The sequence below is a fragment of the Rathayibacter sp. AY1G1 genome (genome assembly GCF_002932095.1).
GTDB lineage: Bacteria > Actinomycetota > Actinomycetes > Actinomycetales > Microbacteriaceae > Rathayibacter.
Map to the genome: position 1 here is coordinate 1 of NZ_PSUZ01000027.1, position 45,746 is coordinate 45,746.

Consider the following 45,746-nt stretch of genomic DNA (forward strand, 5'->3'; position numbering starts at 1 on the left):
GCGGGAACGCCCGGCCGGTGCGTCCCGGCCAGTACCGCTCCGCCACCTCGCGGTCGTCGAGCGCGTGCGCGGGCGCGTCCGGGGCCTGCGCGGGATCCTGAGCGTGGAGTCGCCGGTCGGCGGGCCGACCACGGTCGGGGTGCACGTCCCCTACCTCCCGGCCGTCCTATCCTGAGGGCGTGCCCGTGATCCGAGTCGCCATCGCCGAGGACTCGGTCCTCCTGCGCGAGGGCCTGGTCCGCCTCTTCGAGGACGCGGGGTTCGCCTCCGTCGGCGCCTTCGGGGACGCGGACGCCCTGCTCGCCGATCTGGCGCGGGACCCGGCCGGCGTCGACGTCGCCGTGCTCGACGTCCGGATGCCGCCGACCTTCCGCGACGAGGGCGTCCGCGGGGCGCTGGAGATCCGCCGGCGCTACCCGCAGGTGTCGGTCCTGCTGCTCAGCCAGTACGTCGAGGTCACCTACGCGCAGGAGCTGCTCGGCTCCGGCGACGGCGGACTCGGCTACCTCCTGAAGGACCGGGTCGCCTCCGTGGAGGAGCTGCGCGACGCCGTCGAGCGCGTCGCGGCGGGCGGAACCGTCCTCGACCCGCAGGTCGTCGCCTCGCTCCTGCAGCGCAACCGCGACCCGCTCGCCTCGCTGACCCCGCGGGAGCGGGAGGTGCTGGAGCAGATGGCCCAGGGGCGCACGAACGCGGGCATCGCCTCTGCTCTCTTCGTCGGCGTGGGCGCCGTGGAGAAGAACGTGACCGCGATCTTCCAGAAGCTCGGGCTCGAGGACTCGGGCTCCGACCACCGGCGGGTGCTGGCGGTCCTCGCCTTCCTGCGCGCCGGGCGCTGACCACCGGAGAAGAGGAGAACCCGATGCCGTCGAGTCCTGCGGAGGGCGCCCGCGTCCTCGCCCTGACCGGGGGACGCGCCCCGGAGATCGCCGACACCGCGTGGGTCGCTCCGGGCGCCACCGTGATCGGCTCCGTGCGCCTGGGGGAGCGGGCGAGCGTCTGGTACGGCGCCGTCCTGCGCGCGGAGCACGCGCGGATCGAGCTCGGCGCCGGCAGCAACCTCCAGGACGGCGTCGTCGTCCACGTCGACGCCGACTACGACGCGGTCATCGGCGCCGGAGTCTCGGTCGGGCACAACGCCGTGCTGCACGGCTGCACCCTCGAGGACGACGTGCTGGTCGGCATGAGCGCGACCGTCCTGAACGGGGCCGTCATCGGCACCGGCTCGCTGATCGCCGCGGGCGCCGTCGTCCTCGAGGGGACGGTCGTCCCGCCGGGCTCGCTCGTGGCGGGCGTCCCCGGGAGGGTCCGGCGGGAGCTGACGGAGGAGGAGCGCGAGGGCATCCGCCGGAACGCCGCCTCGTACCTCGCCCTGACGGAGGAGCACCGCGGCGCGGTCGGCTGAGCACGCCTGGAACGACGAAGAGCCCCGGACATCCGGGGCTCTTCGAGAGGAGAGGGGCTGACGAGAATCGAACTCGCATCATCTGTTTGGAAGACAGAGGCTTTACCACTAAGCTACAGCCCCGAATCGCTGGTCTGACGACCGCGAACCGGTGCGACCGGGTCTCTCGACCGGGCACCAGGACAGCGTAGTACATCGCGCGAGCACCGTGGACACCCCGGTCGTCCTCCGCCGCGCGGTTCCGGTCGCCGCTGCCGCGGTGCAGTACACTTGCGAAGGCCATTTCGGCGTGTCGCGCAAGCGCACGTGCGGGGACGGCTCGACGAGAGTCTCACGCACGGTGCCCAGGCCCGCGCATCCGGGGCGTAGCTCAGCTTGGCTAGAGCGCCCGCTTTGGGAGCGGGAGGTCGCAGGTTCGAATCCTGTCGCCCCGACCACGAGTACTCATCGTGACGACATCGACCCGTGACGACCGTCATCCGGCGCCGACACCAACCAGCACAGGAGATCCCCTCACGTGAAGACCACGGTAGAACAGCTGAGCCCGACCCGCGTGAAGCTCGCGATTTCGGTCACCCCGGACGAGCTCGGCCCCAGCATCACGCACGCCTACGGCCACATCGCCGAGCAGATCAACGTCCCCGGCTTCCGCAAGGGCAAGGTCCCGCCCGCCATCGTCGACCAGCGCGTCGGCAAGGCCGCGGTGCTCGAGCACGCGGTCAACGAGGGCCTCGACGGCTTCTACCGCGAGGCCGTCCGCGAGACCGAGGTCCGCCCCCTGGGCCGCCCGCAGGCCGACATCGTCGCCTGGCCGAGCGACAAGGACTTCACCGGCGACCTCGAGCTCGCCATCGAGGTCGACGTGCGCCCCGAGATCACCGTCCCGGACTACGACGGCATCGAGCTCACCGTCGAGGCGGCCGAGGTCACCGACGCCGACGTCGACGCCGAGCTGGACAAGCTCCGCAGCCGCTTCGGCACCCTGGTCACCGTGGACCGCCCGGCGAAGACCGGCGACTTCGCGCAGATCGACCTGGTCGCCTCCATCGACGGCGTCGAGGTCGACACCGCCAACGCCATCTCGTACGAGCTCGGCTCGGGCGAGCTGATCGAGGGCATCGACGAGGCGCTCGACTCGCTCACCGCGGGCGAGAGCACCACGTTCACCGCTCCGCTGCTCGGCGGCGACCACGCCGGCGAGCAGGCCGAGATCGCCGTCGCGCTCACCGCCGTCAAGGAGCGCGAGCTCCCCGAGGCCGACGACGACTTCGCGCAGATCGCCAGCGAGTTCGACACCATCGCCGAGCTGCGCGAGTCGCTCAAGGAGCAGGCCGCTCAGCAGAAGACCTTCGGCCAGGGCGGCGAGGCCCGCGAGAAGCTCGTCGAGGCGCTGCTCGCCCTCGTCGAGGTCCCCGTGCCCGCCGGTCTCGTCGAGGACGAGGTGCACCGCCACCTCGAGGGCGAGAACCGCCTCGAGGACGACGAGCACCGCGCCGAGGTCAAGGAGGCCAGCGAGAAGACCTTCAAGACGCAGATCCTCCTCGACCACGTCGTCGAGCAGGAGAAGGTCCAGGTCAGCCAGGACGAGCTCACGCAGTACCTCATCCAGGGTGCGGCGCAGTACGGCATGGAGCCGAACGAGTTCATCAAGATCCTGTCCGAGAACAACCAGATCGGCCAGATGGTCGGCGAGGTCGCCCGCAACAAGGCGCTCGCGATCGTCCTCGGCAAGGCGAAGGTCACCGACACCGAGGGCAACGCCGTCGACCTGACCGCGTTCACCGCGGTCCCCGGTGACGACGAGGCCGTCGAGGCCTCCGACGAGGCCGTCGCCTCGGACGAGACCGAGGTCGCGGAGGAGGCTCAGGCCGACGCCGACGCCGAGGTCCCCGCCGAGCCCGTCGCCGAGGAGCCCGCCGCCGAGGAGGAGCCCGCCCCGGCCCCCAAGAAGAAGCGCGCGCCGGCCAAGAAGAAGGCCGCCGCTCCCGCCGAGGAGACCCCGGCCGCGGAGTAGTCGCCGCGAGCACGTCAGGAGCCGCCCCCCGATCCGTCGGAGGGCGGCTCCTCTCGTTGGGGGGGCTCCGGTCCGCCCCGGGCGAACACGGGCGACTCCCGCTCCGCCCCGGGCGAACACGGCCGGATCGGCCTGGCGGCGTCCGATAGATTCGCCTCCGAAGCGACAACTGAAACGGAGCAATACATGGCCGACATGGTTATGCCCAACAGTGTTTTCGACCGCCTGCTCAAGGACCGGATCATCTGGCTCGGTTCCGAGGTGCGCGACGAGAACGCGAACGAGATCGCCGCGAAGCTCCTGCTCCTGGCAGCCGAGGACTCCGAGCGGGACATCTACCTCTACATCAACTCGCCCGGCGGCTCCATCACCGCGGGCATGGCGATCTACGACACGATGCAGTTCGTCCCGAACGACATCGTGACCGTGGGCATCGGGATGGCGGCCTCCATGGGCCAGCTGCTCCTCACCGCCGGAACCCAGGGCAAGCGCTACATCACCCCTAACGCGCGGGTGCTCCTCCACCAGCCGCACGGCGGCTTCGGCGGCACGGCCTCCGACATCCAGACCCAGGCGCAGCTCATCCTCGACATGAAGAAGCGCCTCGCCGAGATCACCGCCAAGGCGACCGGCAAGACCGTCGAGCAGGTCAACGAGGACGGTGACCGCGACCGCTGGTTCAGCGCCGAGGAGGCCCTCGCCTACGGCTTCGTGGACCACATCCGCTCGTCGGCGACCGACGTGGCCGGCGGTGGCGGAACCGCCATCGACGAGTAGTCCAGCGAACGCGCCGAGAGATCAGGAACAGACAATGACCACACCCACCTTCGGCGGAACGGCGTTCGGCTCCGGAGCCGCACCGTCCTCGCGCTACATCCTCCCCACGTTCGAGGAGCGCACGGCCTACGGCTACAAGCGCCAGGACCCGTACGCCAAGCTCTTCGAGGACCGCATCATCTTCCTCGGAGTCCAGGTCGACGACGCCTCCGCGGACGACATCATGGCCCAGCTCCTCGTGCTCGAGAGCCAGGACCCGGACCGCGACATCGTCATGTACATCAACTCGCCCGGTGGCTCCTTCACCGCGATGACGGCGATCTACGACACGATGCAGTACATCCGCCCGCACATCCAGACGGTCGTGCTCGGCCAGGCCGCCTCGGCCGCCGCCGTGCTCACCGCCGCGGGAACGCCCGGCAAGCGCCTCGCGCTGCCGAACGCGCGCATCCTCATCCACCAGCCCGCCGTGCAGCAGGGCGGGGGCCAGGCCTCGGACATCGAGATCCAGGCCGCCGAGATCATGCGCATGCGCGAGTGGCTCGAGGAGACGCTGTCGCACCACTCGAACCGCTCGATCGAGCAGGTCAAGAAGGACATCGACCGCGACAAGATCCTCGGCGCGAGCGACGCGCTCGAGTACGGGCTGATCGACCAGGTGCTCACCAGCCGCAAGAGCCTCCCGGCTCTCACGGCGTAGGGCGTCCAGGAGGGGCCGGGTGGCGGAGCGATCCGCCGCCCGGCCCCTCTCTGCGTCCTCCGTCGCCGTAGCAAAGCGCCACACGAGGCGCAAGGCACGGCGAATCCGGCCCGCCTGCCGAGCCCTCGCGGCTCAGCGGCTAGGCTCGGAGCAGTGTCAGGGGGCTCGTCCCGCTCGCACCGGCCGGAGCTCCGGGCTCCGTTGCACGACCGACCGACGCACGACAGACGCACGACAAGGAAGTGGGGCATCCCCGTGGCACGTATTGGCGAAAGCGCCGACCTGCTGAAGTGCTCCTTCTGCGGCAAGAGCCAGAAGCAGGTCCAGCAGCTCATCGCGGGACCGGGCGTCTACATCTGCGACGAGTGCGTCGAGCTCTGCAACGAGATCATCGAGGAGCGCCTCTCCGAGTCGAGCGAGGAGACGAGCCACGAGTTCGACCTCCCGAAGCCGAAGGAGATCTTCGGCTTCCTCGAGGAGTACGTGATCGGGCAGGAGCAGGCCAAGAAGGCCCTCGCCGTCGCCGTGTACAACCACTACAAGCGCGTGCGGGCCCGCAACACCATCACCGCCGCCGACGCGATCCACGACGAGGTCGAGATCGCCAAGAGCAACATCCTGCTCATCGGCCCCACGGGCTGCGGGAAGACCTACCTCGCCCAGACCCTCGCGAAGCGCCTCAACGTGCCCTTCGCCGTCGCGGACGCCACGGCCCTCACCGAGGCGGGCTACGTCGGCGAGGACGTCGAGAACATCCTCCTCAAGCTCATCCAGGCCGCCGACTACGACGTCAAGCGTGCCGAGACCGGCATCATCTACATCGACGAGGTCGACAAGATCGCGCGGAAGGCCGAGAACCCCTCGATCACGCGCGACGTCTCGGGCGAGGGAGTGCAGCAGGCGCTGCTCAAGATCCTCGAGGGCACCGTCGCCTCCGTGCCCCCGCAGGGCGGGCGGAAGCACCCGCACCAGGAGTTCATCCAGATCGACACGACGAACGTCCTCTTCATCGTCGCCGGCGCCTTCGCCGGACTCGAGGACATCATCTCGTCGCGGGCGGGCAAGCGCGGCATCGGCTTCGGCGCCCCGCTGCACAACAAGGAAGACGAGATCAACATCTTCAGCGAGGTCCTCCCGGAGGACCTGCACAAGTTCGGGCTGATCCCCGAGTTCATCGGGCGCCTCCCCGTCGTCACGACGGTCACGCAGCTCGACCAGGTCGCGCTCATGCAGATCCTCACCGAGCCGCGCAACGCGCTCGTGAAGCAGTACCAGCGGATGTTCGAGATCGACGGCGTCGAGCTCGAGTTCGACCGGGGCGCTCTCGAGGCCATCGCGGACCTGGCGGTCCTCCGCCAGACCGGAGCTCGCGGACTGCGCGCCATCCTCGAGGAGGTGCTCGGCCCGATCATGTTCGAGGTGCCCTCCTCGGACGAGGTGGCGCGCGTCGTCGTCACCCGCGCCGCGGTGCTCGACAACGCGGCCCCGACGATCGTGCCCCACGCTCCCCGTCGCCAGGAGAAGAGCGCCTAGTCGCTCCCCGCCCCGCTCTGCCAGTTCACCGCGATTGGCCCGGCGGATCGTCGGGCGAGGCGCTCCCGCTTCCCTAACCTGGCGGAGCGCGTCGACGGCGCGTCCGGTCGCCTCGGTGCCGGTCGATCCTCCGGGAGGCTCCGCCATCGTCCAGCCGCTGCTCGCCGGGATCGTCGCCGCCCTGACCGGCTTCTCGAGCTCGTTCGCGATCGTGCTCGCCGGGGTGGTCGCGGTGGGCGCCACCGACGTGCAGGCCGCGTCGGGCCTCCTCGCCGTCTGCGTGCTGCAGGGGGTCCTCTGCATCGTGCTGAGCATCCGCTACCGCGTGCCGATGACCTTCGCCTGGAGCACGCCGGGCGCCGCCCTGCTGGCCGCGACCGCGACGCTCCCCGGCGGCTTCGACCGCGCGGTCGGGGCGTTCCTGGTCGCCTCCGCTCTGCTGGTGGTCACCGGGCTGTGGCCGGCGCTCGGGAGGCTCGTCGCGCGCATCCCGCGGCCGCTCGCGAACGCCATGCTCGCGGGCATCCTGTTCCCGCTCGTCCTGGCGCCGGTGCGCGCGGCGGTCGAGATCCCCGCGCTCGCGCTGCCGGTGATCCTGCTCTGGCTGCTGCTCCTGCGGCTCCTGCCCCGCTGGGCGGTGCCGGCCGCGATCGCCCTGGCGATCGTGCTGCTGATCGTGACGGACGGCGCGGCACTCGCCGGTGCGCCGCTGCTCCCCGTGCCGCAGTTCGTCGCTCCGGTGTTCGAAATCGGAGCGATGGTCGGGATCGGCCTGCCGCTCTACGTGGTCACCATGGCCGGGCAGAACATCCCGGGCATCGCGGTGCTGTCGAGCTTCGGCTTCGCGGCCCACTCGCGTCCCGGGATCGTCTCGACCGGCGCTCTCTCCGGGGTCTCGGCGGTCTTCGGCGGAGTGCCGATCAACTACGCCGCGCTCAGCGCCGCGCTGACCGCGGGTCCCGAGGCCTCGCCGCGGCCGGAGCAGCGCTGGGTCGCCTCGGTCTCGGCGGGCGCCTCCTACCTCGTGCTGGGCGTGTTCGCCGGAGCGGCCGCCGCGCTGGTGTCCTCCGCGAGCCCGCTGCTGATCGAGGCGGTCGCCGGTCTGGCGCTGCTGGGGGTGTTCGTGTCGGCGGTGCAGGCCGCTGTGGAGGACGCGCGGCTGCGGCTGCCGGCGGCGGCGACGCTCCTGGTCACCGCCTCCGGCACGACCATCGCGGGGATCGGATCGGCGTTCTGGGGCCTGGTCGTGGGACTCGTCCTCCTCGCCTGGCTCGTCCCCCGGCGCCGCTAGAGGAGGCCGCGGCGCGCGAGCAGCGGCTCGGTCCGCGCATCCCGCCCGCGGAACGCGCGGTACGCGTCGAGCGGATCGCGGGAGCCGCCGAGCTCGAGCACCCCGCGGCGGAAGCGCTCGCCCGCCGAGCGGTCGAGGCCGCCGTTCTCCTCGAACCACTCGACCGTGTCCGCGTCGAGGATCTCGCTCCAGATGTAGGAGTAGTAGCCCGCGGAGTAGCCGCCGGAGAAGACGTGCGCGAAGTACGTGCTGCGGTAGCGGGGCGGCACGGCGGGAAGGAGGAGGCCCGCGCCGTCGAGCACGTCGCGCTCGAAGGCGGCTGCGTCGCGCGGCTCGACCGGGGCCGCCAGGGAGTGCCAGGCGAGGTCGAGCAGGGCGGACGCCAGGTACTCGCTCGTCGCGAAGCCCTCGCCCCACAGCGCGGACGCCTCGAGGCGCTCGACGGTCCCCGCGGGCAGGGCCTCGCCGGTCTCGACGTGGCGGGCGTACTCGGCGAGGAGCCCGGGGCGGCGCACCCACGTCTCGTTCACCTGGCTCGGGAACTCGACGAAGTCCCGGAACACCGCGGTACCGGCGAAGCGCGGGTACCGCGTGCTCGCGAACAGGCCGTGCAGGGCGTGCCCGAACTCGTGGAACAGCGTCTCCACCTCGTCGAGGCTGAGAAGGGCGGGCTCGCCCGGGCCCGGAGCCGACAGGTTCAGGTTGTTCACGACGACGGCGGAGTCACCGAGCAGCGACGTGCGGCTGGAGAGGGAGTTCATCCACGCCCCGCCGCGCTTCGAGTCGCGGGTGAAGGGATCGAGCAGGAACAGGCCCAGCGGGGTCCCGTCCTCCTCGTGCACCTCGAACACGCGGACGTGCTCGCTGTAGCCGGCCAGGTCGCTCCGCTCCGAGAAGCGGACGCCGTAGAGACCGGTGGCGGCGGCGAACACGCCGCGGCGGAGCACCCGCTCCAGCTCGAAGAAGGGACGCAGTGCGCTGGAGTCGACGGAGTAGCTCTCCGACCGCACGCGCTCCTCGTAGTAGGCGCGATCCCACGCCTCGATCGTGAAGCGCGGCGCTCCGGCGGCGTCCTGCTCGGCGTCGGCGGAGGCCTGCATCCGCTCGAGCTCGATCCTCGCGTTCCGGGCGGCGGGAGCGGCGAGCTCGCGCAGCAGCGACAGGACGCGCTCCGGCGAGCCCGCGGTCTGGCCCGAGATCACGAAATCGGCATGCGAGGCCGCGCCCAGCAGAGCTGCGCGCTCGGCCCGCAGCGCGACGATCTGCTGCAGAGTCGCGGTGGTGTCGTGCGGCCCGCCTTCCGCACCGCGGCCGACAGAGGCGCGCAGGACGCGCTCGCGGACGCCGCGGTCGCGCAGACGCGCGAGCCAGGGGTGGCCGGAGTAGAGGGGCAGGGTGATCAGCCAGCCGTCGACGCCGCGGTCGGCGGCGGCGCGCGCGGCGGCCGAGACGTCGGACTCGTCGAGCCCGTCGAGGCCGGCGACGTCCTCGAGGAGGACCGCCCGGTCGTTCGACTCGGCGAGCAGGTCCTTCTCGAAACGCGTGGTCAGGGTCGAGAGCTGCTCGTTCAGCTCGCCGAGCCGTGCCTTCCCCACGTCGTCGAGGAGCGCACCGGAGCGCTCGAACCCGGTGATCCTCCGCTCGAGGAGGTAGGCCGTCTCGGCGTCGAGGTCGAGCTCCGTCGACTGCTCGGCGAGAGCGCGGAGCCGCGCGAAGAGGCGCGGGTCGAGGCTGATCGCATCGCTGTGGGCCGAGAGCAGCGGAGCGAGCTCGGCCTCCAGAGCGTCGGTGAGCGGAGTGCGGTCGGAGGCGGCGACGGTGAAGAAGACGGCGCCCACCCGGCGCAGCTCGCGCCCCGCCCGCTCGAGGGCGACGAGGGTGTTCTCGACGGTCGGCGGCTCGGAGGCGCCGGCGATCGCGTCGATCTCGGCGCGGTGCCGGCGGAGGGCCTCGAGGAACGCCGGGCGGTAGGCCTCGGGGTCGACGGCGGCGAAGTCGGGGAGCCCGTGGGGGAGTCCGCTCGGCTCGAGCAAGACGGCGACGGGATCGGGAGCGCTCATCCTGCGAGCCTAGAGCTCGAGCGGGGGAGCGGGCTCCGACTCAGGATCGCAGGACGCGCGCGCTCACCGGACTCGACGACCGCGCCGCGAAGGGGCGTCAGCCCCAGTCGTCGTCGTCCTCGCCCTCCACGCGGCCCTGCGGCTGCGTGATGTAGGCAGCGTCCTCGTCAGGACGGTAGGTGATCGTCGTGCCGTCGTCGAGTTCGAGGACGGGCCTGCCCTCGAGCCAGGTGAGCGTCCAGCGCCAGTCGGCGGTCGCCGTGCCGGCCGCGGTGAGCTCGCCCTCGACGTCGCCGATGGCGGTGACGACGATCTCGGGGAGGGTCTGCGGCGGCACCTGGCCGACCGACCAGCGGGTTCCGAGCTGCATGGGAGGGGTCCTCTCGACGGTGGGGAGGGAGGCGGGACCATTCCCGCCTCCCGGGAGCGGCGCTACGCCTCGGTCTCGAGCTCGATGCCGACCGCGAGGGCGTCGCCCTCGGCGAAGTCGAGCGTCGCGATCCTGCCGACGGCCGCGAGGTCTCCCGCGGCGAGTCGGAGAGACGCGACGAGCTCGGCGGGCGCCGTCACCAGGGCGGAGCGGGCCGGCGTCTTCTGCGAGGCCTTCGCATCGGTCTTCGCGCGCCGGATGGCCGTGAGGACCGAGCTCGCCGCGGCCAGGACGGCGGGGTCGCCGCCCAGGCCCTCGACGGTCGGCCAGGGGCGCAGGTGCACCGAGTCGTCGTGCGACCACGACCAGGTCTCCTCCGTCGCGAACGGCAGGAACGGCGCGAACAGGCGCTGGAGGACGTCGAGCGCCCGGTGCAGGGCGGCCGCGGCGGACGCGCCGTCCTCGCTGTACGCGCGCTCCTTCACCAGCTCCAGGTAGTCGTCGCAGAACGTCCAGAAGAACGCCTCCGTCGTCTCGAGGGCGCGGGCGTGGTCGTAGTTCTCGAGCGCCGTCGTCGCGTCGGCGACCACGGTGTCGAGGGTGGCCAGCATGCTGAGGTCGAGCGGGTCGGTGACCTCGGCGCCCTCGGCGAGAGGGAAGCCGTGGATGAACTTCGCCGCGTTGAGGATCTTGATCGCCAGTCGGCGGCCGATCTTGATCTGCGTCGGGTTCTGCGGGTCGAAGGCCGCGTCGGTGCCCAGGCGCGAGGAGGCGGCCCAGTAGCGGACCGCGTCCGAGCCGTGCTGCTCGAGCATCGCGGCGGGAGTGACCACGTTGCCCTTCGACTTCGACATCTTCTTGCGGTCGGGGTCGACGATGAAGCCGGACACGGTCGCCGTGCTCCACGGGGCGCGGCCGTCCTCGAGCTGCGAGCGCAGGAGGGTAGAGAAGAGCCAGGTGCGGATGATGTCCTGGCCCTGCGGGCGCAGGTCGTAGGGAGCGACCAGCTGCCAGAGCTCGTCGTCGCGCTCCCAGCCGCCCGCGAGCTGCGGGGTCAGCGAGGAGGTCGCCCAGGTGTCCATCACGTCGAGCTCGCCATGGAAGCCGCCCGCCGCTCCGCGCTGGTCCTCCGAGTAGCCGGGGGCCGGGTCGCTGGAGGGATCCACCGGCAGCGCCGCCTCGTCCGGCACGATCGGGGAGTCGAAGACGGGGTTGCCGTCGCCGTCGAGCGGGTACCACACCGGGATCGGCACGCCGAAGAAGCGCTGGCGCGAGATCAGCCAGTCGCCGGAGAGGCCGTTCACCCAGTTCTCGTAGCGGACGCGCATGAACTCCGGCACGAAGCGCACGTCGCGGCCGAGCTCCAGCAGGCGCTCCTTGAGCACCGCGTCGCGAGCGCCGTTGCCGATGTACCACTGGCGGGTCGACACGATCTCGAGCGGCTTGTCGCCCTTCTCGAAGAACTTGACCTGGTGGGTGATGGGGCGCGGGTCGCCGACCATCTCGCCGGACTCCTTCAGCAGCGCCACGACGGCCTGCTTCGCGGAGAAGACGGTCTTGCCGGCGAGCTGCTCGTACGCGGCGCGGCCCCCGTCGCTCGTGATCGCGGCGGGCGCCTCCGAGATCAGGCGGCCGTCGAAGCCGATGATCGCGCGGTTGGGCAGGTCGAGCTCGCGCCACCAGACCACGTCCGTGATGTCGCCGAAGGTGCAGATCATCGCGATGCCCGAGCCCTTGTCCTTCTGCGCGAGGTGGTGCGCGAGCACCGGGACCTCGACGTCGAAGAGCGGCGTGCGGACGGTGGTGCCGAACAGCGGCTGGTAGCGCTCGTCGTCGGGGTGCGCGACGAGGGCGACGCAGGCCGGCAGCAGCTCGGGACGGGTCGTCTCGATGAAGACGTCCTCGCCGCCCTCGCGGTGGAAGCCGAGGCGGTGGTAGGCGCCGGGCTGGTCCTTGTCCTCGAGCTCCGCCTGGGCGACGGCGGTCCGGAAGGTGATGTCCCAGAGCGTCGGGGCCTGCGCCTGGTAGGCCTCGCCTCGGGCGAGGTTGCGGAGGAAGGCGCGCTGCGAGGCGGCCTGCGACTCGTCGCCGATGGTCCGGTAGCTCTGCGACCAGTCGACGGACAGGCCGAGGGCCCGCCAGACGTCCTCGAACTGCTTCTCGTCCTCGACGGTGAGGCGCTCGCACAGCTCGACGAAGTTGCGGCGCGAGATCGGCTTCTGGTCGGCGGCCTTGCTGCTCTTGTTGTCGCCGCCCTCGAACGGAGGCGTGAAGCCGGGCTCGTAGGGGAGCGTCGGGTCGCAGCGCACACCGTAGTAGTTCTGCACGCGGCGCTCGGTGGGCAGGCCGTTGTCGTCCCAGCCCATCGGGTAGAAGACGCTCTTGCCGCGCATCCGCTGGAACCGCGCGACGACGTCGGTGTGCGTGTAGGAGAAGACGTGCCCGATGTGCAGCGACCCGGACGCGGTGGGCGGCGGGGTGTCGATCGAGTAGACGTCGGCGCGGGTGAGGCCGGTGCGGTCGAACCGGTAGGTCCCGTCGATCTGCCAGCGGAGGCCCCACGTGCCCTCCAGGCCCTCGAGGGCGGGCTTCGCGGGGAGGCGGTCGGCGAGGGTCATGATGCTCCGGTTCGCTATGGGCGGCACCGTGTCGGTGGTGATGGTGCCTGGATGGGGGCTCCGGGGCGAGTCGCCCGCCGGCCGCGACGATTCTACCGGAGCGGCGGGAGCCGGGTCAGTCGACGACGGGGGTGAAGCCGGCGCGGACGGGCGCGAGCGCCTCGTCGAGATAGGGCACGAGCTCGCCGCGGGTGGGGCCCGCCGCGGCCCACGCCTGCACGGCCGCCACCGCGGCTCCGACGCTCGCGTAGGCGATGGCGCGCGAGAGGTGCGAGGGCAGCGGGCGCGCGCTCCGCTCCTCCACGAAGCGGGCGATCACGGCCGCCTGCCGGGCGAGGCGGCCGAGGGCCGACGCCTGCAGCTCGTGGACGCTGCCGATCATCTCGGACTGGGTGAGCACCCACGGCACCGTCGCGGGTCCGAAGCCGGAGCCGATCGCGAGCAGCGCGTCGCCGAGCGCGTCCATCACCGGCGCCTCTGCCGCCGTCTCGGCCAGCGCCTCCGGGAGCTCGGCCAGCCGGTCGTCGACCAGCACCCAGAAGACGTCGCTCTTGGACTCGAAGTAGTTGAAGAAGGTGTTGCGCGAGACCCCCGCCCGCTGGGCGATCTGCTCGATCGTCGTGCCCGCGTAGCTCTGCTCGACGAAGAGGTCCAGTGCGGCGTCCTCGAGCATGGAGCGCGACGACGCGCGGGGTCGTCCGCGCTGCACTCCTCGCACCATGAACCGCTCCTGCTCCGCTTCCCCCGACGCGCTAGGATAGCGCCGGACGACTTCGACCCGGCCATCACCGGTGAGTCTCCGGAAGAACGGCGCCGGCTCCGGCCTGCGCCCAGTAGACCCGGACGGGTGCGGCCCGTGACAGCCGATCGAGTGGGAACGCGTCAGCGGGCACTCCTCCGGGAGCGACCGGCCGACCGGTCCAAGCGAGGTGGTACCGCGACCCGGCCCGGGGTCTGAGATCCGGGCGGGCCGTCCTCGTGCAGACCAGCAGCACTGCCAGGAGACCGCACGTGACCTACCCCCTGACCCCGCCCACCCCGCACGGAGCCGAGCCCGCCGAGGGCTCCGCGTTCGGCCGGGGCGTGTCCCCGTCGCCGCGCTTCCCCGAGATCGAGGAGCGCGTGCTCGCGTACTGGAAGGCGGACGACACCTTCCAGGAGTCGATCCGGCAGCGCGAGGGAGCGCCGGAGTGGGTCTTCTACGACGGCCCGCCCTTCGCCAACGGCCTGCCGCACTACGGGCACCTCCTCACCGGCTACGCCAAGGACGTCTTCCCCCGCTTCGAGACGATGCGCGGACGGCAGGTGCACCGCCGCTTCGGCTGGGACACCCACGGCCTGCCCGCCGAGCTCGAGGCGGAGCGGCAGCTCGGCATCACCGACAAGTCCCAGATCGAGGAGATGGGCGTTGCGGCGTTCAACGCCGCCGCGAAGGAGTCGGTGCTGCGCTACACCGGGGAGTGGCAGGACTACGTCACCCGCCAGGCGCGCTGGGTCGACTTCGACGACGACTACAAGACGCTCGACCCCACCTTCATGGAGTCGGTGATCTGGGCGTTCAAGCAGCTCTACGACAAGGGCCTCGCCTACGAGGGCCACCGCGTGCTGCCGTACTGCTGGCGCGACCAGACGCCGCTCTCGAACCACGAGCTGCGGATGGACGACGACGTCTACAAGATGCGCCAGGACCAGACGGTCACCGTCACCTTCCCGCTGGTCGGCGAGACGGCGGAGGCGCTCCAGCTGACGGCGGTCCGCGCTCTCGCGTGGACGACGACGCCGTGGACGCTGCCGACGAACCTCGCGCTCGCCGTCGGGCCCGACATCGAGTACGCGGTCGTCCCCGCCGGCCCGAACGGCGCGGCCGACGGCAGGGGCGAGCCCGAGGAGCGCGAGCTCTCGGCCGAGTACCTGCTCGCCATCGACCAGGTCGGCGCCTACGCGAAGGACCTCGGCTATCCGGACGCGGAGTCGGCCCTGGCCGCCGTCTCGCGCACCCACCGCGGCTCCGAGCTCGAGGGGATCAGCTACGACCGCCTCTGGGACCACTACGCGGACACCGAGGCCTGGGGCACGCAGAACGCGTGGCGCATCCTCGTCGCCGACTACGTGACCACCAGCGAGGGCACCGGCATCGTGCACCAGGCGCCCGCCTACGGCGAGGACGACCAGAAGGTCTGCGAGGCGGCGGGCATCCCCGTCATCATCTCGGTCGACGACGGCGGCCGCTTCCTGCCGCAGATCAGCGAGGTCGCCGGCCTCCAGGTCTTCGACGCGAACAAGCCCCTCACGCAGCTGCTGCGCGCGGGCCACCGGCTGCTCCGCCAGGCGAGCTACGAGCACTCGTACCCGCACTGCTGGCGCTGCCGCAATCCGCTGATCTACAAGGCGGTCTCGAGCTGGTTCGTCCGGGTCACCGCGATCCGCGACCGCATGGAGGAGCTCAACCAGGAGATCACCTGGGTCCCCGAGAACGTCAAGGACGGTCAGTTCGGCAAGTGGCTCTCGGGCGCGCGCGACTGGTCCATCAGCCGCAACCGCTACTTCGGCTCGCCGATCCCGGTGTGGAAGAGCGACGACCCGGAGTACCCGCGGATCGACGTCTACGGCTCGCTGGACGAGCTGGAGCGCGACTTCGGCGTGCGCCCGGACGACCTGCACCGGCCGTTCATCGACGAGCTGACCCGCCCGAACCCCGACGACCCGACCGGGCGCTCGACGATGCGCCGGATCAGCGACGTCCTCGACGTCTGGTTCGACTCCGGATCGATGCCCTTCGCCCAGGTGCACTACCCGTTCGAGAACGCGGACTGGTTCGACACCCACAACCCGGCGGACTTCATCGTCGAGTACATCGGGCAGACGCGCGGCTGGTTCTACACGCTGCACGTGCTCTCCACCGCGCTCTTCGACCGCCCGGCGTTCCGCAACGTGGTCAGCCACGGCATCGTGCTGGGCAACGACGGGCAGAAGATGTCCAAGTCGCTGCGCAACTACCCGGACGTGGCCGAGGTCTTCGACCGCGACGGCTCCGACGCCATGCGCTGGTTCCTGATGTCGAGCCCGGTCCTCCGGGGCGGCAACCTCGTCGTGACGGAGGAGGGCATCCGCGAGGGCGTCCGCCAGGTGCTGCTGCCGCTGTGGAGCACCTGGTACTTCTTCTCCCTCTACGCGAACGCCTCGGCGGGCGGCGGCTACGAGGCGACCAGGCGCACCGGCTCCGAGGACGTCCTCGACCGCTACCTGCTGGCCAAGACCCGCGATCTGGTCGAGACCGTGACCGGCCGGCTCGAGGCGCTGGACTCCACGCTCGCGGCCGCCGCGCTCCGCGACTTCAGCGACGTGCTCACGAACTGGTACGTGCGCCGCTCCCGCGACCGCTTCTGGCAGGGCGTCGACGAGGACGGCCGCGGATCGGAGGCGTTCGACACGCTCTACACGGTCCTCGAGACCGTGTGCCGCGTCGCCGCCCCGCTCCTGCCTCTCGTCACGGAGCAGATCTGGCAGGGCCTGACCGGCGGCCGCAGCGTCCACTTCACCGACTGGCCGGAGGCGGACGAGTTCCCCGCCGACCCGGCGCTCGTGCACGCGATGGACGCGGTCCGCGGCATCTCGTCCACCGCGCTCTCCCTCCGCAAGCAGGCCGGGCTCCGCGTCCGCCTGCCGCTCGCGCGCCTGACCGTGGTGGTCGCCGACGCCGCCGAGCTCGCGCCGTTCGAGGCGATCCTCCGCGACGAGCTGAACGTGAAGGAGGTGTCGCTGGTGCCGCTGGTCGACTCCAGCGCCGCCGACTACGGCGTCACCTCCCGTCTCGCGGTCAACGCGCGCGCTGCCGGGCCCCGGCTCGGCAAGGGCGTGCAGACCGTGATCAGGGCCGCCAAGGCCGGCGACTGGAGCGAGACGGACGGCGTCGTCACCGCCGGCGGCGTCGAGCTGGTCGAGGGCGAGTACGAGCTCACGCTCGAGGTCGGCGGCTCGGCCGGCGACGACCGCGCCATCGCCCTGCTCCCGCGCGGGGGCTTCGTGCTCCTCGACACGGCGACCACCCCCGAGCTCGAAGCGGAGGGGCTCGCCCGCGACCTCATCCGCGCGGTGCAGGACGCCCGCAAGGCGGCCGGGTTCGAGGTCAGCGACCGGATCGTCCTGGAGGTCGTGCTCGACGAGCCGAGCCTGCAGGCGCTCGAGCCGCACGCGCTCTGGATCGCGGAGGAGACCCTCGCGACCGGATGCGCGTTCACTCCGCTCACCACGGCTCTCGAGGGCGGCGAGGGCGCGATCGCCTTCGGCCCCGCGGGCACCGCCATCATCCGCGTCGAGAAGGTCGAGGCCGCCGATGTCTGATCCGTTCGAGCCGGACGACGCCGACCGCGCGGCCGCCGACGCCGTCTACGCCGCGCTGCTGGAGCGCCTGGGCGAGGCGAGCGTCCGCCCGCGCCTCGCTCCGACCCGGCGCGCCGTCGAGATCCTCGGCGACCCGCAGCGCGCCTACCCGGTGATCCAGATCGCCGGAACCAACGGCAAGACCTCGACCAGCCGGATGATCGAGAGCCTGCTGCGCGCCCACGGGCTGCGGGTGGGCCTGTTCACCAGTCCGCACCTCGAGCGCTTCAACGAGCGCATCGTCATCGACGGAGAGCCGATCTCGGACCGGAGCCTCGCCGACAACTGGCAGGACGTCGAGCCGTACCTGCGGATGACCGACGCCGAGCTGGCCGAGCAGGGCGAGGCGCCGCTGTCCTTCTTCGAGGCGATCACCGTCCTGGCCTACGCGGCCTTCGCCGACGCGCCGGTCGATGTGGCCGTCGTCGAGGTGGGGATGGGCGGCGAGTGGGACTCGACGAACGTCGCCGACGCGCAGGTCGCCGTCTTCACGCCGATCGCCCTCGACCACACCGACCGCCTCGGCTCGACGATCGAGGAGATCGCGCGCACCAAGTCGGGCATCGTCAAGCCGCTCGCCTCGGTGGTCTCCGCGAGGCAGGTCCCGGAGGCGGAGGCGGTGCTGCGGCACGCGGCCGAGGCCACCGAGTCGACGATCGTCGTCGAGGGGGCGGAGTTCGACGTCGAGTCGACGACCGTCGCCGTCGGCGGCCAGGTCGTCACCGTCCGGGGACTCGTCACCACGTACGAGCAGCTGCTGCTGCCGTTCTTCGGCGACCACCAGGCCGAGAACGCCGCCGTGGCCGTCGCCGCGGTCGAGACGTTCCTGGGAGGCGGGACGCAGGAGCTCACCGGCGACGTCCTCGACGAGGGCTTCGCCGCCGCGACCTCCCCGGGCCGCCTGCAGCTCGTCGGACTCGCTCCGCGCACCGTCGTCGACGCGGCGCACAACCCGCACGGTGCCGCGTCCCTCGCCGCCGCTCTCGGCCGCTACTTCGACTTCGACCGCGTGACGGCCGTCCTCGGCGTGCTGGCCGAGAAGGACGCCGAGGGGATCCTCCGGGAGCTCCGCCCCGTGGTGGACGAGCTGATCGTGACCACGGCGCCGAGCGATCGGGCGATGCCCGCCGAGGAGCTCGCCGCGCTCGCCCGCACCGTGTTCCCGGAGGAGGCGGTCCGCGTCGCCGACGACCCGCTGGGTGCTCTCACGGCCGGCCGCGTCCTCGCGGCGCGCACCGACAAGGGCGCTCTGCTGGTCACGGGCTCGATCACCCTCGTCGGCCGCACGATCACTGCGGCCCGCGACGAGAACTGGCTGGGCGCGTGAGGGCCGGACGCCCGCGGCGCTCGCGGACCGTCCGGGAGAGCCTCGGCTCGATCGTGCTCGGCTTCGAGGCGGTCATCGTCTTCCTCGCCACCCTGGTCGCCTTCGGGCTGAAGGCGGCCGACCCCGTGGTCGTGCTGGTCGGGGGAGCGGTGGTCTGCCTCGCGCTCGTCGCCACTCTGGGCCTGCTGAACCGGCCGGTCGGCTTCCGCATCGGCTGGGTGCTCCAGTTCGTTATCGTGGCCTCGGGCCTGCTGGTCCCGATCATGTACGTGATCGGCGCCGCCTTCGTGGCGCTGTGGACGTACTGCATGGTGACCGGCACACGCCTCGACGCTCAGACGCGCCGGGCGGCGGAGCCCACCGACCCCACCGAAGGAGACCGCTGAACCATGGCCACTCAGGAGACCCTCGTCCTCGTCAAGCCCGACGGCGTCGCCCGCAACCTCACCGGCGAGATCCTCCGCCGCATCGAGGCGAAGGGCTACTCCCTCGTCGACGTGAGGCTCGTCGAGGCCGACCGGGAGCTGCTCGCCGCCCACTACGCCGAGCACGAGGGCAAGCCCTTCTACGAGCCGCTCGTCGAGTTCATGGAGAGCGGCCCGATCGTCGCCCTGCGCATCGCGGGCGACCGCGTGATCGAGGGCTTCCGCGCCCTCGCCGGCACCACCGACCCGACCACGGCCGCGCCCGGCACCATCCGCGGCGACCTCGGCCGCGACTGGGGCCGCAAGGTCCAGCAGAACCTCGTGCACGGGTCCGACTCCGAGGAGTCGGCCGCGCGCGAGCTCGGCCTCTGGTTCGCCTGAGCCGCTCGGCCGCCTGCCTCTGACGACGTCCGTCAGAGGTAGGCGAGCACGTTCAGCCTCACCTGCGCGATCACCGCGATCAGCAGGTAGCAGAGCAGCGTGATGAACGGGACCCAGCCGTAGGCGGCACCGGCGAAGCGGCGCACCCCGGCGCGGACGGGGAACACGCCCTCACGGAGGTTGCGGAGCGTCACCAGCCAGAAGCCCGGGATGACGACGGCCCAGGTGAGCATGCACCAGGGGCAGAGCGTTCCGAGCGCGAAGACGCTCGTCGCGATGAGCCAGCCCACGAACACCAGGGCCAGCAGGAAGCCGACGTTGAAGGCCGCCCAGAACCACCGGTCGAACCGGGCGCCCGCGAGCAGGCCCAGCCCCACCACGATCGGCGCGATCCAGGCCGCCAGGCCGATGAGGGGGTTCGGGAAGCCGAAGACCGCGCCCTGCGCCGAGTTCAGGTTCGCACTGCACTGCACGAGCAGGCTGAAATCGCAGCCGAGGCCCGCATCCGGGTTCTCGAGAGCGGCGAACTTGTCGTTCGTGAGGGCGAAGGCGGCGGTCCAGCCGATCACGCCGAGGACGATCAGCAGGACGGCGAAGACGACGGGGCGCTGCTGGGTGGGGGCGTCGCGCACCCCGGGATCGCTGGACACCGGGGGATTATGGCACGCGCCGGATCGGCGCCTCTGGGAATGCGTGCGATAATCGGAGCCGTCGGTCCGGGGGACCCCGCATCGACGCGAAGAAGGTTTACCGGGCGAGTACCGGGCCACAGGAGATCGACAGCGTTCCGCGAATGGACGCGCCGGATCTCCGCTCCGCCGGGAGTCGACCGCAGGTCGCACCGCGGAGGAGCGCGTGTCGGATAGTCAGTTCCGAGAGTGCAGCTGCAACCGGAGTCCCGCGCCACGAGCGCGACGGGACCGGGGGAGCGGAAGGATTCGCGGCGGGCCGAGGCCCCTCGCACGAGAGAAGCATCCGGGAAGACGACGCGGCGGACGACCCGGCCGAGGAGTGCACCAGGAATGGTGGAAGACAACAGTACGAGCGGATCCGATCCGGACCGCGACGAGCCCCGCAGCGGGGCCAGGAAGATCAGCCGCCTCTTCGGTGGCCGTCGGGCGACCCGGCGGACCGAGTCGAGCGCGCCAGCGACAGGGGAGACGATCATCGACAGCAACGAGACCGACCAGACCGGAGCCGAGGGCACCGAGCTGCCCGAGACCGGGAGCGCCGCGGAGGCGGCCGAGCCGTCGACGTCGACGGGCGCGGTGTTCTTCAACGCCCTCCCGCAGACCCCGGGCGCCGAGCAGGAGGAGCCGCGACGGCCCGCACTGCCGAGCCCGTCGCTGCTGTTCCAGGCGCCGGTCCTGCCCGACTACGTCGAGCTGGCTCCGCTGCCTCCCCGCGGTGCGCCGCTGGGCGTCCAGGAGGAGCGCGAGAGCCCGGCCGAGGAGCAGGGCTCCGTCCGCCGCCGCTCGCGCCGCCGCAGCGGCGAGAGCGAGAGGTCCGGCTCCGACGACCCCGAGAACACCGTCGTCCGGGTCCGCCAGCCGCGCGAGCAGCGCGAGGCCCGGGAGCCCGAGCTCATCACCGAGCCGCAGCGCATCAAGGGCTCGACCCGCCTCGAGGCCAAGAAGCAGCGCCGCCGCGACGGCCGCGACGCCGGCCGGCGCCGCACGGTCGTCACCGAGTCCGAGTTCCTCGCCCGCCGGGAGGCCGTCGACCGCGTCATGGTCGTCCGCTCGAAGGAGGACAGCATCCGCATCGGCGTGCTCGAGGACGGCGTCCTCGCCGAGCACTACGTCGCCCGCTCGCAGGAGGCGTCGCTCATCGGCAACGTCTACCTCGGCCGCGTGCAGAACGTCCTCCCGAGCATGGAGGCCGCCTTCGTCGACATCGGACGCGGGCGCAACGCCGTGCTCTACTCCGGCGAGGTCGACTGGGACGCCGCGAACAACGCCGGCGGCCCCCGCCGGATCGAGCTCGCGCTCAAGCCCGGCGACCGGGTCCTCGTCCAGGTCACGAAGGACCCCGTCGGCCACAAGGGCGCCCGTCTCACGAGCCAGATCTCGCTCCCCGGCCGCTACCTCGTCTACGTGCCCAACGGCTCGATGAACGGCATCTCGCGGAAGCTCCCGGACACCGAGCGCGCCCGCCTGAAGAAGATCCTCAAGGAGGTGCTGCCCGAGAACGTGGGCGTCATCGTCCGGACCGCGGCCGAGGGCGCCACGGAGGAGCAGCTGACCGTCGACGTCGAGCGCCTGACCGCGCAGTGGACGGCTCTCAGCGCGAAGGCCGCGACCGGGCAGGCTCCCGCTCTCCTGCACAGCGAGCCGGACCTGCTGATCAAGATCGTCCGCGACGTCTTCAACGAGGACTTCGAGAAGATGGTCATCGCAGGCGACGACGCCCGCGAGACCATCGAGCTCTACCTCAGCCAGGTCGCCCCCGATCTGCTTGAGCGCGTCGAGGTCTACACGGGTGACAAGGACGCGTTCGACGAGTTCCGCATCACGGAGCAGATCGAGAAGGCGCTGGAGCGCAAGGTCTGGCTGCCCAGCGGCGGCTCGCTCGTGATCGACCGCACCGAGGCGATGACCGTGGTCGACGTCAACACCGGCAAGTTCGTCGGCTCGGGCGGGAACCTCGAGGAGACGGTCACGAAGAACAACCTGGAGGCGGCCGAGGAGATCGTCCGCCAGCTGCGCCTGCGCGACATCGGCGGCATCATCGTCGTCGACTTCATCGACATGGTGCTCGAGTCCAACCGCGACCTCGTGCTCCGCCGCCTGGTCGAGTGCCTGAGCCGCGACCGGACGAAGCACCAGGTCGCCGAGGTCACCTCGCTCGGCCTCGTGCAGATGACCCGCAAGAAGCTGGGCCTGGGCCTGCTCGAGACCTTCAGCGAGAACTGCGAGATCTGCGCCGGACGCGGCGTCATCGTCCACCACGACCCCGTGCTCAAGCACCGGTCGACCGCCGCTCCGCAGCAGGAGCAGCGCCGCCGGGGCAAGGGCGGCGAGCAGCAGCCCGCCGCCTCCGGGCGCTCGAACGGCGGGCAGAACGGGCAGGGCGCGCCGGCGACCAAGCCGGTCAGCACCCACGCCATCACGGACGACGCGAAGAACGCGCTCGCGCAGATCGCCGCCAGCACCATCCACCCCCAGGCCGTGCGCCAGGCGGCGGAGGAGGCGGCCGCGCTGGTCGAGGACGCCGCCGAGACCGTCGAGGCCATGGCGCCGGAGGAGTCCGCCACGGCACCCGAGGAGCAGCCGTCCGAGCCGAGCCGTCGCGGCGAGCGTCCCGCCCGGGGCGAGCGCCGTCGTCGCAGCCGCGACCGCGAGCCGCGCCAGGAGGCCGCCGAGACGGCGACCGTCGAGTCGGCTCCCGTCGAGACCCCGGTCGAGAAGGAGATCGAGCCGGCCGCTGCCGCGCCGATCCTCGACATCCCGATCGCGCCGGTCACGCCTCCGCGCCGCGTCCGCAGCGAGGTCGCCGAGCACCTGCTCGACTCCGTGCTCGACGCTCTGCCGGCTCCGAAGCAGCCCGGCCAGGGCCGTGCGAAGAGCCGGCGCGTCACGACGGCCGCGCTCACCGGAGTCGCGGTCATCCCCGAGCAGACCCCGCGCCGCGCCGACCAGTAGCGCGACCCGGTGTCAGGAGGGCCCGGTGCCCGGCGAGAGCCGGCGCCGGGCCCTCTCGGCATCCCGGTCGCGCCCGCGGACGCGGAGCCCGCTCCGCCTCAGCCGCTCGACCAGCTCCCGCGCGCCGACGGGGACCGCGCCCGCGGCGACGAGCTCGTCGATCCGCTCCTCGGGCACGTCGTAGTGGTCCAGGTCGAAGCCGCGCTCGGGCACGCCGAGACGGCGCGCGAAGTCGTGGAGCTCCTCGAGCGAGACGTCGCTCACGAGGTGCGCCCACAGCCGGCCGTGCGCCGGCCAGCGCGCGCCGTCGACGAGGATGACCATTCCCCGATCGTAGGCGGCGCGCCGTCCGTCCACGCGCCTCCTCCTCGACTATCGTGACGGGGTCGCCGGTCGGGTGGACACGGCTTCGCAGTCGTGTGCGTTTGACCGTGGAGCGCGGATCCCGTACTCTTGACCGTTGGTGTGGCGCGATCCATGTGCTCACGCAGATTTCCGTTGTCGCTCCGCCCCTCACGGGGCGCGGGCCGCGGTGCCGGTTCCCTCGTGTCGTGAGGAGACGGGTACGAACCGGAAGACCGGGGCTCAGCCCCGTCCCTACAAGCCCCGGACGAGGCCTCCGCTCCGTCCAGACGAGAAACAGGTACGAGAAGTGGTTTACGCAGTTGTGCGCGCCGGCGGTCGGCAGGAGAAGGTCGAGGTCGGCACCATCGTGACGATGGACCGCGTCAAGGCCGACGAGAACGGCACCGTGCAGCTTCCTGCCGTGCTGCTCGTCGACGGTGAGTCGATCACCTCGGACGCGGCGACCCTCGCGGGCGTCACCGTCACCGCCGAGGTGCTCGAGGACCTCCGTGGTCCGAAGATCATCATCCAGAAGTTCAAGAACAAGACCGGTTACAAGAAGCGCCAGGGGCACCGTCAGGACCTCACGCGCGTCAAGGTCACTGGCATCAAGTAGTCCTGCAAAGGAATTGAGCTGACCTGCGGAGCGAGCCATCGCCCTGCAGGGCAACAGCACGGGGCTGCGGCCCCCCGGTCTCGAGGAGATGAGAAATGGCACACAAGAAGGGCGCGAGCTCCACTCGCAACGGTCGCGACTCGAACGCGCAGCGTCTCGGCGTCAAGCGCTTCGGCGGCCAGGTCGTGAACGCGGGCGAGATCATCGTCCGCCAGCGCGGCACGCACTTCCACCCCGGCGCGAACGTCGGACGCGGTGGCGACGACACCCTGTTCGCCCTCTCGGCGGGCGCTGTCGAGTTCGGCAGCAAGGGCGGCCGCAAGGTCGTCAACATCGTGGCGGCCGCCCAGTAGGGTCGACCTCCTCGGCCGCACAGGCACAGGACGCAAGGGGCGGGCTTCGGCTCGCCCCTTGCGCGTTTACCGGGGCACAGCCCCCCGGCGCCGGCATCCCGGCGCCGCACGCACTCACGGACGGATTCACACCATGGTCACCTTCGTCGACAACGTCACGCTGCATCTGCGTGCCGGCCACGGCGGCAACGGCTGCGTCTCCGTCCGTCGCGAGAAGTTCAAGCCGCTCGCCGGCCCCGACGGCGGCAACGGCGGGCACGGGGGCGACATCGTCCTCGTCGCCGACCCGCAGACGACGACGCTGCTCGCCTACCACCGCCACCCGCACCGCAGCTCCGAGAACGGCGGTCCCGGCATGGGCGACCACCGCGCGGGCGGGAACGGCGAGCTCATGGAGCTCCCCGTCCCGGTCGGCACGGTCGTCAAGTCGCCGGACGGCGACCAGCTGATCGACATGGACGAGCCCGGCCTCCGGTTCGTCATCGCTCCGGGCGGGCAGGGCGGGCTCGGGAACGCCTCTCTCGCCACCACGAAGCGCAAGGCGCCCGGCTTCGCGCTGCTCGGCACGCCGGGCTGGGAGGGCGACGTCGTCCTCGAGCTGAAGACCGTCGCGGACGTCGCGCTCGTCGGATTCCCCTCGGCGGGCAAGTCGAGCCTCGTCGCGGCGATCTCGGCGGCCAAGCCGAAGATCGCGGACTACCCGTTCACGACCCTCGCGCCCAACCTCGGCGTCGTGCAGGCGGGGGAGTCGCGCTTCACCGTCGCCGACGTGCCCGGTCTCATCGAGGGCGCGAGCGAGGGCAAGGGCCTGGGCCTGGAGTTCCTCCGCCACGTCGAGCGCTGCACCGCCCTCGTCCACGTGCTCGACTGCGCCACGCTCGAGCCCGGCCGCGACCCGCTGACCGACCTCGACATCATCCTCGGGGAGCTGGCGGCTTACCCCGTCGGCGACGGACAGGTGCCGCTGATCGAGCGGCCGCAGCTGATCGCGCTCAACAAGGTCGACGTGCCCGAGGCCCAGGAACTGGCCGACTTCGTCCGGGCCGACCTCGAGGGCCGCGGCTACCGCGTGTTCGAGATCTCGACGGTCAGCCACTCGGGACTCCGCCAGCTGACGTTCGCCCTCGCCGAGATCGTCGAGAAGCACCGCCTCGAGCTCGCCGCCGTGCCGCGGGTGGAGCGCATCACCATCCGCCCCCGCGCCGTGGACGAGAAGGACTTCGAGATCCGGGTCGAGGGCGGCTCGTACGGCAACGTGTACCGGGTCCTGGGCACCAAGCCCGTGCGCTGGGTCGCGCAGACCGACTTCACGAACGACGAGGCCGTCGGCTTCCTCGCCGACCGCCTGGCCAAGCTCGGAGTCGAGAACGGCCTGTTCTCGGCTGGAGCGGTCGCCGGCTCCACCGTCGTCATCGGCCCCGGCGACGGCGTCGTCTTCGACTGGGAGCCGACCCTCACCTCGACGGCCGAGCTCATCACCGCGCCCCGCGGAACGGACCTCCGCCTCGAGGACAACCGGCGCAAGACCCGCAACGAGCGTCGCGAGGACTACTTCGAGCGGATGGACGCCAAGGCCGAGGCCCGCGCGGAGCTCGAGCGCGAGCGCCAGGGCGGCGTCTGGCGCGTCGCCGACGAGGGCGACGGCACGGAGGCCGGCGAGGAGAGCTGACTCCCGCCGCCGGGGTCGTCTGCCTCTACACTGGCCGGATGCCGCAGACGACCCCCGACAGCAGTGCGCTGACCGAGCGGTTCGCCGCTTCCCGTGCCGCGTCGCGCTCCCTCCGCAGTGCGACCACCGACCTCAAGAACCGGGCTCTGCTCGCCATCGCCGACGCGGTGCGCTCGAGCGCCGCGCGCGTCGTCCCGGCGAACGAGCTCGACCTCCAGCGGGGTCGCGAGAGCGGGATGAGCGCGGGCCTGCAGGACCGCCTCCGCCTCGATGCGGCGCGCCTGGGGTCCCTCGCCGACGCCGTCGTCGCGGTCGTCGGGCTCACCGATCCGGTCGGGCAGACGGTGCGGGGATCGAACTTGCCCAACGGCGCCTCCCTCACCCAGGTGCGGGTCCCGTTCGGCGTGGTCGGAGCGATCTACGAGGCGCGCCCGAACGTCACCATCGACATCGCGGCGCTCGCCCTCAAGAGCGGGAACGCCGTGATCCTGCGCGGAGGCTCGGCCGCGGAGAACACGAACCGCGTCCTGGTGGAGCTGCTGCAGGAGGCCGTCGCCTCCGTCGGGCTGCCCGCCGAGCTGGTGCAGACGGTCGACGACCACGGCCGCGAGGGCGCGAAGGCCCTCATGCGAGCGCGCGGCTACGTCGACGTCCTGGTGCCGCGGGGGAGCGCGGGCCTCATCGAGTCGGTCGTGACCGAGTCGACGGTCCCTGTGATCGAAACGGGCGCCGGAGTCGTCCACGTCTTCCTCGACGCCAGTGCCGACGAGCAGTGGGCCGTGGACATCGTCCACAACGCCAAGGTGCAGCGTCCGAGCACCTGCAACGCCCTCGAGACCCTCCTCGTCCACCGTGACGCCGCCGAGCGCCTCCTCCCGCCCGTGCTCGGCCGGCTCGCGGAAGCGGGAGTGACCGTGCACGGCGACGAGCGCGTCGCGGCGCTCTGGCCCGACGCGGTGCCCGCCACCGACGAGGACTGGTCCGCGGAGTACTACTCGCTCGACGTCGCCGTCGCGATCGTCGACGACCTAGAGGCCGCGATGGCCCACATCGACCGGTACTCCACCCACCACACCGAGTCGATCGTGACGAACGACCTCCGAAGCGCCGAGCGCTTCCTCGCCGAGGTCGACTCCGCGGTCGTGATGGTCAACGCCTCCACCCGCTTCACCGACGGCGGGGAGTTCGGGTTCGGCGCCGAAGTCGGCATCTCGACGCAGAAGCTGCACGCTCGGGGCCCCATGGGCCTTCCCGAGCTGACCAGCACGAAGTGGCTGCTGCGCGGCGCGGGACAGGTCCGCGCCTAGCGCCCGGACCGGCGATCCGGCGTCGAGCGGCGTCCGGGTAGACTCGTCGGAGCCCCGCCGGGGCGACCACGACCTCCAAGGAGCACTGCATGTCCCTCGCGACGACCGTCCTCGCCGAAGCAGCGGCCCACACGGAGCTGCCGTTCCCCCCGATCGTCTTCGGCCTGATCGCCGCCGTCGCCTTCACGGCGCTCGGCTTCGTCACTTGGAGCTACCGGGACGTGGCGAACCGCCACTCGCACAAGACCGGTGCCGGCTCCCACGACCAGCACGGTCACGGACACTAGGCGGGGAGCCCAGCGATCGTGACGTCCGCCGCGAGCGGAGGCCCGCGGCGTCCGCGCATCGGCGTGATGGGCGGCACCTTCGACCCGATCCACCACGGTCACCTGGTCGCCGCCTCCGAGGTGGCCCAGTCGTTCGACCTGGACGAGGTCGTCTTCGTGCCCACCGGCCAGCCGTGGCACAAGAAGACGGTGACCTCCGCCGAGCACCGGTACCTGATGACGGTGATCGCGACGGCGTCGAACCCGCGCTTCACCGTCAGCCGAGTCGACGTGGACCGCATCGGCACGACCTACACGATCGACACCCTGCGCGACATCCACGCCGCGCACCCCGACGCCGAGCTGTTCTTCATCACCGGCGCGGACGCGGTCGCTCAGATCCTGAGCTGGAAGGACTACGACGAGCTGTGGGAGCTGGCCCACTTCGTCGCCGTCAGCCGGCCGGGGCACGTCCTCAACGTTTCGGGATTGCCGGCCCAGGACGTATCCTTGTTGGAGATTCCGGCACTGGCGATCTCCTCGACCGACTGTCGGAGCCGCGTCAACCGGGGTCATCCGGTCTGGTACCTGGTTCCCGACGGTGTCGTCCAGTACATCTCGAAGCACCACCTGTATCGGAGCACGTCATGACAGTTCAGCCCGAGGAGAAGCCGCTCACCCGGCGCGAGATCCGCGAGCGCGAGAGGCGCGAGGCCGGTGCGGCCACGACCGCCGCCGTTCCGACGACGTCCCGCCGAGCTGCCACCGCGACCGCCACCACCGCCGGCGACATGCCGGTGCTGACCCCCACCCAGGCCCTGCGGATCACCCCCGTCGAGCCGAGCCCCGCGAGCGAGCCCGACCTGCGCACCTCCTCGATGGAGATCGTCGCCACCGAGAACGCCACGGGCCGCCAGCTGACCCGTCGGGAGCTGCGCGCACTGCTGGCGCAGCAGCAGGCGGAGAAGGTCGCCGCCGCACCGGAGGCGGAGCCGCCCGCCGACGAGGAGCGGTCCGACGACGAGCGCTCCGACGACGTCGAGGGCGCCCTCGAGCGCGCCTCGGCGCTCCCGCCGACCGGGTCGGTCCCCGTGATCGAGGCGGCCGACGAGTCCCGTGATGCGGAGCCGGTGCCCGAGGGCGCAGCGGAGCAGGAGCCGGAGGGCGACGAGGACGTCGTCACCGAGGACGCCCCCGAGGCGTCCGAGGAAGAGGCGGACGAGTCCGCCACCGATGCGACCGCGGACGCCGACGCGGCCGAGGTGCACGAGGCCGAGATCGAGAGCTCCTCCTCCGACGACGAGACGCCGTCCGCGGACGCCTCCGACGAGCGGGACGCGGACGACGAGCAGCCGACGGCCGGCGAGCAGCCCGAGCAGCCGCACCTGAACACCGCGCTCTTCGCGTCGGTGGGCGGATCCCTCGACATCGCCGACGAGAAGGCCACCGAGATCACCGGGAGCTTCGAGCCGCCGATCGAGCACCTCGCCATCACCGAGGAACTCGACAGCAAGTCGAAGGAGGAGGTGGACGCCTCGTTCGACTCCCTCATCGCGAGCGGAGTCGCCGCCACCGGTGCCGTCACCACCACCAACGCGCTGATCCTGCCGACCACGGGCCCCGGCGCGACAGTCGGCACGGACACGGGGGAGATCCTCGTCACCGGCTCGTTCGACCTCCCGCGCAGCCTCGGCTCCACGGGCCAGCACCCGAACCTCTACGACTCGCCCGATGTGGACCGCTACGTCGACCGCATCGACCGCGAGCAGCCCGTCGGCGAGTCCGAGCCGGTCCGGGCGTCCAGCGCCGTTTCCACCCACGCCGCCGGCACCTCGATGATCGCGCCGCAGAAGCGCGCCGGCGTGAGCGTCCCGGTGGTCCTCGCGATCACCGCGGCCGTCCTGCTGGTCGGCGCGATCGCGCTGTTCATCGGCGGCTTCGTGCTCAACATCTTCTGATCTCCACCACCGACACTGAAGGCTTCATGACTGCGACCGATTCCGCCCGCGCCCTGCTCCAGCTCGCGGCCACCGCCGCCGACTCCAAGGGCGGTGAGGACCTCGTCGCCCTCGACGTCTCGGGGCCGCTGCCGCTGGTCGACATCTTCCTCCTCGCCACCGGCCGCTCCGAGCGCAACGTGGTCGCGATCGCGAACGAGGTGGAGGACCGCCTGAACGACTCCGGCGCCAAGCTGCTGCGCCGCGAGGGCCGTGCGGAGGGCCGCTGGATCCTCCTCGACTTCGGCGACCTCGTCGTGCACGTCTTCCACGAGGAGGACCGCATGTACTACTCGCTCGAGCGCCTCTGGAAGGACTGCCCGACGGTGCCGTTCACTCTCGAGCAGCCCGTCGCCGTCGACTCGTCGACGTCCTCGAACTGACGAACACGCCCGGCGACAGCGCTCGATTTCACTTCACGCGAATCGTGTTGTAGTTTATTCGAGTTGCTTCCGCCGGGCGGAGACAGCGAAAGACAGTACGAAGCAAGACAGAACACAACATGGGTCCGTGGCGCAGCTGGTAGCGCACCTGCATGGCATGCAGGGGGTCAGGGGTTCGAATCCCCTCGGATCCACCGAACAGGTCCGCACTTCTCCGGGAGTGCGGACCTTCGTCGTTCACGGCGCTACAGGGTCTGGCGCCGTCCTGTCCGGCTCAGGCCGGTCGTGACCGTACCCGCCCGCCCGCCGGGTCCCCCTGCTGGTCACGCACGCGTCGGCCCGACCGGCTCCACATGGCCGCCGCATCCGGCGAGGAATCCGGAGAGCTCGCCCCAGGCGTCCTCCCCGATCGTGGTGTTCGGGCGCCGTGCGAGATCGGCCAGAGCGTCCGTCAGCTCGTCGACTCCCGTCACGATCCTCGTCCGTGCCGCTCCCGTGCCCTGCCATCCGGGCGCGTACGTCCTGACGTCGGGGTGGCTGTAGAGCACGGCCGTCTCGAACCACGGCGTGGGCAGACCGTTCAGGGCCAGGTGCTCCTTGAGCCTCGCGGCCTGGATCCGGACCTGCCGGGCGGGGACGTGCTGCTCGACATGCGTGCGCACCGTCCACCGCGACACCGTCCCCGGTGCGATCTGAACCGCGAAGGCCTCGGGCAGGGCGTCCTCGTCGAGGAGGACGCCGTAGGAGGGGTGGACAGTACCGGGTCGCACGCCGTCGAAGACGACCCCCTGCCAGTACTTGGCCTCGATGATGAGCGCGCCGTGCCGGGTGAGCAGCAGATGGTCGATCTGCGCGAGGAAGCGGCGCGTCGTGCGCGCGTCGACCGGTACGAAGACGACGTTCGTGGCGAGGACGCCGGACAGCCCCGCCGAGGCGCACGCCTCCCGGATCAGGGTGTGCGAGACGGCCTCGCTGCTCCAGGTCCTGGCGAGCGCGTCACGGGTCTGCTCGACCTCCTCCTGCGCCGTCTCGAGCTCGTTCCGACTGAGGTCGCGCTCGGCGTCGCGCGCGCGCGTCAGTGCCTTGAGCGCCGCCTCGTGGCTCCGGTCGCGCTCGGCGATCGTGCGCTGGTGCTCCTCCGCGGCCTCCTCCGCGGCCTGCTCCGCCGCCGCTCTCGCCGCAGTGCGCCGTCGGCGGCCGGTGACGACCGTGATGAGGAGGGCCAGGAGCAGGGCGGCCGCGACGGCCCAGGGCAGGTACTCGTTCATGGTCCCCAGGCAAGCACGGACCACCGACCGTGCGCCGCCACGGCTCCTGATCGCGCCGTTCGGCGGACCGGCCGCGGTGCGCTCGCTCGTGCCCTGTCCGGACGTCTTCGTCGGCGTCCGCCTGCGCGCGCGGTGGAGACGCCGACCCTGCGCCGGCCGATCGCGCAGGCGGAGCCCTACCGCCGCCTGGCGGACGCGATGCGCGACCAGCACGAGGTCCGGCTGACCGGCGTCGAGGGCACGCTGCTGGGCTTCGTCGGCCCGCAGCCGTTCCAGGGGATCAGCGTCGCCGGCCTGCGCACGCACGTCGTCGACACCACCGGCGGGATCGGCGGCCACGTGCTCGCCGCCTCCGGAGTCGCGGGCCTGCTCGAGATCGAGCAGTACGGCGGCATCACCGTCCGCCTGCCCGAGTCAAACGACCACCTGCGAGCCGAACTGGACGCGGCGGCCGACGCCGACGCCGCGATCCGAGCCGTGGAGACCGGCCACCCGCGCTGAGCGGCCCTACCCTGGACCCATGCCCTCACTGCGCGACGTCCACTCCGTCATCGACCGTCTCTGGCCCGAGGCGGCCGCCGAGAGCTGGGACGCGCCCGGCCTGGTCACCGGCGACCCCGACGCCGCGGTGGAGCGGATCCTGCTCACGGTCGACGTGGTCTCCGACACCGTCGCGGAGGCCGTCGACGGTGGATACCAGCTCCTGGTCGCGCACCACCCGCTGCTGCTGCGCGGCGTCACCTCGATCGCCGAGGACGGCTACAAGGGCCGCCTGCTCGCGGACCTCATCCGGGGCGGCTGCGCACTGATCTCGGCCCACACGAACGCCGACATCGTCGCGGACGGGGTCTCGGACGTGATCGCCACCCGCCTCGGCCTGACCGGCGCGACTCCGCTCGTCCCGGGCGCCGACCCGTCGGTCGGGCTCGGCCGAGTGGGCGACCTGCCCGAGGAGGTGACGCTCGGACGCCTGGCCGGAGCCGTGGCCGAGCTCCTGCCGGCCACCGCAGGGGGAGTGCGGGCCGCGGGCGCCTACGAGACGCCCGTGCGCCGCGTGTCGCTCTGCGGGGGAGCGGGGGACTCCCTCCTGGACGCCCCCGCCGTCCGCACGAGCGACGTCTTCATCACCGCCGACCTCCGGCACCACCCGGCCTCCGAGGCGCGCGAGAAGGCCCTGCACGGCACCGGGCCCGCCCTCATCGACGTCTCGCACTGGGCGAGCGAATGGCTGTGGCTCGACGTCGCCGCGACCGCACTGCGGGAGGCCCTGCCCACGGTCACCGTCGAGGTGAGCGAGACCCGCACCGACCCGTGGGATTTCGCGATCGTGCACTGACCCGCCGCGGGCACGGGAGAATGGACGCGGCGCGCCCGTACTGCGCGCCGGGAACGAGGACCGCCACGTGAAAGCCAGCCCCGCACACCAGCGCGAACTCCTGACTCTGGCGAGTCTGGACACGAGGGGCGCGCAGCTGCGCCACGCCCTCGCGACGCTCCCGCAGATCGCGCGGATCCAGGCGATGCAGGCCCGCGACAACGAGACCCGCCGCTCCCTCGCCGAGCGCACAGGGCGCCTCGAGGACGTGCGCACCGAGCTCGGGCGCATCGAGTCCGACGTCAGCGTGGTCGAGAAGCGGCTCACCCGCGATCGCGACCGCCTGCAGACCGCCTCCGCGGCCAAGGACATCGCCGCGCTCGAGAGCGAGATCACCTCCCTCGTGAAGCGACGGGGAGACCTCGAGGACATCGAGCTGACCCTGATGGAGCGGATCGAGGGCATCGAGTCCGAGGTCGCCGCGGCTCAGGCCGAGCGCGACGAGGTCGTCGCCTCGCTCGGGACCCTCGCCGAGGAGCGCGACGCGCAGGCCGAGAAGCTCCGCGACAAGCAGGAGGCGCTCGCCCGGGACCGCGCCGACCTGGTGACGACCCTTCCGGAGGACCTGGTCGAGCTGTACGAGAAGCAGCGCGCCCGCTACGGAGTCGGCGCGGCCCTCCTCCGCGGGAAGGTGTCGGAGGGGAGCGGCGTGGCCCTCACCGAGTCGGACCTCTCCTGGATCCGCGCCTCCGCTCCCGACGAGGTCGTCCTCTGCCCCGACAGCGGCTGCATCCTGGTGCGCGGCGAGGAGTCCACCCTCGCCTGAGCCGTACACTGGACGGGCGAACGGGCCGGCAAGACGGTCGCGTCACCGCGGCGAGAGCCGTGGTGCCGAGGAACGTCCGGGCTCCGCAGAGCAGGGCGGTGGGCAACACCCACCCGGGGCGACCCGCGAGACAGTGCCACAGAGAACAGACCGCCGTCGGCTCCGGCCGGCGGTAAGGGTGAAACGGTGGTGTAAGAGACCACCAGGGGCCGGAGTGATCCGGTCCGCTCGGTAAACCTCGCCCGGAGCAAGGTCAGACAGAGGACGATGCGGCTGCTCGTCGGGTCCTCGGGTAGACCGCTGGAGGGTCACGGCGACGTGGCTCCGAGAGAGATGGCCGTCCAGCGCCCGCCGAGAGGCGCGGCGTGAACAGAACCCGGCGTATCAGCCGACCCCTTCGCCACGAGATGCCCCGCCCCGGCGGGGCATCTCGCGTCTCCGCCGGTCGCCGAGGTCGCGCTCCCGCCCGCAGGCAGCGCGACGGCCTGCCGTGGCGGTTCCCGGGTCTCGACACACCCTTGCGCGGCTACTCGTCAAGACTGGCGCAGTCCATCTCTCGCGCTGCCTCCTGCGGACGACGCGGCGCAGCACGACGTCCGGCAGGCGCCGATCCCGGAGGACGGTCCTGAGACGCCGCTGCGGATCGCCGCCGAGGACCGGGTGCCCCCGCCCCGTCGTGGCTCACCGCGACCGCTGGACCCCGAAGGTCCGATCATGTCCGTGCGCCATGGCGCCACGCACCAGGCGAACCGGCGAAACGCGTGCCAGCGTTTCGCCGTAGCCGTCCGCACCCCGCTCCCCGGAACGCGTCACCTCCCGAGGCCGACCGCGCCTCGGCGGGCGGGGACCGCCGAGGAAAAAGACTCAGCCCCGCCCTGCGAGCGCGGCCGCGCCGAGGATGCCGGCGTTGTTGCGGAGCGCCGCCGGGATGATCGGGGTGCGCAGGTCGAGCAGCGGGAGGAACTCGTCGTGGTGCTTGGAGATGCCGCCGCCGACGATGAAGAGATCGGGCCAGAGCAGCGCCTCGAGGTGGGAGTAGTAGCGCTGCAGGCGCTTCGCCCAGTGCTTGTAGTCGAGGTCGTCGCGCTCCTTGGCGGCGAACGAGGCCTTCTTCTCGTAGTCGCCGCCGTGGATCTCGAGGTGGCCGAGCTCGGCGTTGGGGATGAGGATCCCGTCGTGGATCTGCGCCGTCCCGATGCCGGTGCCGAGGGTGGTCATGATGACCAGGCCCTTCTTGTCCTTCGCCGCTCCGAAGCGCGACTCGGCGTAGCCCGCCGCGTCGGCGTCGTTGACGAAGAAGATGTTCCTGCCGATCGCGTCCTCGAAGAGCTTCTCGGCCTCGAGGCCGATCCACTCGTCCGACACGTTCGCCGCCGACATCGTCCGTCCGTGGACGACGACGGCGGGGAAGCAGATGCCGACCGGGGTGTCCGAGGGCAGGTCCGGGATCCTCTCGAGGATCTGCTGGACGGTGGCGACGATGTCCTTCGGCGTGCCTCCCGGGGGAGTGGCGAGCTTCATCCGGTCGCTGAGCAGGGTGCCCGCGGCCAGGTCCACCGAGGCCCCCTTGATGCCCGTTCCCCCGATGTCGATCCCGATGGCGGTCGCCGCAGCAGTCATAGCGGCCATGCTAGCGAAGGGCGGGGGTGCGGACCGACGCGGGCTGCGGCGTAGGATCGCGGCATGGCTGACGGCGACGCGAACTCCTGGTGGTACAACCTCAAGGCCGGCACGGTGGAGCAGGGATTCGTGTCCCCCTCCGTCGACCGGGTGGGACCCTTCTCCTCTCGCGAGGAGGCGGAGCACGCCCTCGAGCGGCTGCACGAGAACAGCCGCAAGTGGGCCGAGGAGGACGCCGCCGAGGACCGCTGACCGCGGCTACTCGTAGCTGTGCTCGGCGCCGGGGTAGGCGCCGGACTCCACGTCGTCCCGGTACGCGGTGACCGCTCCGGTGAGCACGCCGCGCAGATCCGCGTACTGCTTCACGAAGCGGGGGATGCGGCCGGTGGTCAATCCGGCGAAGTCCGTCCACACGAGCAGCTGTCCGTCGACGTGCGGTCCCGCTCCGACTCCGATCGTGGGGATGCGCAGCTCCTCCGTCACCTGACGTGCCGCGTCGGCGGGCACCATCTCGAGGACGACGGCGAACGCCCCGGCCTCCTGGACGGCGCGCGCGTCGGCGAGCAGCTGCTCGATGCCCTCGCCGCGCCCCTGCACCATGTGGCCGCCGAGCCCGTGCTCGCTCTGCGGCGTGAAGCCGATGTGCGCCATCACGGGGATGCCCGCCTCGACGATGCGCCGGATCTGCTCGGCGGAGCGGACTCCGCCCTCGAGCTTCACCGCGTGCGCGTGCGTCTCCTTCATGAAGCGGAACGCCGTGTGCAGCGCGTCGTCGGCCCCCGACTCGTAGGAGCCGAAGGGCATGTCGGCGACGACGAAGGCGCGCTCGACGGCTCCGGCGACGGCACGTGCCAGCGGGATGAGCTCGTCGACGGTGACGGGCAGAGTGGTGTCGTAGCCGAGCACCGTGTTGCCGGCGGAGTCGCCCACGAGGAGGAAGTCGATCCCGGCGTCGTCGAAGATCTTCGCCGTCAGCTGGTCGTAGCTGGTCAGCCCGGTGATGCGGACACCGGAGTCCTTCGCGTTCTGGAAGTGGCGGGTTCGAACGCGTTTCACGGGCTGCGCTGACATGGGCGCCAGTCTACGGCGCGCCTCGGGCGCCCCGCGGGCCCCGGTCGGAGGCAGTAGCCTGAGGGTCGAAACAGGAGGGGTCTGGATGGACAAGCAACGGGACTTCGTTCTTCGCACCATTGAAGAGCGAGGGATCAAATTCGTTCGCCTCTGGTTCACCGACGTCGTCGGCACGCTGAAGTCGGTCGCGATCGCGCCGGCCGAGGTGGAGGGCGCGTTCGCGGAGGGGCTCGGCTTCGACGGCTCCGCCATCGAGGGCCTCACCCGCTCCTTCGAGGCCGACGTCCTCGCGCATCCGGACCCGTCGACCTTCCAGATCCTCCCGTGGCGCGGAGAGATCGACCCGACGGCGCGGATGTTCTGCGACATCACGACGCCCGACGGCCAGCCCGCCGTCGCCGACCCGCGCAACGTGCTCAAGCGCACGCTGGCGAAGGCGGCCGAGCGCGGGTTCACCTTCTACACGCACCCCGAGATCGAGTTCTACCTCCTCAAGTCGTCGTCCTTCGGCGCCGAGGGTCCGGAGCCGGTCGACTCCGCCGGGTACTTCGACAACGTCCCCGGAGGCACGGCGCACGACTTCCGCCGCCGCTCCGTGCGCATGCTGGAGGATCTGGGCATCTCGGTCGAGTTCAGCCACCACGAGGCGGGCCCCGGCCAGAACGAGATCGACCTCCGCTACGCGGACGCGCTCACCACGGCCGACAACATCATGACCTTCCGCACCGTGATCAAGGAGGTGGCGATCGAGCAGGGCGTCTACGCGACGTTCATGCCGAAGCCGCTCTCCGGGCACCCCGGCTCGGGCATGCACACGCATCTCTCGCTCTTCGAGGGCGACGTGAACGTGTTCTACGAGCAGGGCGCCCAGTACCAGCTCTCGAAGCTCGGCCGTCAGTTCATCGCGGGCCTGCTCAAGCACGCCCCCGAGATCACCGCCGTGACGAACCAGTTCGTCAACTCCTACAAGCGGCTCTGGGGCGGCGACGAGGCGCCCAGCTACGTCTCGTGGGGCCACAACAACCGGTCCGCCCTCGTGCGCGTTCCGCTCTACAAGCCCAACAAGGGGCAGTCGTCGCGCATCGAGTACCGGGCGCTGGACTCCGCGGCGAACCCCTACCTGGCGTACTCGCTGCTCCTGGCGGCCGGGCTCAAGGGCATCGAGGAGGGCTACGAGCTCCCGGCCGAGGCCGAGGACAACGTGTGGGCCCTCTCGGACGCGGAGCGCCGGGCGCTCGGCTACGGCGCTCTGCCCGCCAGCCTCGACCGCGCCATCTCGCTGATGGAGGAGTCCGAGCTCGTGGCCGAGACGCTGGGCGAGCAGGTGTTCAACTTCGTGCTGCTCAACAAGCGGAAGGATTGGGCCGAGTATCGCGCCCAGGTCACGCCGTACGAGCTGCGCAGCAATCTCGAGATGCTCTGACGCCTCGGCCATGCCCCGTGAACGCTCCCTCCGCGATGTCGCACGCCTCGGCTTCGCCGCGCTCGGCGAGACCGGGGCGCGGCTGGCCGAGGCGGAGGAGCTCGCCGGGCGGCAGCTCGAGTCGGTGCTGCCCTCCTTCGCCCGGGTGGCGGACCCGGACGAGGCGCTGCTCGCTCTGATCGACCTGCTGCGGCGGCACCGCGACCGGATGGACGCGGTCCTCGCCGACGACGAGGCCCTGACCCGGCTGCTTCTGGTGGTGGGGGCCTCCTCCGGCCTCGCCGACTTCCTCCAGCGCCGGCCCGACGAGCTGGCCAGCGTGCTCGAGCCGGTGCGCACGCTCCCCGGGCGCGCCGAGATGAAGGCCGAGCTGCTCGAGTCGGTCGGCGCCGTCGACGGCTTCTCGTCGCTCCGGGAGGAGGCGGGCTGGACGGCGCTGCGCGTGCGGTACCGCCGCCTCCTCACCAGGATCGTCGTCCACGACCTGAGCCAGGCCGACCCCGTCGCGGCGATCGACCGGGTGACGAGGGCGCTGGCCGACCTCGCCGGAGCCGCGCTGGAGGCGTCCCTCGCCGTGGCGCGGACCGAGCTGGTCGAGGGCACGGGCCCGGGTCGTTTCGGCCGCGACGAGGTCGCCGCCACCCGCTTCGCCGTCATCGGCATGGGCAAGGCGGGAGCGTCCGAGCTCAACTACGTCAGCGACGTCGACGTGATCTTCGTCGCCGAGGGCGACCCGGAGAAGGAGCTGACGAACGCCCGTGCGATCGACGTCGCCACCCGGCTCGCCGTGCTCCTCATGCGCGGGACCTCTGCGCTGGCGATGGAGCCGGAGCTCTGGGAGGTCGACCCGAACCTGCGCCCGGAGGGCAAGCAGGGCGCGCTCGTGCGCACCCTCGAGTCGCACATCACCTACTACGACCGGTGGGCGAAGAGCTGGGAGTTCCAGGCGCTGCTCAAGGCGCGTCCGCTCGCCGGCGACCAGGAGCTGGGGCGGGCGTACGTCGACGCGGTCGCGCCCAAGGTCTGGTCGAGCGCCTCCCGCGAGAACTTCGTCGAGTCGGTGCAGCGGATGCGGGAGCGGGTCACCGAGAACATCCCGCAGAACGACGTCCACTACCAGATCAAGCTCGGGCCCGGCGGCCTGCGCGACATCGAGTTCACGGTGCAGCTGCTTCAGCTCGTCCACGGGCAGACCGACGACGAGATCCGCATGCCCGGGACTCTCCTCGCCCTGGGCGCCCTCGCCGACCGCGGGTACATCGGCCGCTCCGCCGCCGAGGAGTTCGCGCAGGACTACCGGGCACTCCGGCTGCTCGAGCACCGCCTCCAGCTGCGGCGCCTTCGGCGTACGCACCTGATGCCGCGGGACGAGCACGAGCTGCGGACCCTCGCCCGCTCCAGCGGGCTCGCCCGCACGGCGGAGGAGCTGCTGAGCGTCTGGAACGGGATCAAGCACCGCGTCCGGGGCCTGCACGAGCGCCTGTTCTACCGTCCGCTGCTCTCCGCGGTCGCCGCGCTCTCCGACGGCGGTGCCGAGCTGTCCACCGGCCAGGCGGAGGCGCGCCTCGCCGCCATCGGCTTCGCAGACGCCCGCGGGGCGCTCGGTCACATCGCCGCGATGACCTCGGGCGTCTCGCGCCGCGCGAGCATCCAGCGCCACCTCGTGCCGGTGATGCTGCAGTGGTTCGCCGACGGACCGGACCCCGACTACGGCCTGCTCGCGTTCCGGCGCCTCAGCGACGCACTGGGCGGGACGCCCTGGTTCCTCCGGATGCTGCGCGACTCGTCCGGAGCCGCCAAGCGGCTCACCACGGTGCTCTCCGGATCGCGCTTCGTCGGCGAGCTGCTCGACCGCATCCCGGAGTCGGCGGCCTGGCTCGAGGACGACGACGCCCTCCGCCCCCGCAGCGCCGCCCAGCTCGCCGAGGAGGTGCGCGCCGTGCTCGCCCGGCACGAGACGCCCGACGCGGTCGCCTCGGTCCTCCGCTCGATGCGCCGGCGCGAGGTGCTGCGGACCGCCATGGGTGGCGTGCTCGGCCTCAGCTCGATCGAGGAGATCGCGACCAGCCTCACCGACATCATCAGCGCACTGCTGGGCGGCGTGCTCGCCGCCATCCGGCGCGGCAGTGCGGCCCGGCCCGGCGCCGACGCGGAGTTCGCGATCATCGGCATGGGCCGGTACGGAGGGGCGGAGCTGGGGTTCGGCTCCGACGCCGACGTGATGTACGTCCAGCGACCCGGCACCGCCGAGCCGCACCAGGCCCAGCTCTACTCGCAGTTCGTCGTCGCCGAGCTGGTCCGGCTCACGGAGGACTCCCGCCTGCCACTCGACCTCGACGCCGACCTGCGGCCCGAGGGCAAGAACGGGCCCCTCGTGCGCTCCCTCGACTCCTACCGCGCCTACTACGCCCGCTGGTCGCTGACGTGGGAGGCGCAGGCGCTGCTCCGGGCGCGGGGAGTAGCGGGGGACCAGGCGCTCATCGAGGACTTCGAGGAGCTGGCCGACGGGGTCCGCTACCCGGGAGCGGTCTCCGACCGTGACATCCGCGAGGTGAAGCGGATCAAGGCACGGGTCGAGAGCGAGCGTCTGCCGCAGGGCGCCGACCCGCGCCGTCACCTCAAGCTCGGCCGCGGATCGCTGAGCGACGTCGAGTGGCTGGTGCAGCTCCTCCAGCTGCAGCACGCGCGGCGGACCCCGGCGCTCCGGACGACCTCGACCCTCACCGCCCTCGCGGTCGCGGAGGAGGAGGGCATGATCGGCCCGCAGGACGCGGATCGGCTGCGCGCCGCGTGGATCCTCGCGTCCCGTGTCCGCTCGGGCACCACGCTCTGGGGCAACCGCACCAGCGACGTCCTCCCGACCGACCGCCGGCAGCTCGAGGGCGTCGCGCGCCTGCTCGAGTATCCGGCCGGGTCCGCGACGGCACTCGAGGACGACTACCTCGGCGTGACCCGCCGCTCCCGCGCGGTCTTCGAGCGCCTGTTCTACGGGCCGGCCGCGGGAGACGCTCCCTCCTACCGCTGACGCCCGCGCGCCGCGGACGGCGAAGGACCGCCCCTCCGAGGAGGAACGGCCCTTCGGCAGTGCTGCGGGATCAGACCCCGTAGTACAGCTCGAACTCGAACGGGTGAGGACGCTGCGCGAGGGGCTTGATCTCCTTCTCGCGCTTGTACTCGATCCAGGTGTCGATGAGCTCCTGAGTGAACACGCCGCCCTGGAGGAGGAAGTCGTGGTCGGCCTCGAGGGCGTCGAGCGCCTCGCCCAGGGTCGCGGGGACCTGCGGGATGAGCTTCGCCTCCTCGGGGGGCAGCTCGTAGAGGTCCTTGTCGACCGGCTCGTGCGGCTCGATGCGGTTCTTGATGCCGTCGAGGCCCGCCATCAGCTGGGCGGCGAACGCGAGGTACGGGTTGCCGGAGGCGTCGGGCGCACGGAACTCGATGCGCTTGGCCTTCGGGTTCGTGCCCGTGATCGGGATGCGGATGGACGCGGAGCGGTTGCCGGCCGAGTAGACCAGGTTGACCGGCGCCTCGAAGCCCGGGATCAGGCGGTGGTACGAGTTGACCGTCGGGTTCGTGAACGCGAGGACGGCGGGGGCGTGCTTGAGCAGTCCGCCGATGTACCAGCGCGCGAGGTCCGAGAGACCGCCGTAGCCGTTCTCGTCGTAGAAGAGCGGCGTGCCGTCGTTCCACAGCGACTGGTGGGTGTGCATGCCCGAGCCGTTGTCGCCGAAGAGCGGCTTCGGCATGAACGTGGCGGTCTTGCCCCACTGCTCGGCCGTGTTCTTGACGATGTACTTGAACTTCAGGATGTCGTCCGCCGCGTGGACCATCGTGTCGAAGCGGTAGTTGATCTCGGCCTGGCCGCCGGTGCCCACCTCGTGGTGCGAGCGCTCGAGGATGAGGCCGGCGTCGATCAGCTTGAGGCAGATGTCGTCGCGGAGGTCGGCCTGCTTGTCGACGGGGCTCACCGGGAAGTAGCCGCCCTTGTAGGGCGTCTTGTTGCCGAGGTTGCCGCCCTCCTCGACGCGTCCCGAGTTCCAGGCGCCCTCGACCGAGTCGACGGAGTGGAACGCGGAGTTCTGCGTGATCTCGTAGCGGACGTCGTCGAAGATGTAGAACTCCGCCTCGGGGGCGAAGAACGCGGTGTCGGCGATGCCGGTCGACGCGAGGTACTTCTCGGCCTTCTTCGCGACCTGACGCGGGTCCTTGGAGTAGATCTCGCCGTTGCGCGGGTTGTAGATGTCGAAGACGAGGATCAGCGTGCGCTCGACGCGGAACGGGTCCACGTAGGCGGTGGTCACGTCAGGGATCAGCTGCATGTCCGATTCGTGGATGTTCGCGAATCCGCGGATCGAGGACCCGTCGAAGAGCTGACCAACGGAGAAGAACTCCTCATCGACAGTCGAGGCGGGGATGTTGAAGTGCTGCTGGACACCGGGGAGATCGGTGAACCGGATGTCGAGGAACTTGACGTCCGTGTCCTTGATGAACGAGAGCACCTCGGAAGAATCTTTAAACATGCAAAGGTCTCCAATGGCGTGACGGGGTGCTGCAGAGCGCAGCCGTTCCAGGGTAGTGACGGGGGGTTTCCCCACCGTGTCCCTGTTGTTTCCGACATGTTACGGGGCCGGTCCGGGGTCGGGCTCCACGTCGTCTGCCGGACCACCCGCTCCTCGGTCCGCTCCGAGACGCCGCGGATAGGATCGGAGGATGCCAGCCGCCGACCGCAGGACCTTCGCCGACGCCGCCCCGAGCTCGTACCCGGGGGAGCGTCTCGGCCTCCCCCGAGAGGGCCGCCTCTCGGTCGGACGGTCCGGCCGCCGCATCGCCGCCCTGGCCGTCGACTTCGCCGTCGCCGCTCTGCTGTCGCTCGCGTTCTTCGACTACGACCGCTGGGCGAGCCTGCTGCTGTTCGTCCTGCTGCAGGTCGTCTTCATCCCCACCATCGGCGGCAGCATCGGGCACCGCCTGCTCGGGATGCGCGTCATCCGTCTCGGCGGGGGCTGGGTCGGCGTGTGGCGCCCGATCGTGCGCTCTGTGCTGCTGGCCGTGCTGGTGCCGGCGCTCGTCTGGGACTCGGACCAGCGCGGCTTCCACGACAAGGTGGCCGGGACGGTTCTCGTCCGCTACTGACTCGCGCCGCAGACGCGACAGGCCGGCCGGGAGAGATCCCGACCGGCCTGTCGCGTCGTGCGTCAGCGCGATCGCTGAGGGCGCACCTTGAAGGGGTCGACGCCCTTCGGGATGGGCAGCGACGTGTTGAGCGAGGAGAGCCGGTTCTTCACCGCGAGGACCTCGGCCTTGGTGAGGACCTTCTTCGTCTTCGAGAGGCGGCTCGGCACCTTGTGCAGCGGAGTCGCATCGGCGTCGGAGCCGACGTGCACGAAGGTGACGGGGACGTTCGGCAGGATCCGCGACACCTTGCGCCGCTCGTCCTCGAGCATGCGCTTGGTCCGGGAGGCGGGGCCCTCCGCGATCAGCACGACGCCTCCGCGGCCGACGGCGCGGTAGACGGCGTCCTGGGTCTTACCGTTGACGGCGACGGGCATCTCGCCGCCGGTCCAGGTGCCGCGCAGTCCGCTTCGCAGGACGGCGCCGACCGCGCCGGGCTGCCCGGCGATCTGCCCGTAGGCGGCGCGCTCGGCGCGACGCGAGAGCACGGCGAGTCCGGCGACCAGGCCGGCCATCACGCCCACGATGATCCACAGCGCGATCACGAAGCCGTTGCCGTTGCCGAGCAGGATGCCGAGGAGCACGCCGAGCAGGATCGGGAGCAGGAGCGCGAGGAGGATGATCCAGACGGCGCTGCTGTCGTAGCGGCGGGTCATCTGGAACACCTGCCACATCTGCTTGAGACGTCCGGGTTCCTTGACCGCCTTCGTCGACGGTTCCGTGCTGCGTGCCATGACGTCAAGGATACCGAGCGGGAGCGCGGCGGCGGACCCCGGACGCGGATCCGACTCCTCCACAGAGGGCACGTGCGCCGATCCCTCCACCGATCGGGATCGGCGGGCGTCCTCCGCCTCGGCCTGCGGTCAAGCTCGCCTCATGACGAGCAGCGGGACGGTCCAGGGCCGGAGGATCGGCGGAGCGCGGACGGGGAGGCGGTGGACGCCTGCGCCGGACGCCGCACCGTCGGCCGAGCGGACGATGCGGCCGCGGGAGGCCGAGGCGCTGCAGGCGTCGCCGGTGGCTCGGCTCGCCGAGCACCGCCACCGCGAGAGCATCGTCCGGGTGGAGTCGTCTCCGAGGAGGTGCATCGTGTCGACCGCCCCTCCCGTCGTCGCCACGCTCGAGAGGTTCCTGCGGGTCGAGCGGGGGATCGGACTCGGCGCCGCGGTCACCCTCCTCGCCCCCGTGGTGGGCGCGGTCCGCTCGGCCGCGCTCGAGGGAGCATGGCTGGCTCCGACGACGGACGACATCGGCTTGACGGAGAAGGGTCGGCCCCTGCTGCTGCTGACGACGCCCGCCGTCGACACCCCGCGTGCGGCGCGCGACGCGCTGCAGCGGGTCCTGGAGCGCCTCGGGATGCTCTGCCCGGAGCTGCCGGTCGCCGCCCTCGCGCGGCACCGCGACCTGCTGGCGCTGGAGGGCAACCTCTACGGACTCGCTGATCCGCAGGGGATAGGCGAGGCGGTGCGGGCGCTGCCGACGTCCGGCGCGGATGCCCGGGGTCGGGAGGCGGTGCCCGCTCCGGCTGCCCGGCACAGGCGGGTCCATCCGCTCGACGGCTGGCAGGACCGCCTCCGGGCGTTCGTCGTCCGGCGTCGGGGACCGCTCTCCGTCGGGACGGCGATCGTGCTGGGAGCGGTGCTCGCCGGTTCGCTCGCGGGCGGGCCCGATCGGCAGGTGCAGGATGCGGAGGCGTCGACCGCAGCCGCGCCCGTTCCGGCTCGGTCGGCTCCGCCGGCGGTGGCGACCGCGGCACCGCCGGCTCCGGTCGCGGCGACCTCACTCGACGCCGAGCAGGCGGCGGAGGTGCTGATCGACGCGGTGCGCGCGTGCGGGGACCGGGAGTGCGCCCGCGGTCTGGTCACGGCGGACTCGCCGCTCGGCGACGCAGCGGACGGCCCCGCCTCCGCTGTCCCGGCGACGGGGGAGGCGTCGGCCGTCCTCGTCGACGTGAACGGGGCATCGGCGGTCGTGCACCTCCGGACGGCCCCGGGGACGACAGCGGCCTCCGTCCTGATCATCAGGACGGAGGCCGGCTGGCTCATCCGCGACGTCTACACCGGAGCGGCCTCGTGAGAGGCGCGCTCAGGGGGAGCGTCTCAGATGCCGAGGTCGTTCTCGAACGAGCCCTCCTCGAGACGCTCCTTGATCGCGACCAGGAAGCGCGCCGCGTCGGCTCCGTCGACCGTGCGGTGGTCGTACGAGAGCGCGAGGAAGACGGTCGAGCGGATCGCGATGGCGTCAGCACCGTCCACCTGCACGACGGCCGGCTTCTTGGTGACGATGCCGGTGCCGAGGATCGCGGTCTGCGGCAGGAACACGACGGGAGTGTCGAACAGGGCCCCGCGCGAACCGGTGTTGGTCAGCGTGAAGGTGCCGCCGGCGAGCTCGTCGGGCTTCAGCTTGTTGTTGCGGGTGCGCTCGGCCAGGTCCCCGATGGTGGAGGCGATCTGCGCGAGGTTCAGCTCGGACGCGTTCTTGAGGACCGGGGTCAGCAGGCCGCGCTCGGTGTCGACGGCGATGCTGATGTTCTCGTGATCCGGGTAGACGATCGACTCCCCGTCGAGGGTCGAGTTGATCACCGGGTAGGCCTTGAGCGCCTCCGCCGCCGCGAGGGCGAAGAATGGGAGGAAGGACAGCTTGGCGCCGGTCTTCTCCTGGAAGCTCTTCTTGACCGAGTCGCGGAAGCGGGCGACCGCCGTGACGTCGACCTCGATGACTGAGGTGAGCTGGGCGCTCGTCTGCATCGACTCGACGGCGCGCTGCGCGAGGACCTTGCGCAGGCGCGACATCGGCTGCGTGGTGCCGCGGAGGGGCGACGTCTCGAGCGGGGTGCGCGCGGCCTTGGCGGCTGCGGCGGCGGGCGCCGAGACCGGGGCGGCCGGAGCCGACTTGGCGGCCTCGACCGCGTCGAGGACGTCCTGCTTGCGGATGCGGCCGCCGACTCCGGTTCCCGTGAGGGTGGAGAGGTCGATGCCGTTCTCGCCGGCGAGCTTGCGCACGAGCGGGGTGACGTAGCCGGGGTTGGAGTCGGTGGGCTCCGGGGAGGCGGCGGGCGCGGCGGCAGCGGGCGCAGGCGCGGCGGCGGCCGGGGCGAGATCCTGCTGGTCGCCGTCGGCCGCGGCCCGGTGACCGCGGGCATCGGCCTCGAGGAGGCCGGGGTCCGCCTCGACCGCGGCTACGTGCTGAC

Annotated in this window: 40 protein-coding genes, 3 tRNA genes and 1 other RNA gene; 31 read left to right on the top strand and 13 right to left on the bottom strand. The window is 71.6% G+C overall.

Annotation, left to right across the window (positions count from 1 at the left end; translation table 11 throughout):
* Positions 1–179 precede the first annotated feature (179 nt).
* Positions 180–839: a response regulator transcription factor gene (locus tag C5C36_RS14200; protein WP_104223696.1), complete on the top strand. Its 660-nt coding sequence runs from the start codon at positions 180–182 to the stop codon at positions 837–839.
* Between the two features lie 23 nt (positions 840–862).
* The gene (locus tag C5C36_RS14205; RefSeq protein WP_104226728.1) at positions 863–1,405 is read left to right on the top strand and encodes a gamma carbonic anhydrase family protein; all 543 of its coding nucleotides are present in this window, start codon (positions 863–865) and stop codon (positions 1,403–1,405) included.
* A 52-nt stretch (positions 1,406–1,457) separates the two neighbouring features.
* Here the strand turns inward: C5C36_RS14205 and C5C36_RS14210 are convergent.
* A tRNA-Gly gene (locus C5C36_RS14210) sits at positions 1,458–1,528 on the bottom strand.
* 236 nt (positions 1,529–1,764) lie between these two features.
* Here C5C36_RS14210 and C5C36_RS14215 point away from each other — a divergent pair.
* The 6 genes from C5C36_RS14215 to C5C36_RS14240 all read left to right on the top strand — a co-directional run bounded on the left by C5C36_RS14215 (position 1,765) and on the right by C5C36_RS14240 (position 7,720).
* A tRNA-Pro gene (locus C5C36_RS14215) sits at positions 1,765–1,842 on the top strand.
* A gap of 80 nt (positions 1,843–1,922) precedes the next feature.
* Positions 1,923–3,419: a trigger factor gene (gene tig / locus C5C36_RS14220; RefSeq protein ID WP_104247279.1), complete on the top strand. Its 1,497-nt coding sequence runs from the start codon at positions 1,923–1,925 to the stop codon at positions 3,417–3,419.
* Positions 3,420–3,605: 186 nt separating this feature from the next.
* Positions 3,606–4,196 (top strand): ATP-dependent Clp protease proteolytic subunit, encoded by a 591-nt coding sequence (locus C5C36_RS14225; protein ID WP_097165884.1) that lies wholly within the window; start codon positions 3,606–3,608, stop codon positions 4,194–4,196.
* 34 nt (positions 4,197–4,230) lie between these two features.
* On the top strand, positions 4,231–4,896 hold the full coding sequence (locus C5C36_RS14230; RefSeq protein ID WP_068253282.1) for an ATP-dependent Clp protease proteolytic subunit: 666 nt from the start codon (positions 4,231–4,233) through the stop codon (positions 4,894–4,896).
* Between the two features lie 255 nt (positions 4,897–5,151).
* The gene (gene clpX / locus C5C36_RS14235; protein WP_104223693.1) at positions 5,152–6,429 is read left to right on the top strand and encodes an ATP-dependent Clp protease ATP-binding subunit ClpX; all 1,278 of its coding nucleotides are present in this window, start codon (positions 5,152–5,154) and stop codon (positions 6,427–6,429) included.
* Positions 6,430–6,544: 115 nt separating this feature from the next.
* Positions 6,545–7,720, top strand: a complete 1,176-nt coding sequence (locus C5C36_RS14240; protein ID WP_104309938.1) for a benzoate/H(+) symporter BenE family transporter — start codon at positions 6,545–6,547, stop codon at positions 7,718–7,720.
* On the opposite strand, the gene C5C36_RS14245 is transcribed toward C5C36_RS14240, so the two are convergent.
* The 4 genes from C5C36_RS14245 to C5C36_RS14260 form a co-directional block, all read right to left on the bottom strand.
* Positions 7,717–9,780 (bottom strand): M3 family metallopeptidase, encoded by a 2,064-nt coding sequence (locus C5C36_RS14245; RefSeq protein ID WP_104309939.1) that lies wholly within the window; start codon positions 9,778–9,780, stop codon positions 7,717–7,719. The genes C5C36_RS14240 and C5C36_RS14245 overlap by 4 nt on opposite strands.
* 97 nt (positions 9,781–9,877) lie before the next feature.
* Positions 9,878–10,150, bottom strand: a complete 273-nt coding sequence (locus tag C5C36_RS14250) for a hypothetical protein (RefSeq protein WP_104261275.1) — start codon at positions 10,148–10,150, stop codon at positions 9,878–9,880.
* 62 nt (positions 10,151–10,212) lie between these two features.
* Positions 10,213–12,768 (bottom strand): valine--tRNA ligase, encoded by a 2,556-nt coding sequence (valS, locus tag C5C36_RS14255; RefSeq protein WP_104309940.1) that lies wholly within the window; start codon positions 12,766–12,768, stop codon positions 10,213–10,215.
* A 115-nt stretch (positions 12,769–12,883) separates the two neighbouring features.
* A complete protein-coding gene (locus C5C36_RS14260; protein WP_104223688.1) occupies positions 12,884–13,489 on the bottom strand; it encodes a TetR/AcrR family transcriptional regulator in 606 nt (201 codons plus the stop codon).
* Between the two features lie 290 nt (positions 13,490–13,779).
* Between C5C36_RS14260 and ileS the strand changes: the two genes are divergently transcribed.
* Genes ileS through ndk form a run of 4 tightly spaced genes read left to right on the top strand, consistent with a single transcriptional unit; the run spans position 13,780 to position 19,281 of the window.
* Positions 13,780–17,109, top strand: coding sequence for an isoleucine--tRNA ligase (gene ileS / locus C5C36_RS14265; protein ID WP_374954352.1), 3,330 nt, complete (start codon positions 13,780–13,782; stop codon positions 17,107–17,109).
* Complete coding sequence (locus tag C5C36_RS14270; protein WP_104223687.1) at positions 17,102–18,475, top strand: folylpolyglutamate synthase/dihydrofolate synthase family protein; 1,374 nt, start codon at positions 17,102–17,104, stop codon at positions 18,473–18,475. Before ileS ends, C5C36_RS14270 begins: the two co-directional genes overlap by 8 nt.
* Positions 18,472–18,861, top strand: coding sequence for a DUF4233 domain-containing protein (locus C5C36_RS14275; RefSeq protein ID WP_104262805.1), 390 nt, complete (start codon positions 18,472–18,474; stop codon positions 18,859–18,861). Before C5C36_RS14270 ends, C5C36_RS14275 begins: the two co-directional genes overlap by 4 nt.
* 3 nt (positions 18,862–18,864) lie before the next feature.
* Positions 18,865–19,281, top strand: coding sequence for a nucleoside-diphosphate kinase (gene ndk, locus C5C36_RS14280; RefSeq protein WP_104309941.1), 417 nt, complete (start codon positions 18,865–18,867; stop codon positions 19,279–19,281).
* Between the two features lie 32 nt (positions 19,282–19,313).
* Here ndk and C5C36_RS14285 read toward each other — a convergent pair whose 3' ends face one another.
* Positions 19,314–19,931 carry a vitamin K epoxide reductase family protein gene (locus tag C5C36_RS14285; protein ID WP_258072314.1) on the bottom strand — a complete coding sequence of 206 codons (618 nt, stop codon included), beginning with the start codon at positions 19,929–19,931 and terminating at the stop codon, positions 19,314–19,316.
* 372 nt (positions 19,932–20,303) lie between these two features.
* Here C5C36_RS14285 and C5C36_RS14290 point away from each other — a divergent pair, with 372 nt between their 5' ends.
* On the top strand, positions 20,304–22,925 hold the full coding sequence (locus C5C36_RS14290; RefSeq protein WP_104309943.1) for an Rne/Rng family ribonuclease: 2,622 nt from the start codon (positions 20,304–20,306) through the stop codon (positions 22,923–22,925).
* A 12-nt stretch (positions 22,926–22,937) separates the two neighbouring features.
* Here C5C36_RS14290 and C5C36_RS14295 read toward each other — a convergent pair whose 3' ends face one another.
* Positions 22,938–23,249 carry a DUF4031 domain-containing protein gene (locus C5C36_RS14295; protein WP_104247269.1) on the bottom strand — a complete coding sequence of 104 codons (312 nt, stop codon included), beginning with the start codon at positions 23,247–23,249 and terminating at the stop codon, positions 22,938–22,940.
* A gap of 328 nt (positions 23,250–23,577) precedes the next feature.
* On the opposite strand from C5C36_RS14295, the gene rplU reads away from it, so the two are divergent.
* From rplU to C5C36_RS14340, 9 genes are all read left to right on the top strand, one after another.
* Positions 23,578–23,886, top strand: coding sequence for a 50S ribosomal protein L21 (gene rplU / locus C5C36_RS14300; protein ID WP_104223682.1), 309 nt, complete (start codon positions 23,578–23,580; stop codon positions 23,884–23,886).
* 95 nt (positions 23,887–23,981) lie between these two features.
* Positions 23,982–24,239 carry a 50S ribosomal protein L27 gene (gene rpmA, locus C5C36_RS14305; protein ID WP_068209107.1) on the top strand — a complete coding sequence of 86 codons (258 nt, stop codon included), beginning with the start codon at positions 23,982–23,984 and terminating at the stop codon, positions 24,237–24,239.
* Positions 24,240–24,372: 133 nt separating this feature from the next.
* Positions 24,373–25,908 carry a GTPase ObgE gene (obgE, locus tag C5C36_RS14310; protein WP_104223681.1) on the top strand — a complete coding sequence of 512 codons (1,536 nt, stop codon included), beginning with the start codon at positions 24,373–24,375 and terminating at the stop codon, positions 25,906–25,908.
* Positions 25,909–25,946: 38 nt separating this feature from the next.
* A complete protein-coding gene (locus tag C5C36_RS14315; RefSeq protein ID WP_104309944.1) occupies positions 25,947–27,215 on the top strand; it encodes a glutamate-5-semialdehyde dehydrogenase in 1,269 nt (422 codons plus the stop codon).
* Positions 27,216–27,304: 89 nt separating this feature from the next.
* Complete coding sequence (locus C5C36_RS14320) at positions 27,305–27,502, top strand: hypothetical protein (protein WP_104223679.1); 198 nt, start codon at positions 27,305–27,307, stop codon at positions 27,500–27,502.
* Positions 27,503–27,520: 18 nt separating this feature from the next.
* Entirely contained in the window at positions 27,521–28,132 is a 612-nt protein-coding gene (gene nadD / locus C5C36_RS14325) for a nicotinate-nucleotide adenylyltransferase (RefSeq protein WP_104223678.1), read from the top strand.
* Complete coding sequence (locus tag C5C36_RS14330) at positions 28,129–29,439, top strand: hypothetical protein (RefSeq protein WP_104309945.1); 1,311 nt, start codon at positions 28,129–28,131, stop codon at positions 29,437–29,439. The genes nadD and C5C36_RS14330 overlap by 4 nt, the downstream gene beginning before the upstream one ends.
* Positions 29,440–29,465: 26 nt before the next feature.
* On the top strand, positions 29,466–29,861 hold the full coding sequence (gene rsfS, locus C5C36_RS14335; protein ID WP_104223676.1) for a ribosome silencing factor: 396 nt from the start codon (positions 29,466–29,468) through the stop codon (positions 29,859–29,861).
* Between the two features lie 121 nt (positions 29,862–29,982).
* Positions 29,983–30,055, top strand: a tRNA-Ala gene (locus tag C5C36_RS14340).
* A 129-nt stretch (positions 30,056–30,184) separates the two neighbouring features.
* Here C5C36_RS14340 and C5C36_RS14345 read toward each other — a convergent pair.
* A complete protein-coding gene (locus C5C36_RS14345) occupies positions 30,185–31,129 on the bottom strand; it encodes a nuclease-related domain-containing protein (protein WP_146085349.1) in 945 nt (314 codons plus the stop codon).
* A gap of 132 nt (positions 31,130–31,261) precedes the next feature.
* Here C5C36_RS14345 and C5C36_RS17725 point away from each other — a divergent pair, with 132 nt between their 5' ends.
* The 4 genes from C5C36_RS17725 (at position 31,262) to rnpB (ending at position 33,670) form a co-directional block, all read left to right on the top strand.
* Positions 31,262–31,630 carry an acetolactate decarboxylase gene (locus C5C36_RS17725; protein WP_181133829.1) on the top strand — a complete coding sequence of 123 codons (369 nt, stop codon included), beginning with the start codon at positions 31,262–31,264 and terminating at the stop codon, positions 31,628–31,630.
* Positions 31,631–31,649: 19 nt separating this feature from the next.
* Complete coding sequence (locus C5C36_RS14350) at positions 31,650–32,465, top strand: Nif3-like dinuclear metal center hexameric protein (RefSeq protein WP_104309947.1); 816 nt, start codon at positions 31,650–31,652, stop codon at positions 32,463–32,465.
* 67 nt (positions 32,466–32,532) lie between these two features.
* Positions 32,533–33,270, top strand: a complete 738-nt coding sequence (locus tag C5C36_RS14355; RefSeq protein WP_104226713.1) for a zinc ribbon domain-containing protein — start codon at positions 32,533–32,535, stop codon at positions 33,268–33,270.
* Positions 33,271–33,291: 21 nt separating this feature from the next.
* An RNA gene (gene rnpB / locus C5C36_RS14360) (RNase P RNA component class A) lies at positions 33,292–33,670 on the top strand.
* 464 nt (positions 33,671–34,134) lie between these two features.
* On the opposite strand, the gene ppgK is transcribed toward rnpB, so the two are convergent.
* Entirely contained in the window at positions 34,135–34,890 is a 756-nt protein-coding gene (gene ppgK / locus C5C36_RS14365; protein WP_104309948.1) for a polyphosphate--glucose phosphotransferase, read from the bottom strand.
* Between the two features lie 63 nt (positions 34,891–34,953).
* Here ppgK and C5C36_RS14370 point away from each other — a divergent pair, with 63 nt between their 5' ends.
* The gene (locus tag C5C36_RS14370) at positions 34,954–35,142 is read left to right on the top strand and encodes an SPOR domain-containing protein (protein ID WP_104223671.1); all 189 of its coding nucleotides are present in this window, start codon (positions 34,954–34,956) and stop codon (positions 35,140–35,142) included.
* A 6-nt stretch (positions 35,143–35,148) separates the two neighbouring features.
* Here C5C36_RS14370 and panB read toward each other — a convergent pair whose 3' ends face one another.
* Entirely contained in the window at positions 35,149–35,961 is an 813-nt protein-coding gene (gene panB / locus C5C36_RS14375) for a 3-methyl-2-oxobutanoate hydroxymethyltransferase (RefSeq protein ID WP_104309949.1), read from the bottom strand.
* A gap of 85 nt (positions 35,962–36,046) precedes the next feature.
* On the opposite strand from panB, the gene C5C36_RS14380 reads away from it, so the two are divergent.
* Together C5C36_RS14380 and C5C36_RS14385 are read left to right on the top strand one after the other, a co-directional pair.
* Positions 36,047–37,384: a glutamine synthetase family protein gene (locus tag C5C36_RS14380; protein ID WP_068253236.1), complete on the top strand. Its 1,338-nt coding sequence runs from the start codon at positions 36,047–36,049 to the stop codon at positions 37,382–37,384.
* Positions 37,385–37,394: 10 nt separating this feature from the next.
* Positions 37,395–40,409, top strand: a complete 3,015-nt coding sequence (locus tag C5C36_RS14385) for a bifunctional [glutamine synthetase] adenylyltransferase/[glutamine synthetase]-adenylyl-L-tyrosine phosphorylase (RefSeq protein ID WP_104247261.1) — start codon at positions 37,395–37,397, stop codon at positions 40,407–40,409.
* Between the two features lie 70 nt (positions 40,410–40,479).
* Here the strand turns inward: C5C36_RS14385 and glnA are convergent, their stop codons facing one another.
* Complete coding sequence (gene glnA, locus C5C36_RS14390; protein ID WP_104223668.1) at positions 40,480–41,904, bottom strand: type I glutamate--ammonia ligase; 1,425 nt, start codon at positions 41,902–41,904, stop codon at positions 40,480–40,482.
* Positions 41,905–42,094: 190 nt separating this feature from the next.
* Here glnA and C5C36_RS14395 point away from each other — a divergent pair, with 190 nt between their 5' ends.
* Complete coding sequence (locus C5C36_RS14395; RefSeq protein WP_104223667.1) at positions 42,095–42,517, top strand: RDD family protein; 423 nt, start codon at positions 42,095–42,097, stop codon at positions 42,515–42,517.
* A 62-nt stretch (positions 42,518–42,579) separates the two neighbouring features.
* Here C5C36_RS14395 and C5C36_RS14400 read toward each other — a convergent pair whose 3' ends face one another.
* Positions 42,580–43,290, bottom strand: coding sequence for a DUF4191 domain-containing protein (locus C5C36_RS14400; RefSeq protein WP_104223728.1), 711 nt, complete (start codon positions 43,288–43,290; stop codon positions 42,580–42,582).
* A 355-nt stretch (positions 43,291–43,645) separates the two neighbouring features.
* Between C5C36_RS14400 and C5C36_RS14410 the strand changes: the two genes are divergently transcribed.
* Positions 43,646–44,632: a hypothetical protein gene (locus C5C36_RS14410; protein WP_104309950.1), complete on the top strand. Its 987-nt coding sequence runs from the start codon at positions 43,646–43,648 to the stop codon at positions 44,630–44,632.
* Positions 44,633–44,655: 23 nt separating this feature from the next.
* Here the strand turns inward: C5C36_RS14410 and sucB are convergent.
* The coding region (sucB, locus tag C5C36_RS14415) for a 2-oxoglutarate dehydrogenase, E2 component, dihydrolipoamide succinyltransferase (protein ID WP_104309951.1) at positions 44,656–45,746 on the bottom strand (1,091 nt) is incomplete at its 5' end.

Excerpts from the sequence above, each read along its gene's own strand:
- C5C36_RS14350 (WP_104309947.1), top strand. The coding sequence starts at position 31,650 with ATGCCCTCACTGCGCGACGTCCACTCCGTCATCGACCGTCTCTGGCCC.
- rpmA (WP_068209107.1), top strand. The coding sequence starts at position 23,982 with ATGGCACACAAGAAGGGCGCGAGCTCCACTCGCAACGGTCGCGACTCG.
- C5C36_RS14270 (WP_104223687.1), top strand. The coding sequence starts at position 17,102 with ATGTCTGATCCGTTCGAGCCGGACGACGCCGACCGCGCGGCCGCCGAC.
- C5C36_RS14225 (WP_097165884.1), top strand. The coding sequence starts at position 3,606 with ATGGCCGACATGGTTATGCCCAACAGTGTTTTCGACCGCCTGCTCAAG.
- C5C36_RS14205 (WP_104226728.1), top strand. The coding sequence starts at position 863 with ATGCCGTCGAGTCCTGCGGAGGGCGCCCGCGTCCTCGCCCTGACCGGG.
- glnA (WP_104223668.1), bottom strand. The coding sequence starts at position 41,904 with ATGTTTAAAGATTCTTCCGAGGTGCTCTCGTTCATCAAGGACACGGAC.
- C5C36_RS14345 (WP_146085349.1), bottom strand. The coding sequence starts at position 31,129 with ATGAACGAGTACCTGCCCTGGGCCGTCGCGGCCGCCCTGCTCCTGGCC.
- panB (WP_104309949.1), bottom strand. The coding sequence starts at position 35,961 with ATGTCAGCGCAGCCCGTGAAACGCGTTCGAACCCGCCACTTCCAGAAC.
- C5C36_RS14245 (WP_104309939.1), bottom strand. The coding sequence starts at position 9,780 with ATGAGCGCTCCCGATCCCGTCGCCGTCTTGCTCGAGCCGAGCGGACTC.
- C5C36_RS14260 (WP_104223688.1), bottom strand. The coding sequence starts at position 13,489 with ATGGTGCGAGGAGTGCAGCGCGGACGACCCCGCGCGTCGTCGCGCTCC.
- obgE (WP_104223681.1), top strand. The coding sequence starts at position 24,373 with ATGGTCACCTTCGTCGACAACGTCACGCTGCATCTGCGTGCCGGCCAC.
- rsfS (WP_104223676.1), top strand. The coding sequence starts at position 29,466 with ATGACTGCGACCGATTCCGCCCGCGCCCTGCTCCAGCTCGCGGCCACC.
- C5C36_RS14290 (WP_104309943.1), top strand. The coding sequence starts at position 20,304 with ATGGTGGAAGACAACAGTACGAGCGGATCCGATCCGGACCGCGACGAG.
- ndk (WP_104309941.1), top strand. The coding sequence starts at position 18,865 with ATGGCCACTCAGGAGACCCTCGTCCTCGTCAAGCCCGACGGCGTCGCC.
- C5C36_RS14230 (WP_068253282.1), top strand. The coding sequence starts at position 4,231 with ATGACCACACCCACCTTCGGCGGAACGGCGTTCGGCTCCGGAGCCGCA.
- C5C36_RS14320 (WP_104223679.1), top strand. The coding sequence starts at position 27,305 with ATGTCCCTCGCGACGACCGTCCTCGCCGAAGCAGCGGCCCACACGGAG.
- C5C36_RS14315 (WP_104309944.1), top strand. The coding sequence starts at position 25,947 with ATGCCGCAGACGACCCCCGACAGCAGTGCGCTGACCGAGCGGTTCGCC.
- C5C36_RS14295 (WP_104247269.1), bottom strand. The coding sequence starts at position 23,249 with ATGGTCATCCTCGTCGACGGCGCGCGCTGGCCGGCGCACGGCCGGCTG.
- C5C36_RS14250 (WP_104261275.1), bottom strand. The coding sequence starts at position 10,150 with ATGCAGCTCGGAACCCGCTGGTCGGTCGGCCAGGTGCCGCCGCAGACC.
- C5C36_RS14330 (WP_104309945.1), top strand. The coding sequence starts at position 28,129 with ATGACAGTTCAGCCCGAGGAGAAGCCGCTCACCCGGCGCGAGATCCGC.
- C5C36_RS14400 (WP_104223728.1), bottom strand. The coding sequence starts at position 43,290 with ATGGCACGCAGCACGGAACCGTCGACGAAGGCGGTCAAGGAACCCGGA.
- ppgK (WP_104309948.1), bottom strand. The coding sequence starts at position 34,890 with ATGACTGCTGCGGCGACCGCCATCGGGATCGACATCGGGGGAACGGGC.
- C5C36_RS14380 (WP_068253236.1), top strand. The coding sequence starts at position 36,047 with ATGGACAAGCAACGGGACTTCGTTCTTCGCACCATTGAAGAGCGAGGG.
- C5C36_RS14385 (WP_104247261.1), top strand. The coding sequence starts at position 37,395 with ATGCCCCGTGAACGCTCCCTCCGCGATGTCGCACGCCTCGGCTTCGCC.
- valS (WP_104309940.1), bottom strand. The coding sequence starts at position 12,768 with ATGACCCTCGCCGACCGCCTCCCCGCGAAGCCCGCCCTCGAGGGCCTG.
- C5C36_RS14370 (WP_104223671.1), top strand. The coding sequence starts at position 34,954 with ATGGCTGACGGCGACGCGAACTCCTGGTGGTACAACCTCAAGGCCGGC.
- C5C36_RS14395 (WP_104223667.1), top strand. The coding sequence starts at position 42,095 with ATGCCAGCCGCCGACCGCAGGACCTTCGCCGACGCCGCCCCGAGCTCG.